The sequence below is a fragment of the Pantoea sp. GM_Pan_4 genome (assembly GCF_026541005.1).
In the GTDB taxonomy this organism is placed as follows: Bacteria; Pseudomonadota; Gammaproteobacteria; order Enterobacterales; family Enterobacteriaceae; genus Pantoea; species Pantoea dispersa.
The window spans coordinates 1-56,739 of the sequence record NZ_JALNUZ010000002.1 but is presented as its reverse complement, the minus strand read 5'-3'; the positions used below and the strand labels follow the sequence as shown (position 1 = coordinate 56,739).

Here is a 56,739-nt window from a genome sequence, read left to right as displayed (position 1 = left end):
GATTGGTGGCTTCTACATCGACCATCAGGTTGCCGTACACTTTGCCGCTGCGGATCATGGCGCCGGTGGTCAGCATATTGAGCACCAGCTTCTGCGCGGTGCCGGCTTTCATGCGTGACGAGCCGGTGACCACTTCCGGGCCTACCACCGACGTCAGGGCGACGTCCGCCGCCTGCGACATGGCGCTGTTGGGATTACAGGTCAGCGCGGCGGTGAAGGCGCCCTGCTGCTTCGCCCAGGCCAGCGCGCCGAGCACATAAGGCGTGCGGCCGCTGGCAGCAATGCCGACCAGCACATCGCGCGCCGAAAAGTCGATATCTTTTAAATCCTGCGCGCCCTGCTCGCGGTTGTCCTCGGCGTTTTCCACCGCCTGTAAAATGGCGGTATGGCCGCCGGCGATCAGCCCGACCACCTGACTGCGCGGCGTGCCGAACGTGGGTGGGCATTCGCTGGCATCGAGAATACCGAGACGGCCGGAGGTCCCGGCACCGCAGTAAATCAGACGTCCGCCCTGGCTGAATGCCGCCGTGATGGCATCCACCACCTCAGCAATCTGCGGCACGATAGCTTCCACCGCCAGCGCCACTTTTTTGTCTTCATCGTTAATGACGCGCAGCATCGCTTCCGTGTTCAGCTCGTCAATGTTCTGGCTCGCCGGGTTGCGGCCCTCGGTGATCATCTGGCTCAGATCAATGTTCATGTTCGCTCCCTTCAGGAATAATTTATTCTTGAAACTATATATCATATAGAATTGTTAATTCCTCCTGCTCAGGTCAATTTTTTTGCCTTTTGCGGCAGCGGACATAAAAAAACCCGCCAGAAGGCGGGTTCAGTCAGAGAGCGTGTCGCTTAGCTGGCATTTTGCGTGCGCAGCTGCAGCTCGTAGGCAGCGGCCTGTTTGGTATCAAACTGGTTTTCCCAGCGGGCAATAACCAGCACCGCCAGCGCGTTACCGATGACGTTGAGCGCGGTGCGCGCCATGTCCATGATACGGTCGACGCCGGCGATAAACGCCAGACCTTCCAGCGGAATACCAACGCTGCCCAGCGTGGCCAGCAGCACCACAAACGAGACGCCCGGCACACCTGCGATGCCTTTCGACGTCACCATCAGGGTCAGCACCAGAATGATTTCATCGGTCAGCGACAGGTCAATGCCGTACAGCTGGGCGATAAAGATCGCCGCAATGCTCTGATACAGCGTTGAACCATCCAGATTGAACGAATAGCCGGTTGGCACCACGAAGCTGGTGATCGCCTTCGGCGCACCGTAGGCTTCCATCTTCTGCATGATGCGCGGCAGTACGGTCTCTGAGCTGGAGGTGGAATACGCCAGAATCAGCTCATCTTTCAGAATGCGCATCAGGGTGGTAATACGCAACTTGCAGAAGCGCGCCACCGCACCCAGCACCACGAACGCAAAGAACAGAATCGCCACGTACACCAGCAGCACCAGCTTGGCCAGCGGATAGAGCGAAGCAAAGCCGAAGTTGGCAATGGTGACGGCAATCAGTGCAAACACCCCGACCGGCGCATAGCGCATGATCATGTGCGTCACTTTAAACATGGTTTCGGAAATGGAACGGAATACGGTCACCAGCGGATCGCGATGCTCCGACGGCAGCGCCGACAGTCCCATGCCAAACAGTACCGAGAAGAAGATAATCGGCAGCATGTCGCCTTTGACCAGTGAGGCGAAAATATTCTGCGGGATCAGCGACAGAATGGTGGTCACCAGGCCATGTGGCGCACCCTGCACCGCTTCCGTTGTGGCTTCGTATTTAGAGATGTCCACCGTTGCCAGCGTTGACATATCAATGCCGCTGCCGGGTTGGAATACGTTGGCCAGCGTGATGCCGACCACAATGGCAATGGTGGTAATCACTTCAAAATAGATGATGGTTTTCACACCAATCCGCCCGAGCTTTTTCGCATCACCCACGCCGGCGATGCCGACAATCAGTGAGGAAATAACAATCGGCACCACAATCATCTTGATCAGATGAATAAAGATGTCGCCGGCAGGAGTAAGAATGTTAGTGATTAACCATTCACGATCGTCTGGCTGATTATGCAGCACGGTTCCGACGATAACGCCGAGAATCAGGGCAATCAGAATCTGCCACGCGAGGGTGAGTTTAAAACCTTTCATAACGCGTTATTTCCTCAGTTAAAACCCCTTTGCTCTGCTGCGAAGGTGCAGAAGACATTACACACAGGGAAGTGAGCAAAAGCCCGATAAAATAGAGGGTTATAATGGACTGCATCGGTTACCGCTGCGCCGGCATTATGCGCCCGCGCGATGATGCAGCCTGAGTTGATACCTGCTGAACAGGGCCGAGATAAGTACCATTTTCACTACGGTAAATGCAACCCCTGGGGCGATAGCTTAAATCCTGCACAGCCAGGCAGCATAAAATGCTGCTGACATGCGCCTGTCATAACTCGCTGTTATGAAAAGTGTTAATTCGATAATTTTCCGCATAGCTATTCAGGATTGCTGAAAAAACGTGCCGGTCTGTTTGCTGCTTATTTAACCGGCTGGTTCATAATTTTATTGATCCAGCCAGTGGTTTTGCCTCATTTCCTGCGCCGGTAAACAGATTGAATTGGGTGACTTTTCAGCCTTACACAAGGTCGTGATCCAGACTGCAAAACAGAAACAAAGCCCGGCCTCACTCTTCAATTAACCTTTGATTGACATATGATTAACATCTTCAAGGAGGTCAGCCATGAGCCAAATACACAAGCATCCCGTACCCGCTGCCATTGCAGCGAATGCCCTGATAAATGCCGATCAGTACGCGGCGCTGTATCAACAGTCGGTTGACGATCCTGAGGCCTTTTGGGGCGAACAGGGCAAAATCCTCGACTGGATGACGCCCTACAGCAAAGTGAAAAATACCTCGTTTGCCCCCGGCAATATTTCGATTCGCTGGTATGAAGATGGCGCGCTGAACCTTGCCGCCAACTGTCTCGATCGCCACCTGGCTACGCGCGGCGATCACCCGGCGATTATCTGGGAAGGCGATGACGCCAGCGAGAGCAAAACCCTGACTTACCGTGAACTGCACGCCGACGTCTGCCGCTTCGCCAACGTGCTGACCGGCCTTGGCGTGAAGAAAGGCGATGTGGTGGCGATCTACATGCCGATGGTACCGGAAGCCGCGGTCGCCATGCTGGCCTGCGCGCGCATCGGCGCCGTGCACTCGGTCATTTTTGGCGGCTTCTCACCTGAAGCGGTGGCCGGACGCGTAGTGGATTCCAGTGCAAAACTGGTGATTACCGCTGACGAAGGCGTGCGTGCCGGACGCAGCATTCCGCTGAAGAAAAACGTGGATGATGCGCTGATCAATCCAAACGTCACCAGCGTGAAAAACGTGGTGGTGTTCCAGCGCACCGGCAAAGAGACCGGCTGGCGCGAAGGCCGCGATCTGTGGTGGCATGAACTGATGGCGAAAGCCAGCGATCAGCATCAGCCGGTGGCGGTCGAGGCCGAACATCCGCTGTTTATCCTTTATACCTCCGGCTCCACCGGCAAGCCGAAAGGCGTGCTGCACACCACCGGCGGTTATCTGGTGTATGCTGCCACCACCTTCAAATATGTTTTTGATTATCATGAAGATGATGTGTACTGGTGCACCGCCGACGTGGGCTGGATTACCGGGCACAGCTATCTGATCTACGGCCCGCTGGCCTGCGGAGCCACCACGCTGATGTTCGAAGGCGTACCCAACTGGCCACAGCCCAGCCGCATGGCCGAAGTGGTGGATAAACATAAGGTCACGCTGCTGTACACCGCGCCAACCGCTATCCGCGCGCTGATGGCCGAGGGTGATAAAGCGATTGCCGGCACCCAGCGCAGCAGCCTGCGCATCATGGGATCGGTCGGCGAGCCCATCAACCCGGAAGCCTGGGAGTGGTATTACAAAAAGATTGGCGACAGTCGTTGCCCGATCGTCGATACCTGGTGGCAGACCGAAACCGGCGGCTTCATGATTACGCCGCTGCCCGGTGCCACCGAGCTGAAGGCCGGTTCGGCCACCAAACCGTTCTTTGGCGTCCAGCCGGCGCTGGTGGATAACGAAGGTAATACGCTGGACGGTGCCACCGAGGGTAACCTGGTGATCGTCGACTCCTGGCCCGGCCAGGCACGCACGCTGTTTGGCGATCACGATCGCTTCGAGCAAACCTACTTCTCGACGTTTAAAAATCGCTACTTCAGCGGCGACGGCGCGCGCCGTGACGACGATGGCTATTACTGGATCACCGGCCGCGTCGATGACGTGCTGAACGTCTCCGGCCACCGGCTTGGCACGGCGGAGATCGAGTCCGCGCTGGTCTCGCATCCGAAAATTGCCGAAGCCGCGGTGGTGGGGATTCCGCACAGCATTAAAGGCCAGGCGATCTATGCTTATATCACGCTGAATCACGGCGAAGAGCCGTCGCCAGAGCTGTACAGTGAGGTGCGCAACTGGGTGCGTAAAGAGATCGGCCCGATTGCCACGCCAGACGTGTTGCACTGGACCGATTCGCTGCCAAAAACCCGCTCCGGCAAAATCATGCGCCGCATTCTGCGCAAGATCGCCGCCGGCGATACCAGCAACTTTGGCGATACTTCAACGCTGGCCGATCCGGGCGTGGTGGAGAAATTGCTCGAGGAGAAACAGTCGATCACCATGCCATAACCGGCATTGACCCGGCGGAGAGTATCAGCCTGTCCCCGGCAGGCAGCTCTCCGCTCTTCCATCCTTACGCCGTATGCTTTTCACCATCGCACAACCTTAATAACTAGAATATTCAGCCAGTTAAATCACGTTGCCGTGAGTTTTCTGTCTGCCTTGCCTCTGGAGAAAATGTGATGAACGAAGCCCTGAACCAACAGGAAGCCGTCTGGCAACAAATCGAAAGCAATCCGCGTTTTCAGGAGCTGGTGCACAAACGTCAGTCGTTTGCGCTGCTGCTCAGCCTCATCATGCTAGTACTGTACGTCGGCTTTATTCTGCTGATTGCTTTCGCGCCCGGCTGGCTCGGCACGCCCTTGCACGCCGGCACCAATGTGACGCGCGGCATCCCCATCGGCGTCGGCCTGATTGTGGTGTCGTTTCTGCTGACCGGCGTTTATGTCTGGCGCGCCAACGGCGAGTTTGATCGTCTGACCAAACAGATTGTCAGCGAGGTGAAATCATGAAGCGCCTGCTCTCCGCCTCGCTGGCTATCGTACCAGCCAGCGTATTTGCCGCCGATGCCATTACCGGCGCGGTGCAAAAACAGGCCACCAACTACGAAGCGATCATCATGTTCGTGGTCTTTGTGGCGGCCACGCTCGGCATTACTTACTGGGCGTCCAAACGCACCCGCTCGCGCAGCGATTACTACACTGCCGGCGGCAACATCACCGGTTTCCAGAATGGCCTGGCGATGGCCGGTGACTTTATGTCGGCCGCCTCGTTTCTCGGTATCTCCGCGCTGGTCTACACCTCCGGCTACGACGGGCTGATCTACTCGCTCGGCTTCCTCGTCGGCTGGCCCATGATTCTGTTCCTGATTGCCGAACGCCTGCGCAACCTGGGTCGTTATACCTTTGCCGATGTGGCGTCCTACCGCCTGCAGCAAAAGCCTATCCGCACCCTTTCCGCCTGCGGTTCGCTGGTGGTGGTGGCGCTGTATCTGATTGCGCAGATGGTGGGTGCCGGTAAGCTGATCCAGCTGCTGTTCGGTCTCGACTACCACATCGCGGTGGTGCTGGTCGGTATTCTGATGGTGCTGTACGTGCTGTTTGGCGGCATGCTCGCCACCACCTGGGTGCAAATTATCAAAGCGGTGCTGCTGCTGTTTGGTGCCAGCTTTATGGCCATCATGGTGATGAAAGCCACCGGTTTCAGCTTTAATACGCTGTTTACCGAGGCGATGGCGGTGCATCCGAAAGGAAGCGCGATCATGCAGCCGGGCGGTCTGGTGAAAGACCCGATCTCCGCGCTGTCGCTCGGTCTGGGCCTGATGTTTGGCACCGCCGGCCTGCCGCATATTCTGATGCGTTTCTTCACCGTCGCCGATGCAAGAGAAGCACGCAAAAGCGTGTTCTGGGCCACCGGCTTTATGGGCTACTTCTACTTCCTGACCTTTATTATCGGCTTCGGCGCCATTCTGCTGGTCGGCGCTAATCCGGCCTTCAAAGACGCCAGCGGCGCGCTGATTGGCGGCACTAACATGGCGGCAGTGCATCTCTCCAATGCGGTCGGCGGCAGCCTGTTCCTCGGCTTTATCTCGGCGGTAGCCTTCGCCACCATTCTGGCGGTGGTGGCCGGCCTGACGCTGGCCGGTGCTTCGGCGGTGTCGCATGACCTGTATGCCAGCGTGATCCGCAAAGGTCAGGCCACCGAGCGTGAAGAGTTGCGGGTGTCGAAAATTACCGTGCTGGTGCTGGGCGTGGTGGCGATTGCGCTGGGCATTCTGTTCGAGAAACAGAACATTGCCTTCATGGTCGGCCTGGCGTTCTCGATTGCCGCCAGCTGTAACTTCCCGATTATTTTGCTGTCGATGTACTGGTCAAAACTGACCACGCGCGGCGCCATGGTGGGAGGCTGGCTGGGCCTGCTGACGGCGGTGGTGCTGATGATTCTCGGCCCGACCATTTGGGTGCAGGTACTGGGACACGCAACGCCAGTCTATCCGTACGAATATCCGGCGCTGTTCTCGATGCTGGTCGCGTTTGTCGGCACCTGGCTGTTTTCCATTACCGATCATTCCCAGCAGGGGGCGCTGGAGCGGGCGAAATTCCGCGGACAGTTTATCCGTTCACAGACGGGCGTCGGGATTTCGCAAGGGAAAGCACATTAAGATTGAGAGGGTGCGGTGATTGACCAGGTCGCCATGAACGTAGTGCGGTAATTGGCCAGGTCGCCATTAACACGGTGCGGTGATTGACCAGGTCGCCATGAATGGCGACCCTACGGGGAATTTCGTAGGGTGCGCATTCATGCGCACCTGGTACAGTCATCAGAAACGCAGCGACGCACCGACGTACGGGCCGTCGACCAGCACGTTATCTTTGCGGTCGCCTTTGTTGTTCAGCTCAATGTACTGATAGCCAACGCGCAGGTTCAGCAGCGAAATCGGCGTAAAGCTCAGGCCGCCTGAGGCTTCTTTATAGCTGTCCAGACGATCGGAGAACGCTTCCGGCGCATAGTAATATTCGCCGTACAGGCCCCACATGCTGTTGAAGTTATACTGCGCACCGGCACCCAGCGCCACGGTGAAGCCATCACGGCCATCTTCCGGATGGGTGAACAGCGCTTTTGCCGTCGGTGCCACGCGGAAATCACCCACATCCAGGTTATAACCCATACCAAGGCCGTAAGTGCTGCCGTCGTGATCGCTGCGCAGCCAGTTGCCTTTCAGAAACAGACCCGGTGAAGCGGTGCCGAGGCCAAGGTTCAGGTTGGTGCTGTGCTCACCCACGTCAACACTGCCCTCAATCGCCTGCGCGCCGCCGCTCAGCAGTGCCAGACCTAAAACGCTTCCCGTAACAAGTTGCTTAAACATAACAATCCACTCCATGAAGGACACATAATTCGGCGCAAAGGGTAAACAGCGCGGCGACATGACACAACTTTATTTGGAAAGCTTTACGTAAAAATGGGTTACAGCGGGCAGAAAACGGCCGCGAACGGCCGTGGAGGGATCAGAAGCGCACGGCAGCGCCGATAAACAGGCCATCCATCAGGCTTTGATCGGCATGGCCATAATCACCGTTGACGGAGAGGTAGCGATAGCCGCTGCTGAGTGATAACCACTTCGCCGGCTGGTAATAGACGCCCGCTTCCAGCTGATGCAGCGCATGCAGATTATGGTTGGCAAAATCAGGCGACAGGCTGTAATCCAGATAGAGCCAGGTAGCCCCTGCCTGCGGCAGAGGTGCCATCAGACGAATCCCGCCATTCATGCCGCGACTCGATGTTGAGGTGGTTTTCACATCGGCCCAGAATGCACCGATACGCGGTGCTACCTGCAGCGCGCCGAGGGAAAAGCCGTAGCCGAGGCTGGCGTCGAGCAGATGGGTTTGCTGATGACCATGCACATACTCCAGTGCTGCCTGCACGCCTGGTGCGGTGCGGTCGCTGTTAATCCGGGCTGTCCAGAAATGGCTGCCGCCCTGCCCGCCGATCTCAGCGGCACTGGTCCCGGTGGCGGCCAGCAGCAGGCCTAATGCTAATGTGGTATTTTTCATTCTCGCTTCCTTGTTGTTTACGCGCGCAAACGGTAAGCAAAGCGAGGAAACTCTGATATGAGCCCAGGCTCAAATTTGCCCGTCAGGCATGCCACAACAGCTGACCCAGCAGCGGGGCCAGCAGCACCGTGAGCACGCCGGAGAGCATCATTACCAGGCTGGAGACCACGCCCTCCTGCTGGCCGAGCTGATAAGCGCGTGCCGTGCCGGCACCGTGCGAGGCGGCGCCAAAGCCGGCGCCTTTTGCCACGCCCTGCTTAATCGCGATACGTAAAAACAGCACGTCGCCCACCGCCATGCCAAACACGCCGGTAATCACCACGAACAGCGCGACCAAATCGGGCTGGCCGCCAATCGGCTGGGCCGCTGCCAGCGCAAAAGGCGTGGTGATGGAGCGCACCGCCAGACTACGCTGGATGCTCTCCGGTAACGTCAGCAGCCGCGCCAGCCACACCGAACTGCACACGGCCACCAGCGTGGCAGTGATCACGCCCACGCTCAGCGACAGCCAGTGGCGGCGGATAATGTGCAGGTTTTCGTAAACCGGCACGGCAAAAGCCAGCGTCGCCGGCCCCAGCAGCCACAGCAGCCAGTGGCTTTCAGCGATGTAATCCTGCCAGCTGACGTGCGTCAGCAGCAGCAGCGCCACCAGCACCAGCGGCGTTAACACCAGCGGCATCAGCAGTAGTGTAGGCCTGCGCCGGTACAGGCGTTTATTGAGGTAGTAAACCAGCAGCGTCAGCGCCAGACACAACAGGCTAATGATAAAGTCAGTCACGATCGCCCTGCTTACGCGCGGCGCGCGCCAGTTCGAAGCGGTATAAGCGATCGACCACCAGCGAGGTGGCCGCCAGCACCATCAGCGTACTGACGGCGATCACCACACAGATGCGCCAGCCTTCACTGCGCAGCAGGTCGCTGTAATTCACCACCGCCACCACCGCCGGAATAAAAAACAGCAGCATTTCGGCCAGCAGCCAGTTGGCCCCGGCTTTAACCCAGCGCAGCGGCACGATACCGCTGACGATCAACAGTAACAGCAACACCATACCCACGACGTTGGCCGGTAACGGCAGATGCAGCCAGCTCACCAGCTGACCGCTGGCAACGAACAGGGCGATATACAGCACCAGCTGCAGCGGCACCGTGACGCGTTGCAGGATATCCGTGGTGCGCGGACGAAGCGCGGACGCCATTTCTCTCTCCCCCCCTCAAAATTCAGGGTTTCAGTATAAATCCGCGCCAGAGTGTGAAAGAAATGAATTAAAATTATTCAAACTATGCAAAAAAGGAATGTTTATGGACGTGCGTGCGCTGCGATATTTTACCGAAGTGGTGCGTCAGCAGAGCTTTACCCGCGCGGCGGAGAAGCTGTTCGTCACGCAACCCACCATCAGCAAAATGCTGCGCCAGCTGGAAGAAGAGCTGGGCTGTACGCTGCTGCTGCGCGAGGGACGCAAGCTGCATCTCACCGACAGCGGCCAGGCGGTTTATCAGCGCGGCCTGGCGATTTTGCAGGAGTTTCATCAGTTGGAGGCGCAAATCAGTGACATCAACCAGCTGAAAACCGGTGAGCTGCGGCTGGGCATTCCGCCGATGGTCGGCATGCAGATTGCCGGATCGATCTCCGCGTTCCGCCGCCGCTATCCCGGCGTACAGCTGAAAATCTCCGAATTTGGTGGCCTGACGGTGCAGCAGGCGGTGCTGAGCGGCGGGCTGGATATTGCGCTGACCGCCCTGCCGATTGATGCGGAGCTGCCGCTGAACACGCTGGAACTGATGCGCCATCCGCTGTGCGTGCTGCTGCCGCGCAGCGCGCGCTGGCTCAACCGCACCAGCCTGACGCTGGCAGAGCTGGCTCAGCATCCCCTGCTGATCCTCAACGAAGAGTTTTCGCTTAACCGCCAGCTGATGAAAGCGTTTCAGCGCCAGGGAGTGATGCCGGATATCGCGCTGCGTAGCGCGCAGTGGGATTTTCTTGCCGCGATGGTGCAGGCGGATATGGGGCTGGCGATCCTGCCGGAGCCGATCTGCCAGCGGCTGGATAAACAGGCCTTGCTGTGGCTGCCGCTGGAGTCGGAGCTGCAGTGGCGTCTGGGGCTAATCTGGCGCGAAGGCAGTTATCTGTCGCGCAGCGCGCAGGCGTGGATTGCCTGCTGCCGCGAACACTGGCCGGATAACGCGCCACGGCTATCGCTGTAACAAAGCGGCCGCCCTGTCTGTCAGGCGGCCGCGGGATCGGAGAGCAGCAAAACGCGGCGGCTATTCCTCTTTCTCTATCAGCAACGCTTCCAGCAGGTCGAGATCGCGCAGCAGGCGCTGCATGGTCTCGTTGGAGATCTGCTGGGTGGCGCGCAGATGATAAACCTCGGCACGTTCGGCGCGCAGCGCGGTCAGACGGAAACGGCGCTCCAGATTTTCCGCAAACAGCGCCTGCTCCATATCATCTTTGCCATCGACGCGACGACGCAGATTACCAATCACCCGCAGGCTGACCTCTTTCAGCAGCTCAGGATCGATGTTCTCTTCAGCGTCGTTTTCCAGTCGCTGCTCCATTTTGTGCAGGCTTTCGATCGCCACGCCGGCCATCGCGGCACGCGCGCTCTGGATTTCGCGACGGTGCCCCACTTTGTCGTGGCTCTCCATGCCGCGCAGCAGAATCGGCAGCAGAATCACGCCGACAAACAGCGAGAACAGAATCACGCCGGTGGCGATAAACACCAGTTCGTAGCGCGCCGGAAAAGGTTCGCCGTTGCTGAGGAACAGCGGAATCGACAGCACACCGGCCAGCGTGATAGCACCGCGCACGCCGGCAAAAGAGGCGATCAGCAGTTCACGCAGCGAGTAGCTGGAGAACTCCAGCGGCTTCTTCTTCAGCAGGCGCAGGCTGGTGCGCTTCATGATCCACAGCCAGCCGAAGCGCACGATCATCAGTGCCGCATAGACCAGCCCGACGTCGGCGAACAGCATCCACAGCTCGACGTTAGGATCGGCGTTCGCCTGAGCAATCGAGGTGGAGAGAATGTCCGGCAGCTGCAGGCCCAGCATCAGGAACACCATGCCGTTGAACACAAACTCCAGCATCTGCCATACGCTGTTGGCGCGCAGGCGCATTGCCAGCGGTGCCTGACGGATGATGCCGGAACGGGTGATGGTCATACCGGCCGCTACCGCCGCCAGAATGCCGGAGACGCCGAGGTGTTCAGCAATCAGGTAAGAGGCGAACGGCAGCAGCAGCAGCAGTACGGTTTGCGTTGCCGGATCGTCACCGCTCCAGCGGCTGAGCAGGCGCAGCGAACGGCCATACAGCCAGCAAACTGCGACACCGGCCACCAGGCCGCCAATCGCCACTTTAAGGAATTCGACGCTGGCGCCGCCCCAGGTGAACACCATGGTTCCCATCGCCACCGCGACGGCAAACTTGAGTGACACCAGGCCCGACGCGTCATTCATCAGCGCCTCGCCCTGGACAATCGACATGATCTTTTTCGGGATGCGCCCTTCGCCGACGATGCCGGAGAGCGCCACCGCATCGGTCGGTGACAGCACCGCCGCCAGCGCGAACGCCGGAATCAGCGGAATACCCGGCACCAGCCAGTAAATCAGGTAGCCGATACCGACCACGGTAATCAGCACCAGCACCAGCGCCAGGCCGATAATTTCACGGCCGTGATGCAGAAACTCGTTGATCGGTGTTTTCCAGCCATCGGCAAACAGCAGCGGCGGAATAAACAGCACGAGGAACAGTTCGGGGTCAAAATCGACGTGCAGACCAAAGGTTGGCCAGGCCAGCAGCGCGCCGGCCGCGATCTGTACCAGCGGGAGCGGGATCTGAAACGGCAGGATACGTGCCGCAACGCCGGACAGCGAAACCACCAGCGTCATGATGAGAATAGTAAAGAAGATTTCCATGCTTTCCTTAGGCGAATCATATTAATCGAAGCGATGTTGCGTCGGAAAGTGTAAAACAAAACGCCGCCCGGCGGGGCTACCCGATGTGCGGCGTGTGCGATAAAGAGAATAATCCGGACTGACGCCCGGATTGCGGTCAGATAGCCCAGCCGCCCGCGTAGAACGCCACCAGCGCCACAGCAATCACCACCGTGCCAGCGTTGAGCTTGCGCCACTCGCCGGCAAACAGGCGGCCAATCACCAGCGCGGCAAAGCCGAGCATGATGCCGGTGACGATGTTGCAGGTCAGTACGATGAATACCGCCGTCAGCAGGCCAGACATCGCATCGACGAAATCATTGAAGTCGATTTTGGCCACGTTGCTCAGCATCAGCAGGCCGACATACATCAGCGCGGGTGCGGTGGCATAGGCCGGAACCAGATAAGCCAGCGGCGACATAAACAGAATCAGCAGGAACAACAGACCCACGACAATCGCCGTCAGGCCGGTTTTACCGCCGGCGGCAGTACCCGCAGCGGACTCGATATACACTGCGGCGGGCGAGGCACCCACCAGTCCGGCAAACAGGCTGCTGATTGAGTCGGTGGTCAGCGCGCGACCGCCATTGATAATCTGGCCCTCTTTATCCAGCAGGTTCGCCTGCCCGGCCACCGCACGAATGGTGCCGGTGGCATCAAACACCGCGGTCATCACCAGCGCCAGCACGCTCGGTAACACCACCGGCTGCAGCGCACCCATGATATCCAGGCTAAACATTGCCGACTGGCCGCTGGCATCACTCAGGCTTGGCATGGCAAACAGCCCCTGCCACTTTACCGCCGGGTCGAAAATCAGCCCAAGCAGCGAAATCGCAATGATGGTCAGCAGAATGCCGCCCGGTACCCGTCGTTTTTCCAGACCAAAAATCGCCGCCAGCCCGATCAGCGCCATGATCACCGGGAAAGAGGTGAAGTGGCCAAGCGCCACCGGCAGGCCTGCCGCCGGGTTTTTTACCACCAGGCCAATGCCATCGGCGGCAATCAGCAGCAGAAACAGGCCGATACCGACGCCCGTGCCGTGCGCCACGCCCATCGGCAGGTTACGCAGAATCCACGCGCGAATGCCGGTTACGGAAATCAGCGTGAACAGCAGGCCCATCAGGAAGACCGCGCCCAGCGCCACCGGCACGCTAATGTGCTGGCCCAGTACCAGGCTGAACGCGGTGAAGGCGGTCAGGGAGATGGCGCAGCCAATCGCCATCGGCAGGTTGGCCCACAGTCCCATGATGAGGGAGCCAAAGCTGGCCACCAGACAGGTAGCGACAAACACCGCCGTCGGTGAGAAGCCCGCTTTACCGAGCATGCCAGGCACCACGATGACTGAATAAACCATCGCTAAAAAGGTGGTGAGGCCAGCCAGCACTTCCTGCCGCACACTGCTGCCGCGTGCTGAAATGTGGAACCAGGCGTCCAGTTTTCCCCTGGCCGGGCGTGATTCGCCAGACATAGTTATTCCTCTGTGTTTTTTAAGATATAGGTCACCGCGCGGCTCGCGTTTGCGCATCATCCTGGTGAAGATGTCTCAGAGAGAAAAGCAGGCAAACGATTACGTGGCCGCGTATTCCAGGTCAAAAAGGGGTGACGCGGAAAAAAGGCAAACGATTATCTGGCGTTTGGGGTGGCGTTTTCAACTGCTAATCACCTGGCAGGCAGGATAATGCGCAGCTCTGGCGCCATTATGGCTGGCGTTACGCTAGCGGGAGCAGGAAATCATGGAGGAAAAAGGCTGGCATTTCAGGTGGTTTGCTGCGGTGCCGCGACAGCGCGTCGCGGCATCCTGTATCGTCGCGTTACCGCTGCGCCTCAGCCGTTATTGAACTGAATCGGGCCGCCCTGCTCCAGCGCGCGCTGCCACGCGGCGCGCTGCTGCATATTCTCAAGCCAGCGCGCCGTGGCGGGCATCTCACCCAGCGCGCCGCGCATCTGCAACGCCAGCAGCGGAAAACTCATCTGCACATCGGCAATGCTGAAGCGTGAACCGGCAAAAAAGCGCTGCTGGCTCAGATGCTGCTCAATCACGCGCCCGTGGAGCGCCAGCTGCTTGTTCAGCCACGCTTTCTGAATGCCTTTACTCAGCGCCACGCCGGCCGGGCGCAGCAGCCACGGCACCGGCTTTTTACCAAGCTGAGCAAACACCAGCTTCATCACCAGCAGCGGCATCAGCGAACCTTCAGCATAGTGCAGCCAGTAACGCGCCTGAATTTGCTCCTCTTCCTCATGCAGCGCCAGCAGATGCTCGCTGTCATACTTTAGCTGCAGATATTCGAGGATGGCGCCCGATTCGGCGATCACCCGATTGCCATCGGTAATCACCGGCGATTTACCCAGCGGGTGCACTTTCTTTAATTCGTCCGGCGCCAGCAGGGTATTTTCCCGCTGATAGCGTTTGATTTGATACGGCACCGCCAGCTCTTCCAGCAGCCACAGCACCCGATGAGAACGGGAGTTTTCCAGATGGTGAACGGTAATCATGCGCGATTCCTTGCTGCTAAGGGTTGGCATCTAGTATAGCGGATTAACGCTGCGGCTCGTCCTGTTGCGGATCGAGCAGGACCGCTCCGGAGCCCTGCTGCCCCAGACGGTCACCCGGATTGCGCAGTGGACAGTCGCGCATCGACAGGCAGCCGCAACCAATGCAGCCGTCAAGATCGTTGCGCAGACGCGTCAGGGTTTCGATGCGTTTATCCAGCTCTTCGCGCCAGTGCTGCGTCAGCGCGTCCCACTCCTGCGTCGACATACGCTTATTCGCCGGCACGTGCATCAGGCTGTCGCTGACCGTCGCCAGCGGAATCCCGATGCGCTGGGCAATTTTGATAATCGCCACGCGGCGCAGCACATCACGGCTATAGCGGCGCTGATTACCGCCATTGCGCGTGCTGCTGATCAAGCCTTTGCTTTCATAAAAGTGCAGCGCCGATACCGCCACGCCGCTGCGTTTCGCCACTTCGCCCGGCGTCAGCACCGGTTTCGGGTAATTGCGTTCTTTTTTCATTTAGGGCCTTTACCTCAAGTTAACTTGAGGAATTATACTCGCACCCCAGCAAAACAGCGAATTTCAAACCAGTCGATAACCTTGCAGAAGGAACAGGCTATGATGCAACAGGAAATCATCCATTCACTGACTAACTGGATCGATCAGAATCTGGATAAAACATTGTCGATTGATGAAGTGGCGGCAAAATCGGGTTACTCGAAATGGCACCTGCAGCGTATGTTCCGTACAGTTACGAAACAAACGCTGGGTGGTTATATTCGTGAGCGCCGTCTCACGCTGGCCGCCGAAGCCTTGCATCAGACGCAGCGTCCGGTATTCGACATTGCGATGCAGTACGGCTACGACTCGCAGCAGACGTTTTCGCGCGTGTTCCGCCGTCAGTTCTCGCAAACCCCTACCGCTTATCGTCACAGCATGCGTCGCCAGGCGATGGTGCAGCGTCCGCGTCTGGTCAACTTTGACTGCAGCGAAGGCATGAACAGCTTTGCCCAGCGCACCACCGGCGAGTGCTGCCCGGTACGCTGAAGTCAGTGCGCCCCACGCGGGCGCGCCTTTCCCCTCATCTCCACCTTCCTCCAGCCCTTTCTTTGCCTGCCATACCAGGTCTAAATTTTGTTCAAATTTTCAAATCCAGTGATATAATGTGACCCAAGTCACAGATTCGAGCTGTATTAAGACGACAGAAGGGCTTCCCTGACCTCCCTTTTCTGCCGCCAGTGATGTCCGATGAATGTCAGGGATATTACTGATCTCAAGAGGTTTTTCGCCGATGGCTACGTTAACTACCAGTCTGATCGTCATGCGTTGGGAACTGCTCAGCGCGGTAATGATGTTCTTCGCCAGCACCATGAAAATTAAATTGCGTCAGAACAGCCACCACGTGATGGCGCTGATGTGCGGCGGCGTGGGCGTAGCGATGTCATGCTGGTTCGTTACCGGTCTGCTCGGCATTACGCTGAGCATGGAAAACGTGCATAACTTTATGTCCATCACCAAAGAAGCGTTTATTCAGGTGATGAGCCAGACACCAGCCGACTGGCCAATGCCGTAAACGCGGCGCATAAAAAACCCCGCTAAGCGGGGTTTTTTATTTTGCTGTGTGATTTCAAATTTTCTTCAATACGGCTGGAAGTGGTACTTCCGGCACCGTGACGTCCGATCTCTGCGTATCGCGACGATCCTGAATCCACATATCACCCATCATCTGATTAAGCCCCCGATCCAACCCGGTGACCAGCCCGGCGCCTGGCGTGAACGTCAGCTCACCGAAGTAGATCTGTTCGCCATCGATATACCAGTCCACGCGCACATAATCGAAGTCGCTGGCCAGCGTTTTACTCAGCGCCAGCGCGTGCTGCAGCTGTGGCAGCAACGGTGACACATCCAGCCCGGTATCACGGATTTTGTGATACGCCTCGTTAAGATTGTTGACGTAAAAGTTCATCGACAGCAGCGGATTACAGCGGTTGTAGATCACCTGCAGCACATATTCAAAATTGCCGTCGCGCTTGTTGAACATGTGAAACTTGTAATCGATCGGCGCGGTTTTGCCATCGCCGATGTACTTCTCCACCAGAATGCGCGGCTTGATATAGCGATAGTGAATCTCGCGCGCCTCGTTGGCGAAGTCGGTCTTCAGCCAGCGCTGGCAGTCGCTGATAATCTGCTGTTTTTTCAGCGCATCCGGTTCTTCCAGCAGGATCTCAACCATGTTGGAGCCGTGATTCGGCTTGATAACCGTGTTCTTCCAGCTCGGCAGCGTATGCAGTGAGTGCGGATCGCTGGTCTCATAAACCAGCGGAATCAGATACTCACTGCCCACCTTTTCGGCAATGTACTCACGCACCGAAAATTTGTCCGACAGGCGGCCATAGCACTGGTAGTCGCCGTAGACGAATTTGCGATACAGCACTTTCTCGTTGAACACCTTCGGCTGACGCAGGTTCGGCAGCTTACGGAATTTGTGAAAGTAGTAGATGCGATCCTGGTAAGCCCAGGGCATCTTTTTGATGAAATACTGTACGCTTCTTCTGAGTTCGTCTTTCAACCTGATCATATCTGACCTCATTTGTAGGTTTTGTAGTTGAGTGAGGAAACCTGAATTTTTTGGATGACGCCGTTTTTGAAGAAGTAATTCATTACGGTCAGGGACAGTAACTCCGTGATGAAGACGCTCCAGGCGGCACCCATGATGCCGTAGCCCTGGATCAGCCACCACGACAGCGGCAGGCTGATGACCATCAGACAAATGATCTTCTTCAACAGATAGTTAAACCCGCCCTCTTTCACCATGTAGCGATAAGCGACGGTCCCCATTGCCGAAAAGCAGGTTGCTAACGACAGTAACGTAATGAGACTTCCGGACTGTGTGTACTCGTGACCATATAAAGCGATGATGATTTTTTCGCCGTATAAGGCGATCACCGCTAATAACAGCAATGAAACTCCCATGACATAGCCGTTCAGCCGCGCGGTGAGCTTGATCGCGGCTGCTCCACGCTCGCGGAAAATCTCCGAGAAGCAGGAAGTGATGATGGCAACCGGGATAAAAATCCAGGAAGCCGAAATGGTATTCGCGGCGGCGAACAGGCCAAGGTCGCGCGCTGAGGCGATGCCCGCGAGGAACATCTGTGCGGCTTTCACCTGCACCGAGATAAAGATGCTGGAGATGGCCAGCGGCAGGCCGGCATACATCAGGTAGCGCAGGTAGGTGGTGCGCTTGTCCTGCGGCGGTGCCAGATCCTGATGTTCGCGATAGAAATTGACGCGCTTGATGGCGTACGGCACCAGTGTGACGGCCACAATCGAGGCGGTGAGCCACAGTGGATTGAGATGCAGCCAGGCGATGGTGAAGCTCATGGCAAAGCCCAGCAGCAAGCCGGCCGAGTTAGCAATGGTATTGAGCCGCGACGCCAGTCGCGCATTGTTATAAACGCTGAACGTGTCCTGGGTGACAAACACCGACGAGATAAACGAGGCCAGTGCAAACGCAAGGAAGTTTTCCTGCATGTTGTACCAGACCCAAATCAACACCGGGATTGATGTCAGCAACAGTAGCACCAGGCGCATGGTCCGCGCCACGGTCATCAGCCGCAGGCCTTTCGGCGCACTTTTGCTGATGCGCTTGAACAGGATGGTTTCGGTACCAAAAATCGCCACGGTTTGCACCATGGAGAACAGCGAGGTCGAAAACGCCATTTGACCAAACACCGTTGGGCCAAAGGATTTTGCCACGTAGGAGGTCACAAATATGACGCCGAATACCGAGACGATCTTCTCAGACATCATCCAGGCGGCATTAGACATTACGCTCAATTTCATTGACTGGTCCTTAGTATTACGTACAGCAACTGCTTTTCGGTACAACGTCCTTGAAATGAATTAACAAGCGCTCAGTGGGCCTGACACAATTTAATAACTTCAAACCAGGCTGGTCCGAAAAATGAGACTCGCGTCAGAGTTTAGCGATTAAATTCAGGAAAATTCCGATTAAACCTGGTGCGAAGCCCGATGGATGTAAACGATTTCAACCCGAATTCAGGACAAAAGTTCACAGGCATATCCTGAGTTTTTTGCAAGCAGGCTATGCCGAATTTCCAATGATTGTCGTATTTTTCTGCATTTGGGATGGAATGAATCTATATCAAAAACCCAGCACCAGGAAGGCGTTCAATGGCATTCAGAATAAAATAAGATTTATCCCATGATGATATTTATTCTAAATAACTTAATTTAACCCTCGCAATTCTAATCGCGCACTTTAATACTGCATTAATACCGTTTTTGCAGTACCAGATATTAATACAGTAATTCTCATCCACTAATTGATAAGAAAGGTAAGAGCATTTATGAGAAAGTCACGATATAGCGAAGAGCAAATCACAAATGCCATTAAAGCTTCTGAAACGGGAGTGAAAGTCAGGGAGATTTGTGAGGAGCTGGGCATTTCCGAGGCCACCTTCTATAGCTGGAAGAAGAAGTTCTCCGGGCTTTCTTCAGAGGAGGGTCGAAAAATCAAGGAGTTGGAGGATAAACTGCAGAACCTTACGCGCGAGCTGCAGACCCTGAGCTCCGACAAGGAGATGCTGCAAAGCGTGCTGAAAAACTTCTTCACTACGAATGAAAAGCGTCAGGCGGTCAACTTCCTGCAAACCACTTTCGACATCGGTACCCGTCGCAGCTGTCGTTTACTGGATATTAGCCGTAGCGTTTATCATTACCCTTCCGGTTCCGATAATCGCTAATACCATTGAGGCCGATGTTATATGACTTAATGCTGAGATTTGTTCTTACCAGAAGAGATGAAGATCATTAAATTCGGCATTCGCTACATAACAATTCGAACCACTTTTTCCTGATGAATGCCATCACGGAATCACTTCCTTTTTTGCGGTAAAATTGATTCACACCAGCAAAAGCCTCGCGTTTCAAGCCATTTAGACTTAGCCCAATCTCATTTCGGTGAGATTGGTGCTTAGTCTATTACTTCACGATTACTAATAATCAGACCTGATCACAGACAATTCTGTTAAGCGTTAATGAACAACACGGTGTAACCGCTCACACATTGGCTCAGTTTTAAACTGGATCTGGCCGCTGCGTTTATGATCGCTTTGGCGATCAGCGCTAGTCGGCTAACTCTTAAACCACACCAGGAATACTCCGGTTCAAAAACGTTATGATGTTTAAACTATAAAGCCGAAAAACGGTTATCCACGGTAAATACTGCGCTTAAATCCATCGTCATCTTTAATCTTTTTTTCTGGCAGCTGTTGGGAATCATTCTTAACAATGCCGGTAACGCTTAAGGCTAAGGTGGCTTCTCACGCTGGATTTTCAGTGCCACAGCCGGGTAAAAATCCGACTGGCGGAGAGTTTTTTACGCGCTAAACCGGCGAATTGTTGCCCGATATGCGCTTTTTTTATCCCACCGGAATGCTAAAAGGCAGCTAAAGTCGACCTTTTACCGTGCTGACGGCAGAGAGTTTTATAGCGGAAGAGAATGAAAACCGGGCAGCCGTAGCGCTGCTCGGTTATATAGCGTGCGCGTGGCGGCCAGTATCAGGTCACTGAGGCGGGATTATCGGCTGGTCAAATTCCTAAAATATCAGAGGAAAGCGCTGCTGAGTGGATGACTCAGCAGCAGGGCAGGGTTAAGGAAGTGCGGTCAAGCGCTGCGGTTTAATGCGCATGGCATAGATCACGCCAACGATCAGACAGCCGATACCGATGCTGGTGAGCAGCGGTGGCCAGCTCTGGCGGTAAATAAAGGTCCACAGCAGGCCAGAGAGCGTCTCGAATACGATGAGCGGCCCCATCACTACCGTTGGCAAACGCTGACTGGCGGCATTCCAGCACAGCGCCGCCAGCCATGAGCAGAACAAACCAATCGCCAGCATCAGCCAGATAAAGCGCGCCGGCTGCGGGCCGAACGGCAAAGCGAAATCGGGCTGCTGCCAGTGAATCTGCAGGCTCACCAGCCCATAAAACACCAGCGCCAGCGGCAATGTCACCAGCCCCTGCGCGGTGGCCCAGCTCGACGGTTTGTGCTGAGGATGTTCGCGCAGCCAGCGCGCATTGCGCAGCGGATACCAGGTCCAGCACACCACTGCCAGCACCGCCAGCAGCAGACCACTCAGGTAGCCCCAGAGATCAAATGCCGACCCCTGCCCGTGCAGTTCCGCCGCGTTGACGCAGCCCAGCCCGACAGCAATGATGACCAGCGCGGGCATCAGGCGGCGCCACGGCAGTCGCCCTTCGAGGTGGCCATAACAGAGGTTAGCGGTAACGGTGATCACCACCGGCAGCGTGCCGATGATCATGGTGGAGACCGGTGCGCCGGTGCGCTGAATCGCGCTGGCGAGGCAGGCGTAATAGAGCAGATTGCCCACCAGCGACAGCTTCACCGCCTCCGTCCAGTCCGGGCGCGTCAGCTGTTTTAGCCGGCGCCGGCTGAGCCACGCCAGCGGCAGCACCACCAGACCAAAGGCAACATAGCGACCCGCCGATTGCAACGTGCCCGGATAATCGGGTATCAGCAGCGGCCCGACAAAAATCATGCCCCACATCAGCCCCGCCGCGAGGGCAAACACTATTCCTGCAAACATACACCTTTCCTTTATCTTCAATCCGCCACAGTGTGGCGCAGGAAAAGGTGAAAGGCTTGTAGCAGATTGCGGTTAACGTGCGCTGAACACCTGCTTTTGATAGCGTCCCGGCGTAATGCCGTAGCGATGGGCAAACGCCCGCGTCAGATGCGCCTGGTCGGTGAGGCCAACCGCCGCCGCCACACTGGCGGCGCTCTCGCCCTGCGCCAGCCGCTGCTTGGCCTCGAACAGGCGGAAGGCCATCAGCATTTGATGGGGAGTGACGTGAAAGTGTTGTTTGAAACTGCGCAGAAAATGCCACGGCGACAGCGATACCAGCGCCGCCAGCTCCTCCAGCCGCACCGGTTCTGCCAGGTTATCGCGCAGCCAGGCTTTTACCACATCAAAGCGGTGGGCGCCTTCGCGCGGCCGCGCGACGCCCTGCTGCGCCAGCGGACGCAGCCACTCCAGCAGATCCAGCAGCGCGCCCTGCCGCTCGAGCGCACTTTGCGCCTGCCACATCTGTGCCAGCGCATGGGAGAAAGGTTGTGCCAGACGCGCATCGGTGCGCAGCGCATCGCTGAACCACCAGTTGCGATCGCCGGTCAGCCGATCCATCTCCGCCGGATCGATATAGATCATGCGATAACGCCAGCCTTCGGCGCAGGCCGATTCACCGGTGTGCAGTTCATCGGGATTCATCATCACCAGCGAATGCACCGGCGCGACATAATTGGTGCCGCGGTAGCGAAAGCGCTGCGCGCCGGATTCGATGGTGCCAATCCCGAAGGCTTCGTGGGTATGGGGCTCAAAAGCGTAGCGGGAGATGTGCGCCTGATAAAGCTCAATGCCCGGCAGCTCAGCAAAGTGCTGAAACTGCGCACGATCCTGCTCACAGGGAAAGACTTCAGGAACCACCGTCACCACACACCTCCATACGCTATCAGGCAGTAAGCATGCGCGGCGCGCACCAAAAAAGCAAAGCCCAATCGCTTTACGCGCCTACCCGTTCAGCGCGACACTGGGGCCTGACCTATAAAGGAGGCGACAATGGCACAACGGGTGGTAATGGTAGTGGATATGCAAAATGGCGTGCTGGCAACGCCGCGTTACGACCGCGCCGGACGCTGCGCGCGCATTAATCAGCTGATGGCCGCCGCCGATCAGGTCATTTTTATTCAGCATAGCGGGCCGGATTTAGCCGCTGACTCCGCAGACTGGCAAATAGTCGCCGAACTGGAACAACCCGCCGACGCGCTTTACATCACCAAAACCGCCTGCGACAGCTTCTGGCAAACCGGGCTCGCGGCGCAGCTTGAACAGCATCAGATTGAAAGCTTTGTCATTTGCGGCTGCGCCACCGATTATTGTGTCGATACCACCATCAAAGTCGGGGCCAGCCTTGGCTATCACATCACCGTGGCGGCCGACGCCCACACCACCGCCGATCGCACTTATGTGTCGGCGCAGCAACTTATTAATCAGCACAACGAAGTGTGGGCGGATTTGATCATGCCGGGCAATCCGGTGCGGGTTAAAACCACGGAAGAATTACTGCGGGAGTGGCGCGCGCATTAAGGGTTGCGCTATTGAAATAATCTGACAAGTGTCAATAATAGAGCAGGACACTTGTCTGTATGGAGTTTTCAGATGCGAGCTTATATTCCTCAGCATGGAGCCAATGACAACGCGCTGTGGCGGGTTGCTGGCCTGCCTCCACGTGGTATTGAGTTAACGCGTATGCTGGAAGCCGGTTTGCCGGTGGCCGTCATTGATGATATCCGTCACTGGTCGGCCATGACGCGCGCCGAAATCATGAAGGTCACAGGGATTAATGAACGCAACATTGCCCGTCGTAAAAGCACGGGTAAAAGTCTGTCACCCGACGAGAGTGAACGTGTCGCCCGCTTCGTCCGCGTGATGGATGCCGCCGTTCAGCTTTTTGCTGGTAATAAAGAAGAGGCCACCCAGTGGCTGAGCCGACCGGTGAAAGGGTTAGGCAATGTTGCGCCCATCACCTTACTGACGACGGAGAGCGGTGCGCTGGATGTTCTCGATCTGATCGGTCGTCTGGAGCACGGTGTTTTCTCGTGATTTTTTATCGGCTGACGAAGAGCCAGTATGCGGCTGAAGCCTGGTCCGGTTATGGGGCAAAACAGTATGGTGGACGCTGGAATCATAAAGGCTATCCCACCATTTATGTTGCCACGTCGGTGTCACTCGCAGCACTGGAAGTGCTGGTCCATATCGGAAGAGAGTCGGTGCTGGATGAGTACACCTTATTCAGTATCGACATCCCGGATGCTGAAGTTGCCTATCTTGCTGAAGCATTTTTACCGCCGGACTGGCGTCATGATCCAGCGCCACTGTCGACAATGGATCTCGGCACCGGCTGGCTGCAATCCGCTGAAGGCGCCGCGCTGATGCTACCTTCAACGATTATCCCGATGGAAAACAAAGCAATATTAAATCCGCTTCATCATTCTTTTAAAAGCGCTCTTACCAGAGTGAAAGAATTACCTTTTGTCTTTGATCAACGCCTTATAAAGGGATGATTTTTCCTCGCGTAAAAGGACATTAAATGAAAACAGCAAAATTAACCGCTAAAAGAATAATTTACTTTTACTACGCAGTCATTTATTACTTTTGTATTTCAATAACTTTGTTAGCCAAAATAGAAACAGTTAAAAGAAGTATAACAGCGTTAGTATTGTTTTTATTTTCTCTGATCATTTTTTTTACATTTATGGCTAAAGGATTTTTCAGAAGCCCATCCCACAAAGGCATTATTAAGAGCCCTAAGCACAGAAAGATAATAACGCAATACAACTCCAGCATTGTATTAGCACTTTATTCTTCAATTATTTTTTTCTGTGCTATCTTATCTTATCTTTTTCAGACCGAAAAAACAGTTTCACTTTTATTGTTAATAAGCTCGACAGTATTACTTTTCCTTTCTTCCAGCGTCTTCCTTTCTGAAAGTAACATCTACAACCAGCATTACAAAAGTGCCACGTCATGGATAGTTAAAATCGGCTGGATAGTAGGCTCCTTCTACGCCTATGCGCAAGCCAGACACGATTTTATGAACATCGCCGATTTAACTTATGACCAGACTGCATCACGCTTTTGTGTCATTCTCTATGCGGGCTTGATTCTCATGACATATGTTTCACTGGCAGTTACCTCTGCAGGGGTAGCTTTATTTTTCTTCGAAAAAACCAGCACCAACGTCAATAAAAAAGATATTATTATTATTAGAGACTCATTCCCTCTATTTATCCCACTAACCATGACAGCCATTGTCACTCTATTAATAATAACATCTAATTTAAAGCTAGTATTTAATACTGCTCTAAACATCAGTATTCCTGTGGATGCTACCGAAACATTCAAATGTAATGATGCATCAATGATGCTTGCAGGAAAAGGAGAAAAATATTACCTACTACTTAATGAAGGTGAATATCGTGTTTTTACACATAGAAATGAAAATTGGTACAGTTCAAGATTAACCTGTCTTAAAGAAAAACCTTATTTCGAAACATCTGAAATAAAAAACAAGGAAGACATCATTAAAAGTAACTTTGAAAACCTAAAGAAAAATGCACTGGATAATTTCAATGCAATAATTAAATAGAAAATAATAAAAAAACCCTCGCAGAAGCGAGGGCTGGATAACGCGTTGATCGGTACGCCAATCAGAACGGGATATCGTCGTCGAAATCCATTGGTGGTTCGTTGTTCGCCGGTGCGCTCTGCTGCTGTGGACGCTGCTGCGCGCCGCCGCTGAACTGGTTGCCCCCACCCTGCGGCTGCTGCGGCTGGCCCCAGCCGTTATTGTTGCCGCCGCCCTGGCCGCCCATGGGTGCGCCACCGCCATTGCCGCCCTGCTGACGACCACCCAGCATCTGCATGGTGCCGCCCACGTTCACCACCACTTCGGTGGTGTATTTGTCCTGGCCGCTCTGGTCCTGCCATTTACGGGTGCGCAGCTGGCCTTCAATGTAGACCTGCGAACCTTTACGCAGATATTCGCCGGCGACTTCGGCCAGCTTGCCGAACAGCACGACGCGGTGCCATTCGGTGATCTCTTTGTTTTCACCGGTTTGCTTGTCGCGCCAGCTCTCTGACGTGGCCAGCGTAATGTTGGCTACCGCGCCACCATTCGGCATGTAGCGCACTTCCGGATCCTGACCCAGATTCCCGACAAGAATCACTTTGTTTACGCCACGACTGGCCATGTTGCTGTCTCCCGATGAGTTGATGCTAAAAGTCTAAGCGAAAAATTGTATCACGTCACAATGACGCTTCCCACTTTCGAGCGGGATTCCAGTTTTTCGACCGTGACAGGATAGCAAAAACACTGGATATTTATTCAGTTTATTTTTTGTGCCATAATGATGCGTTTCTGCTGGTCGTGCTGGCAAGGCATGGCGAGCGTTGCCTAATCCGGGAAAGGTGAATGGATAAGATTGAAGTCCGCGGTGCTCGCACCCATAATTTGAAGAATATCAACCTGATCATCCCACGCGACAAGCTCATTGTAGTGACCGGTCTGTCGGGTTCCGGTAAGTCTTCGCTGGCGTTTGATACGCTGTATGCCGAAGGCCAGCGCCGCTATGTTGAATCGCTTTCTGCCTATGCGCGCCAGTTTCTTTCCTTAATGGAGAAACCGGACGTAGACCACATTGAGGGGCTGTCGCCTGCCATTTCCATTGAGCAGAAATCGACGTCGCACAACCCGCGCTCGACCGTCGGCACCATCACTGAAATTCATGACTATCTGCGTCTGCTGTTTGCCCGCGTGGGTGAGCCGCGCTGTCCGGATCATAACGTCACGCTGGCGGCACAAACCGTCAGCCAGATGGTCGATCAGGTCCTGGCGCAGGAAGAGGGTCGGCGCCTGATGCTGCTGGCGCCGGTGGTAAAAGATCGCAAAGGCGAGCACACCAAAACGCTGGAAAATCTGGCGGCGCAGGGCTACATCCGCGCACGTATCGATGGCGAAGTGTGCGATCTGTCGGATCCACCTAAGCTGGAGCTGCAGAAGAAACACACCATTGAGGTGGTGATCGATCGTTTCCGCGTGCGTGACGATCTGGCGACGCGTCTGGCCGAATCCTTTGAAACGACGCTGGAACTGAGTGGCGGCACGGCGATCGTCGCGGATATGGACGATCCCGATACCGAAGAGATGCTGTTCTCGGCCAACTTTGCCTGCCCGGTGTGCGGTTACAGCATGCGTGAGCTGGAGCCGCGCCTGTTCTCGTTCAACAACCCGGCCGGTGCCTGCCCGACCTGTGACGGCCTCGGCGTTCAGCAATATTTCGATCCCGATCGCGTGGTACAAAATCCGGAGCTGTCGCTGGCCGGTGGCGCCATTCGCGGCTGGGATCGCCGTAACTTCTACTATTTCCAGATGCTGCGCTCGCTGGCGGAACATCTGGATTTCGATGTTGAAGCGCCGTTCAATAGCCTGAGCGACAAAGCGCGCGAAGTGATTCTGTACGGCTCCGGCAAAGAGAACATTGAGTTCAAATATATCAACGATCGCGGCGATACCTCGGTGCGTCGTCATCCGTTCGAAGGCGTGCTGCATAACATGGAGCGCCGCTACAAAGAGACGGAATCCAACGCGGTGCGCGAAGAGCTGGCGAAGTTTATCAGCAACCGCGCCTGCGCCAGCTGCGAAGGGACGCGCCTGCGTCGTGAAGCGCGCCATGTGTTCGTGGAAGATACCAACCTGCCGACCATCTCGGATATGAGCATCGGCCACGCCATGGACTTCTTCCGCAATCTCAAGCTGAGCGGCCAGCGCGCCAAGATCGCCGAGAAAGTGCTGAAGGAAATTGGCGACCGTCTGAGCTTCCTGGTCAACGTCGGCCTGAATTATCTGTCGATGTCGCGTTCAGCGGAAACGCTGTCCGGCGGTGAAGCACAGCGTATTCGTCTGGCGAGCCAGATTGGTGCCGGTCTGGTTGGCGTCATGTACGTACTGGATGAACCGTCCATCGGTCTGCATCAGCGCGACAACGAGCGCCTGCTGTCGACGCTGATTCACCTGCGCGATCTCGGTAATACCGTGATCGTGGTTGAGCATGATGAAGACGCGATTCGCGCCGCTGACCATATTATCGATATCGGTCCGGGCGCTGGCGTGCACGGCGGCCAGGTGGTAGCCGAGGGTGATGTGCATGCCATTATGGCGCACGAAGATTCTCTCACCGGTCAGTTCCTCAGCGGCAAGCGTGAAATCGCGGTGCCGGCAGAGCGGGTGAAAGGCGATCCGTCCAAAGTACTGAAACTGAGCGGCGCGCGCGGTAATAACCTGAAGGATGTCACGCTGACGGTTCCGGTTGGGCTGTTTACCTGTATCACCGGCGTGTCCGGCTCCGGCAAATCAACGCTGATTAACGATACGCTGTTCCCGATTGCGCAGCGCCAGCTGAATGGTGCTACCAGCGGTGAAGCTGCGCCGTATCGCGAGATCGCCGGGCTGGAGCACTTCGATAAAGTGATCGACATCGATCAGAGCCCGATCGGCCGGACGCCGCGCTCAAACCCGGCCACCTACACCGGGATTTTTACCCCGGTGCGTGAACTGTTTGCCGGCGTGCCGGAAGCGCGTTCGCGCGGCTACAATCCGGGCCGCTTCAGCTTTAACGTGCGCGGCGGGCGCTGTGAAGCCTGTCAGGGCGACGGCGTGATTAAGGTCGAAATGCACTTCCTGCCTGACATTTATGTACCGTGCGATCAGTGCAAAGGCAAACGCTATAACCGCGAAACGCTGGAGATTAAATACAAAGGCAAGAGCATTCACGAAGTGCTGGAGATGACCATCGAAGAGGCGCGTGAGTTCTTTGATGCGGTACCTGCACTGGCGCGTAAGCTGCAGACGCTGATTGATGTCGGTCTGTCGTACATTCGTCTTGGCCAGTCGGCAACCACGCTGTCCGGCGGTGAAGCGCAGCGCGTTAAGCTGGCGCGTGAGCTGTCGAAGCGCGGCACCGGTCAGACGCTGTACATTCTAGATGAACCGACCACCGGCCTGCATTTTGCCGACATCCAGCAGCTGCTGGAAGTGCTGCATCAACTGCGCGATCAGGGCAATACCATCGTGGTCATTGAGCACAACCTCGACGTGATCAAAACCGCTGACTGGATTGTCGATCTCGGTCCGGAAGGCGGCAGCGGCGGTGGTGAAATCCTGGTGGCTGGTACGCCGGAAACCGTTGCACAGTGCGAAAAATCGCATACTGCACGCTTCCTCAAGCCGATGCTGAAAAAATAGGTTTAACGCGCCGCACCCGCTGTTGCGGCGCGTTTTTTCTGATCTCGCCACGGCTCACCGCTCCGGTTACTCGCCAGCCGGTGCCATTGTCTGAATGCCTTAGCAAATGCAGAAACAGGCAAGAAACAGACAACTTCAGGCATATACGCATCGCGTCCCGCTGACTATTCTTACTGCGTTCCTTTTGGCGCCGCTGACGCGCCTCTGTCCTTCAGTGTCATCACTGAACGGACCCCTCGCAAAAAATACTCACGACACATCTGACTGGAGACACCATGAATATTACGCATGCCTATGCCGCACAGGACGCGAAAGCCAAACTCGCCCCGTTCGATTATAAGCCGCGCGAACTGCGCGCTCATGATGTGCAGATTGAAGTGTTGTACTGTGGCGTCTGCCACTCGGACCTGCACCAGGCGCGCAACGAATGGCGCAACACCGTATTCCCGGTGGTGCCAGGCCATGAAATCGTGGGTCGCGTCACCGCCGTTGGCGCGCACACGCACAAATATAAAGTGGGCGATTTAGTCGGCGTCGGCTGTATGGTCGACTCCTGCCGCAGCTGCCCAAGCTGTCAGGAAGGACTCGAACAGTACTGTGAAAACGGCTTTGTTGGCACTTACAACGGCCAGGATCGTGAAACCGGCGCCATCACCTACGGCGGCTACTCCACCAGCATGGTAGTTGATGAAAGTTTTGTACTGCGCGTACCGGAAAACCTCGATCTGGCGGGCGTTGCGCCGCTGCTGTGCGCCGGTATCACCACCTATTCCCCGCTGCGTCACTGGAATGTCGGTCCCGGCAAAAAAGTCGGTATCGTTGGTCTGGGCGGCCTCGGCCATATGGGCGTGAAGATCGCGCATGCGATGGGCGCGCACGTGGTGCTGTTCACTACCTCACCGTCAAAAATTGAAGATGGCAAACGCCTCGGCGCTGACGAAGTGGTGATTTCGAAAGATGCTGACCAGATGGCACAACATACCAACAGCTTCGACTTCATCTTAAATACCGTCGCCGCGCAGCACGATCTCAACCCGTTTATCGCCCTACTGAAGCGCGACGGCAACATGACGCTGGTCGGCGCGCCGGAGCACGATCATCCGGCGCCACAGGTGTTTAACCTGATCCTCAAGCGTCGCAGCATTGCCGGTTCACTGATTGGCGGTATCGCCGAAACCCAGGAGATGCTGGATTTCTGCGGCAAGCACGGCATCACCTCAGATATTGAGCTGATCGCCATGAACCAAATCAACGATGCCTACGAGCGCATGCTGAAAAGCGACGTGAAGTATCGCTTCGTGATTGATATCAACACCCTGCGTGAAGAGTCTGCGGCTTAATCAGCGCGTCTCATCATCATGGCTGACGCCCGCCGCGCGCGTGGCGTCAGCCTGTTGCCACGATGCATCAACCAGATAGTAAATCTGCGAATCTTTCAGCGATCCATCCAGCCACAGCGTGCTCCAGTGCGACTTATTGAGATGTTCACTGGGAAACACATCGTGGTGTTCATCGCGCAACAACTCCGCCAGCGCGGGCGAGGTCTTCAGCGACAACGCCGGTCGTCCTTCAACGTCATGTACCATGGCAAACAGCACGCCATCGCTTTTCACCTGGGTTGCGTCCCACTCATCTTTATAACTTTGTGAAGCGCCCGGTTTGCTCATGCAGTAGGTCAGTAAATCCGACGTGTTCATGTTTTATTCCCCTTGTAAGGTGGCGACGATGCGCCGCGCGCCGCCGTGTACCCGATGTTCACCCAGCCAGATCCCCTGCCAGGTGCCGAGCAGCAGTTTGCCGCGGCTGACCGGGATCAGCAGCGATACGCCAAGCAGTGACGATTTGATGTGCGCCGGCATATCGTCAGCGCCTTCATAGTCGTGCTGATAGGGCGCATCCTCTGGAACGTGCCGCAGAAAGTGCTGCTCCATGTCGCTGCGCACCGTAGGATCGCAATTTTCATTGAGCGTCAGCGACGCTGAGGTGTGCTGCAACAGCAGATGCAGCTGGCCGATGCGCAGGTCCGTTAAGCCATTAAGCTGGCCGACAATCTCGTCGGTGATCAGATGAAAGCCGCGCGCCTTCGCGCTCAGCGTGAGAGTTTGTTGCTGCCACATGCCACATTCCTGGGTTAAACCGTTTACTTAAGTGTGCAGCATGTCGGCGAAAGGTAAACCCTTCAGCGGGAAAAAGCGGCAGAGCGCTTGCTCTGCCGCCGGCGCATCAGTCGCTCAGCTTGTCAGCCAGCGCTTTTACCGTGGTGATATCGTCCTGCGTTACCGCCGCCAGACGCGTGCCGTACTCGCTATCGGCCTTATAAAAGAACGAGAGCATCGCCAGCCGGCTTTGCGCGTCGGCGCTTTTCAGCGCGCTACCGAGCGAGGTGATCAGATCGCCCCGCTCTTTCGCGTTAAAGGAACGATACAGTTCCCCTGCCTGGCGGAAATTCTGCGGTTTGGCGATCATCGCCTGCTGCGTACTGCCACTAAGCGGCGTATGGCTGTAACGCGCGCTTTGCAGCTCTTCACGCGGATAGATGCGGCTTGGCTGGTAATTAACGCCCTTGTCATCGGCGTTACCGCTGTCCATCAGGCCATCCTGATTGCCGTTGCTGACCGGTACGCGCGGCGCGTTGACCGGCAGGCTAAGGCCATTCGCGCCCACGCGGTACAGCTGGGTATCAGCATAAGAGAACAGGCGGCCCTGCAGCAGGCGATCTTCAGACGGCTCAATGCCCGGGACCAGATTGGACGGCGCCATTGCCACCTGCTCAGTTTGCTGGAAGAAGTTGTCGACGTTGCGATTCAGCACCATCTGCCCGACTTTAACCTCGGGCACGTTCGGCCAGATTTTGGTGGAGTCGAGCGGATTGAAATCGAACTTATCCAGTTCGCTGGCTTTAATGGTCTGAATGTAGAGATCCCACTTCGGAAACGCTTTGCGGTTAATCGCCGCCACCAGATCTTCAGTCATGTGGCTGTAACTGCGGCCCTGGATCGCTGCCGATTCAGCCGGATCGAGGTTGCGTTCGCCCTGCAGCGTTTTCCAGTGAAACTTCACGTAGTGCACTTCGCCTTTGCTGTTCACAAACTTGTAGGCGTGCACGCTGTTACCGTCCATTTCGCGATAGGTCGCCGGCGTGCCCATGTTGGAGAACAGCATGGTGAGCGCGTGCGTGGCTTCCGGCACGTGGGAGAAGAAATCGAAGGTGCGCGCATCGTTATCGAGGTTAGTGCGCGGATCCGGTTTAAACGCGTGCACCATATCAGGGAACTTGATCGCATCGCGGATGAAGAACACCGGCAGGTTGTTGCCCACCAGATCCCAGTTGCCCTGGCTGGTATAGAATTTGGTGGCAAAACCACGCGGATCGCGCAGCGTTTCCGGCGAATGCTTGCTGTGCACCACGCTGGAGAAGCGCACGAAGACCGGCGTCACCGTTCCCGGTTTAAACACCTCAGCGATAGTCAGATCGCTGATATCTTTGCTGGCGCGAAATTCACCGTGCGCGCCGGTGCCACGCGCGTGCACCACACGTTCCGGAATACGTTCACGATCAAAGCGCTGCAGCTTTTGAATCAGCTGCACGTCCTGTAACAGCACCGGGCCATTGGCGCCGGCAGTTTGTGAATTCTGGTTATCGCCGACCGGCGCGCCGTTATCACGCGTCAGCTCAACGGCCGCAGCAGGCAGTGCGAGCGCCAGCGTCATGGCAATGCAGAGGGGTTTCAGTGCGGAGGGGAAATAGCTCATGGGCGGTTCCTTATTGTGATTGGCGAGCGCTCTGGCAGTGCGCCAAAGCGCGCCGGCAAAAAATAGCGCCCTCACTAACAGGAACACACAAGACCCGTCCCGATTACCCGGAGTTAAGGTGTTATACCCATGCGGAATGCGGCCGTCAGCCAGCATGGTTGGCAAAGAGAAGCGTGGAAAAGCGGGGTGCGGGAGAAAGTACAGCGGGAACAGACAATGCGTGGATGACTGAAACGGGTGCCTGCCAGCCGCGGGCTGACAGGCACCGCGTCAATTACATTACGGCAGCAAACGCCTCAGCCACCTGATTGACGTTGCGGCTGTTGAGACCGGCGACACACATGCGGCCGCTGGCGATCAGGTACACGCCGAACTCTTCGCGCAGGCGGTCCACCTGCTGCGCGCTCAGGCCGGTATAGCTGAACATGCCGCGCTGCTTCAGCAGATAATCAAAGTTTTTGCCGGGCAGTTTACTGTTCAGCACATTGACCAGCACCTGGCGCATTTCGATGATGCGCAGGCGCATCGCTTCCACTTCCGCCAGCCAGTTGTTGAGCAGCGCTTCGTCGTTCAGCACGCAGGAAACCACCTGAGCACCGAAGTTCGGCGGGCTGGAGTAGTTGCGACGCACGGTCGCTTTCAGCTGACCCAGCACGCGTGCCGACTCTTCTGCGCTGTCGCAGACAATCGACAGCCCGCCAACGCGCTCACCGTACAGCGAGAAGATTTTCGAGAAGGAGTTGCTCACCAGCGCCGGCAGGCCCGCCGCGGCAATCACGCGAATCGCATAAGCGTCCTCTTCCATGCCGGCACCAAAGCCCTGGTAGGCGATGTCGAGGAACGGAATCAGCTCCTGCGCTTTCAGGACCTCAACAGTTTGATCCCACTGCGCGTTGGTCAGATCCGCACCGGTCGGGTTGTGGCAGCACGGATGCAGCAACACGATGGATTGCTTCGGCAGCGTTTTCAGTTTGGCGATGAAGGCATCGAACTTCACGCCGTTGGTGGCGTCGTCGTACCACGGGTAGGTGTTAACGTTAAACCCGGCACCGTTAAAGATCGCCACATGGTTTTCCCATGTCGGATCGCTGACCCATACGCTGGCGTCCGGGAAGTAACGCTTCAGGAAATCTGCGCCCACTTTCAGCGCGCCGGATCCGCCCAGCGTCTGGATGGAAGCAATGCGCCCCGCCTGCAGCATCGGGTGCTCTTTACCAAACAGCAGCGGCGCAATGGCGTTACGATATGGACCCAGCCCTTCCATTGGCAGATAGAGCGAAGCCTGATGTGGCTGCGCCTGCAAACGCTCTTCCGCGGCGGCCACCGCCTGCAGCTGAGGAATGATGCCGGCTTCGTTGTAATAGAGGCCGATGCTCAGATTCACCTTGTGGTCACGCGGGTCCTGTTTGAAGGTTTCCATCAGCGACAGAATCGGATCGCCAGCATAGGCATCAACGTTTTGAAACACGGTGCAGATCTCCATGATTATTCATAAATGTGTGGGTCGACGTCATCAAACAAAATAGCGGCCGGGACGGTGATTCATGGCGATGATGAGATTGAGCATCACCGCGCCGGCGATGGAGGCCAGCAGCATCGGCAGCGATACCACAAAAAGCGAGGCCAGTACCACACAGGTATCCAGCGCCATTTGCAGTTTGCCGGCGCGCAGACCAGAGCGATCCTGCAGCCAGAGCGCCAGAATATTGATACCACCGAGGCTGGCTTTGTGACGAAACAACACTATAAACCCAATCCCCATCACCACGTTACCGAACAATGTCGCATAAAACGGATTTAGCGCAGAAAAATGGATAAACAGCGGGTGCAAATGGGTGAACAGCGATACCAGCCCCACCGCACAGAAGGTTTTCAGGGTAAATTCCCAGCCCATGCGACGAATGGCCAGCCAGTAAAACGGCAGGTTAATCAGAAAGAAGGCGCTGCCGAACGAGAGCGGCGACAGGTAGCTGATGAGAAAAGCCACGCCCGCCGTACCGCCGGTCAGCGCGCCCGCCTGTTTCAGCAAAATGACGCCAAACGACACCATCAGCGTGCCAAGCACGATAGCCAGCGCATCTTCTGTACGGGTGTGGGGAATGCGGGAAGGTTGTACAGCGTTATCCATGGCGCGATCTCTTTGCAAATGATGGCGTTCATTTGCAAAAAACGCACCACATCGGCGGCTTCCTGTCGCCGCCGATGGGTGCCAGCGATTATCCAATTGATAACTAAGGCGCTTTATTGCAGGTTTATGTGCATCAATCTGCTGTAAAATAATCGATGCATGCACAAATTCGGTTTTTGGTGCGCGCTTTGCGCGAAAAACGGCACAAATATGCACCACACTGGCACATCATGCACTCTTTTGGCGCACTTTGTGCTCGGGGATCATCATCAAGCCGTTCTCTTTTAAACGGTTGAGTACCACCGAGGTTTTCACGTGCGCCACGCTTTGATGGCCAGCGACGAGCTGACTGATCAGCGCGCTCAGCGCCGCTAAATCGGCCACCGCGACTTTTAACAGATAGTCGGCGTCACCAGTGGTTTTGAACGCGTCGACAATCGCCGTTTCCTGCTCCACCATGCGGTGAAAACTCTCTTCGTAATCGGGCGTGTGATTTTTTAGTCGCACCTCGATCAAGCCGACCATGCCCAGCCCTACCGCGTCTGGCGAGAGCCGCGCGTGATAGCCAAGAATAAGATTTGCCTGTTCGAGATTAATGCGCCGGCGTGAACATTGCGACGCCGAAAGTCCGACTAAATCACTGAGTTCCTGGTTGGTAAGGCGGCCGTTAGATTGTAGTAGTGTCAGTATCTTAAGGTCGTAATCGTCTACCTGAGTCATTCTGTATCCACAGCGTTATAGGATTCGCTTTGCTACAGATAACCTGATAATTGACGAGGTTGTCCAACACTATTTTCTGATGACGTGAAATGCATGCACAAATCGTGCATGCAACTGCGGAAGCGCGATTATTCGTCGTCGTATTGCGGTCCGGCGTAGTTATCAAAGCGTGACCACTGGCCGTTGAACGTCAGACGTACTGTGCCGATCGGGCCGTTACGCTGTTTACCGATGATGATCTCGGCGATGCCTTTCAGATCGCTGTTTTCGTGATACACCTCGTCACGATAGATGAACATGATCAGGTCCGCATCCTGCTCGATCGAGCCCGATTCACGCAGATCCGAGTTAACCGGACGCTTATCGGCGCGCTGCTCCAGCGAGCGGTTAAGCTGCGACAGCGCCACCACCGGTACATTGAGCTCTTTCGCCAGCGCTTTAAGCGAGCGTGAGATCTCGGCGATCTCCAGCGTACGGTTGTCAGAGAGCGCCGGTACGCGCATCAGCTGCAGGTAGTCGATCATGATCATGCTCAGGCCGCCGTTTTCACGGAACACGCGGCGCGCGCGTGAACGCACTTCGGTTGGCGTCAGACCGGACGAGTCATCGATGAACATGTTCTTCTTTTCTAACAGGATGCCCATGGTGGCCGAGATGCGCGCCCAGTCTTCATCCTCCAGCTGACCGGTACGGATACGCGTCTGATCAACGCGCGACAGCGAGGCCAGCATACGCATCATCAGCTGTTCGCTGGGCATCTCGAGACTGAAAATCAGCACCGGTTTGTCTGTCAGCATGGCGGCGTTTTCGCACAGGTTCATGGCGAAAGTGGTTTTACCCATCGACGGACGCGCCGCGACAATGATCAGATCTGAACCCTGCAGACCGGCGGTTTTCTTGTTGAGATCCTGATAGCCGGTATCGACGCCGGTGACGCCATCATGCGGCGTTGATACCAGCGCTTCAATGCGCGATACCGTCGCTTCGAGAATCTGCTCGATATTTTGCGGGCCTTCATCCTTATTGGCGCGCTGTTCGGCAATTTTAAAGACGTTGGATTCAGCAAAATCCAGCAGCTCTTCGCTGCTACGGCCCTGCGGATCGTAACCAGCATCAGCGATCTGATTGGCCACCGAAATCATCTCACGCACTACCGCACGTTCACGCACGATGTCGGCGTAAGCGCCGAGGTTTGCCGCACTTGGGGTATTTTTTGCCAGCTCGGCCAGATAGGCAAAGCCGCCCGCCATCTCCAGCTCGCCGCGGGTTTCCAGCGACTCTGACAGGGTGATCAGATCGATAGGCTGACCGGCTTCCAGCAGGCGCTGCATTTCAGAGAAAATCATGCGGTGCGAGCGGTTGAAGAAGTCTTCAGCTACCACGCGCTCGGAGACGTTATCCCAGCGTTCGTTATCCAGCATCAACCCACCGAGCACCGACTGCTCCGCTTCGAGAGAGTGCGGCGGCATTTTCACGCCTTCGAGCTGCCGATCGCGGGGTTCGTTCGATTTGTTGGTGGGTTTATTTCCTGCCATAGTGAATGCATTACCGATCGTGAAAGGGACGCGCAAGTATACCGTCCCAGGATGAACAATCACAGGAGTCAGAATGGCAAAGCGAATTCAGTTCAACCAGCACGGCGGCCCGGAAGTATTGCAATGGGTCGATTTCACACTAGCCGATCCCGCCGAGCATGAAGTTCAGGTGGAGAACAAGGCGATTGGTATTAACTACATCGATACCTACGTGCGTAGCGGATTGTATCCGGTCTCCTCGCTGCCGTCCGGCCTCGGCACTGAAGCGGCAGGCATCGTGAAAAAAGTGGGCAGCGCGGTTTCGCGTTTCAAGCCGGGCGATCGCGTGGTGTACTGTCAGGCCGCGCTGGGCGCCTACAGCGAGCTGCACAATGTGGCGGAAGATCGGCTGGTGATTCTGCCGGACAGCATCAGCTTTGAGCAGGCTGCGGCCTCCTTCCTCAAGGGCCTGACGGTGCAGTATCTGCTGCGTCAGACGTACAAAGTAAAAGCCGATGAAATTTTCCTGTTTCATGCCGCCGCGGGCGGCGTGGGCCTGATTGCCTGCCAGTGGGCGAAAGCGCTGGGCGCGCATTTGATTGGCACCGTCGGTTCTGCGGAGAAAGCGCAGATCGCCAAAGATGCCGGTGCCTGGGCCACCATCAATTATCGCGAAGAGGATATCGCCCAGCGCGTCAGCGAACTGACCAACGGTGAAAAAGTGGCGGTAGTGTACGACTCAGTGGGCAAAGATACCTGGGAACCATCCCTCGACAGCCTGCGCCGCCACGGCCTGATGGTGAGCTTTGGTAATGCCTCCGGCCCGGTGACCGGCGTTGACCTCGGCATTCTCAACAAGAAAGGCTCGCTGTTTGTCACCCGCCCTTCCCTGTTTGGCTATATCACCAACCGTGAAGAACTCGATCGCGCCAGCGGCGAACTGTTTTCGCTCATCGCCAGCCGCGCTATTCAGCTTAACGTGCCGGAGCAGCAGAAATTTGCCCTGAGCGATGCGGTACGTGCGCATCAGGTGCTGGAGAGTCGTGCCACTCAGGGTTCCAGCCTGTTAATTCCCTGATAGCAGAAATGATGAAGGGCTTCCCGAAGGAAGCCCTTTTCTTTCTTTTTTATAGTTCGCGCTGGTGTAGGGACAGCGGCGATGAATTCGTCTGAATTTCTTTACCTATCCTGACAGAAAACATAAGTAAAAAATATGTTTAATTGCGAATTCGTACTAAGCAATCACCAACTCTGTGATCGTAACCGCATTTAACGCCAGCTTCTCTTCTCTAAGTGGCTGATTTTCCTTTTCAGCCGGTTAAGTTTCACCTCTCCCTGCGGCGTGCTAAATGCGCGATACAGCCACACGGCAACCACCGCCAGTACCAGCCACGGCAACAATTTTATAACAAGCGCAAACAGCCCGCCGAGAAACATCACCACGGTGGCCACCACCAGCGCGGCAATCACGCCCAGCAGCGATACACCAGTCAGCAGCAGCATCATAAAAAAGCCGATAACGAATAATATTTCCACGAGCGCTCTCCTGTATCAGTAATGCAGAAGGTATTACAAGATACGTGCCAGGTCGTGCCGATCGCTAAGCCTTTGAATTATCGCTTTGATGCAGGACAGAGAGGAAATTGGTTTGGTGAAATTGACTAACTGGTGGTGAATTAAAAACCGCACTACGAAACCGTGCGGTTTGAACCGTCCTGCCAGCCTGACCAGGCCGGCTCGCGGGATCAGGCTTCCTGCACAATGCGGTCGGCCACCAGCGCCAGCGCCGCTTCCAGCACGCGGACGTCGGCGCCCGGTTTGTGGGCATTTTCGCTCAGGTGACGGCGCCACTGGCGCGCGCCGGGAATGCCCTGGAACAGGCCCAGCATGTGGCGCGTAATGTGTCCCAGATAGGTGCCCTGTGCCAGTTCGGCTTCGATGTAAGGGTACATGGAACGCACCACGGCGACCGGATCGGCCACCGGTGTCTCGCGGCCAAACAGCTGGCGATCAACCTGCGCCAGAATGCCGGGATTTTGATAGGCCTCGCGCCCCATCATCACGCCGTCCAGGTGCTGCAGATGCGCTTTAGCCTCATCGAGCGTTTTGATGCCACCGTTGATCGCGACAGTCAGCGCCGGGAAATCCCGCTTCAGCTGATACACGCGCGGATAGTCGAGCGGTGGAATTTCACGGTTCTCTTTCGGGCTGAGACCCGACAGCCACGCTTTACGCGCATGAATAATGAACGTATCACAACCGCCCTGCTGCGCCACGGTGCCGACAAAGTCGCACAGGAAGGCGTAGCTATCCTGATCGTCAATACCGATGCGGGTTTTCACCGTGACCGGAATGCTGACCACATCGCGCATCGCTTTGATACAGTCCGCGACCAGCGCCGCCTCACCCATCAGGCACGCGCCAAAACGGCCGTTCTGTACCCGATCGGACGGACAACCGACGTTCAGGTTGATCTCATCGTATCCGCGCGCTTCTGCCAGCTTTGCACAGGTTGCCAGCGCGGCCGGATCGCTACCGCCCAGCTGCAGCGCCAGCGGATGCTCCGCCTCGCTATAGGCCAGATAGTCGCCTTTGCCGTGGATGATGGCCCCGGTGGTCACCATTTCGGTGTACAGCAGCGTGTCGCCGCTCAGCTGACGGTGAAAATAGCGACAGTGACGGTCGGTCCAGTCCAGCATTGGGGCGATGGAGAAACGTTGCGAAGAGAATGTATCGGTCATGAAACGCAGTAAATCCGCAGTTAAGTGATGAGAAACTGCGCAATGATATCACAGCTGTGACGGGCGACACAGCCGCCCGTCATCGTGTGGTCAGAAGTTAAACCCGAGCTGCACCATGGCCCCCCAGGTATTGTCTTTGCCGACCGAACCGGCCAGGTCCAGATGCACCGCGTTGTTGAACGGCGACACGCCGAGACCGGCCGTAAACACATCGGTATCGTTCGACTTCATATCCGCGCGATAGCCGGCACGCAGCGCCAGCCAGTCCAGCACGCGATATTCACCACCCACGCCAGCGTACTGACTGCTCTCCTGCGATTTAAAACGTTTGGTTTCGGTCAGATCGACATCGCCGGTCAGAGTAAAGGGTCCGCGATTCCACGCCAGTCCGGTAGTTACCAGCGGGCGAATCTGATACGTATCGCGATAGCCGTTAACCTCTTTGGTGTCGATATCGCGCGAGACCAGGTTCTGCCCGGTCACGCCGAAGGTCCAGTTCTCCGCGAAGTCGGTAGCGATACCGGCATCGACGTTGAAACCGGTATCAGTGCTGCGATAGCGGCTGTCGTTAATATCATTCTTGTCGTAGTTATAAACGCTGGCGGTGTAGTTATACAGCCAGGTTTTCTGCAGCTTCGGCGTGACGCCAACGGAGACCGGGTGACCGGCGATGGTGAACTCATGTGCCATTGCGACGCCGTAATCGGTGATCAGCGCAGCCAGGCCGTTGGCGCTGGAGCGCAGATTATTCTGGTCGCCCGGCAAGGGAATGCGTCCATTTGCGACCTGGTCCAGATAAGTGATATCGCTCTGTACCACGTTAGCGCGGATGTGTGCCGTGCCGTAGGCTTTGGTGATGAAGGCGAAAGGAAGGGTCTCGTTGGGAATGCTGACGGCTAACGCCACGCCTGCGGTGCCATTCGCTTTATCACCGCGCAGATCGCGCAGCTGATTGGCCATATCACCTGCCGCCGCTCTGACCTGAGGCGCGCCATTGATGATCTCCGGCAGCGTGATGTTGTTGATCACGTCACGATAGCGGTCCACCGTATCAGTAATTTCGTCTACGCGATCCACTAATTTGTCTTTGTCAGTAATCTGCACACCGGCTGAAGGAAAAATGATGCTGACGTTATCTTCAGGCTGCGCTTTGGTCATCAATGCCGGGTTAGCCAGCACTGCCGAGCTCCAGGTTGAGGAAGCGACACCGGTTCCCCCCATGGCATCGTTACGCGCATCGTACCAGGTGCCAGCAGCAAATGCTGATGTGGTAACAAATACCGCATTAAAACCAACAACATAAGCAATTTTCTTGCGTCTGAATAATGTCTTCACCATGAGTCTGCCATCACCTTTTAATTGTCGTGGACTGTCTCTACGACGGAATAGTTTATTAGCCCTATTCTGAACGCTGGCTAACGCTTTATTGCTGTGAATTGAAAGGAATTAGCATTGCTATTCGCAGAATTGGTCACGCCCGCACCATTCTGCTGTTGTTTTATGCAGAAATATGAACGTCAGCTAAATTGATGCCAGAAATTACTTAAAACCTTTTGAACCATAGCCACTAAGTCAGTGAGTTGCAAAGCAAAAAGATGGGTTAACCTGTGAGAAAAAACTCAGGAAGGAAAAGCATGGCTTAACAGAAGGAGGTACCAGGACGTAACGCGGCAGATAAGTGGCTGAAAGCCGGACATTTCCTGGATAATATCAGGTAAAAAAGCAATGGCAGCAGCGTAAAAGTTTGTGTGATAAAATAACATCACCCCTCACCTGGAGAATGCTTATGCCAAACCTCACGCCCGAACAACTGCTCACGCAGGCTGAATCTCTGTGCCTTGACCGTGGCGTGCGCCTCACTACGCAGCGCGCAGAAGTGCTGCGCCTGATGGCGGAGCAGAACGGTTCCATTAGCGCTTACGATTTGCTGGACCAGCTGCGCATCAGTGAACCCCAGGCGAAACCACCGACTATTTATCGCGCGCTGGATTTCCTGCTGGAGCAGGGATTTATTCATCGGGTGGAGTCAAATAACAGTTATGTGGTGTGCCACCATTTTGACGAGCCGGCGCACACATCGGTGATGCTGGTGTGCGACAACTGTGCCGCCGTCAGTGAGAAGCACGCGCACGGCGTGGAAAAGATCATCGCCGGGTTGGCCGCTCAGGCAGGTTTTACCTTACGTCATAGCGTTATTGAGGCGCACGGCCTGTGTGAAAACTGCGCCGAAGTGGCGGCCTGCACGCAGCCGGGTAGCTGTCATCACGATCATGAAGTGGAAAGTAAGAAGAAGGTGCGTAAAGGGTAACTGGCACGTCCGTGTGCCAGGCCGATCGTAACGATCAGCGGGTAGGAGCATCATCCTTAAAGCGGGAGACTTACCAGCGGTAATCTTTGTTTTGACTTTCCCAGTCTTTCAATTCACGTTCAGCTTCATCTTTGGCGTAACCGTAACGTTCCTGGATTTTACCCACCAGCTGATCGCGTTTCCCTTCGATCACGGTCAGATCGTCGTCGGTCAACTTGCCCCATTTCTCTTTAAACTTCCCTTTAAACTGCTTCCAGTTTCCGCTCGCTTCGTCTTTGTTCATAACAATCCTCCACGTCTTCCTGAGTGAGATGGTGTATTTCTCATGTAATGCCGGAAATAACCATATAACGCGCTACTTATCTGCGCCGTTTGAGATAATTATAGTAGCCGCTTCGGATTGTGCACGGAATTACAGATTATTCTGGTGCCTGCGCTGCGCTTATGGCTGGCTGAACCAGCTGTCACGCTGCCAGTGGCGGCGCCACATCCATCCCAGCGTCAGGCCGCGCAGCGCCAGAAACACCGTGATCGCCAGCCATAAACCGTGATTCCCTAACCACGGCAGCGTCAGCAAAGTGATACCGAAACCGGCTGCTGCCATGATCATGCTGTTACGCATTTCGCGGCCGCGTGTCGCGCCGATGAACATGCCGTCCAGCAGATAACACCAGACGCCGATCAGCGGTAAAATTACCTGCCACAGCAGAAAGCGATCGGCCATCTCACGCAGCGGCTGCAGCGAGGTAAGCAGCGCAACAATGTGCGGCCCGCTGAGCGCATAAATAAGCGCAAACAGCAGCGCAACGATACCCGCCTGGCGACAGGCGGCATGCCAGATCAGCAGCAGCCGGCTGCGAACTTTTGCCCCTACCGCTTCACCCGAGCAGGCTTCCACCGCGTAAGCAAAGCCGTCCAGCGCATAGGCAGTAAACGTCAGGAACATCAACAGCACCGCATTGACCGCAACCACATCCGGTCCGATGCGTGCACCCAGCAGGGTCAGCGAGGCGAAGCAGATCTGCAGCATGAGCGAGCGCAGCATGATGTCGCGATTAAGGCGAAATAACCGCGCCGCGTCACCACGCCAGCTGTTTTTCAGCAGTTTGAAATCGATGCCGCGCAGTTTCAGCACGCGCGCCACCATCCATAATCCCACTGCCAGCGTCACGTATTCGGCCAGCGCCGTGGCGGCGGCAGCACCGGCAACGCCCCAGTGCAGTTTCAGCACCAGCAGCAGATCGAGCAGGATGTTAACCAGGTTTCCGACAATCAGCAGAACCATCGGCGCACGCGCATACTGCACGCCCAGCAGCCAGCCGAGAATCACCAGGTTAGCCAGTGTAGCCGGTGCGCTAAGCCAGCGGATTTCAATGAAGATCTGCGCCTGCTGCTGGACTGCCGCGCTGCCGCCCATCAGCGTTGCCGCCAGGCTACTGGCAGGAGAACGCAGCAGCGCCAGCAGCAACCCGGCGGCCAGAGCGATCAGCAGCGGCTGCATCAGTGCGCGCGCCAGTGCCTGTTTATCGCCGGCCCCGAACGCCTGCGCGGTTAAACCGGTGGTGCTCATACGCAGAAACAGCAGCAGCATAAAGATGAAGCTGGTTGCCGTGGTGCCTACGGCCACGCCGCCGAGGTAGATCGGGCTATCAAGATGGCCAATCACGGCGGTATCGACCACGCCGAGCAGCGGCACGGTGATATTGGAGAGGATCATTGGCAACGCCAGTCGCCACAGCGCTTTATCAGAAGAGGAAAATAGCTGCATCAGCCCCATCCCGAGGGTTACGGTAGTCGGCCTGAGCGAGCGCCTTACGGGCCGGGAACAAAAGTATGATTAAAGCAGACTGCGGCCAGCGCGCGAGCGCCGCCGCAGCGGGGGAGATCAACCGGGTTTCAGAGCCACTCGCCGTTGCGCACGATGCCTACGGCCAGCCCTTCCACGGTCAGCGACTGTTCACGGGTATCCACGACAATCGGCTGGAAATCATTGTTTTCCGGCAGCAGCTGGACAATCGCGCCCTGCTTCTTCCAGCGTTTCACCGTGACTTCATCATCGATACGCGCAACCACCACCTGGCCATTGCGCACTTCCTGCGTTTTATGCACCGCGAGCAGGTCGCCGTCCATAATGCCGATATCTTTCATCGACATACCGCTAACGCGCAGCAGGAAATCGGCAGAGGGTTTGAACAGGTTGGCGTCGACCTGATAGTGGGCTTCGATATGTTCCTGCGCCAGCAGCGGTTCACCGGCGGCGACGCGACCGATCAGTGGCAGCCCTTCACTCGCCTCTTCTTCCATCAGCAGGCGGATACCGCGCGATGCACCGGAGACGATTTCAATGACACCTTTACGCGCCAGCGCTTTCAGGTGCTCTTCAGCAGCGTTAGGCGAGCGGAAGCCCAGTTGCGAAGCAATTTCAGCACGCGTTGGCGGCATGCCGGTCTGATTAATATGGTCGCGAATCAGGTCATAGACCTGTTGCTGCCTGCTGGTTAACGCTTTCATCCCGCCCCCTGGTTGTTTATACAGTCGCTGTGAGTATATACAGGTATTGGCGAAATGAAAACCGAAACAGAGGGAAAAATCAGCGGCTTGATGAATGTGGAATGTTTATCGCAAATGCGACCAAAGCAGCGCGATCCAGACAAACAGAGCCAGTAAGATAGCCAGCAGTACCGCCGCCGAGCCCATGTCTTTGGCGCGTCCTGCCAGCGGATGGCGCTCCTGACCGATGCGGTCCACCACGGCTTCGATGGCACTATTAAGGATCTCAACAATGACCACCAGCACCACTGAGCCAATCAGCAACACACGCGTGATGGCATCGACATCCAGCCAGCAGGCAATGGCAACCGCGACCAGTGCGGCAATCGCCTCCTGGCGAAAAGCGGCTTCATGCTGCCAGGCAGCGCGCAGCCCCTGCCAGGAATAACCGGCGGCTTTAATGATTCTCAGGAAACCGGTGACGTTATTTGCCATGTTGTGGAACCCTTAACTGTTTTTGACGTCAATGTCTGGGCGCGCGAGGTGGCACAGCCACAGATCTTCGCCGCACTTTCTGGTATGCTTGCCGCGCTTTGCTAACAAGAGGCTTCAAGTTGTCTATGTCAGGTTGGCGTAAACTCTATTACAAATTGTTGAATTTACCACTCTCTATTTTGGTAAAAAGTAAGGTCATTCCGACCGATCCGATCTCGGAACACGGTATCGATCCGACCCGTCCGGTGATGTATGTTTTGCCTTATGATTCAAAGGCGGACCTGCTCACGCTACGCGCACAGTGCCTGAAGCACGACCTACCGGATCCGCTGGCGCCGCTGGAGATTGACGGCACCCTGCTGCCGCGCCACGTATTTATTCACGATGGGCCGCGCGTCTTCCCCTATTTCGTGGCGAACCCGGAGTCGGTCAAGCTTTTCCATGACTACCTCGATCTGCACCGCAACAATGCGGCGCTGGACGTACAGATGCTGCCGGTTTCCGTGATGTTTGGCCGTGCGCCAGGCCGTGAAATTCAGGGCGAACCGACGCCACATCTGCGTATTCTTAACGGTATACAGAAGTTCTTTGCCATCCTGTGGCACGGTCGCGACAGCTTTGTCCGCTTCTCGCCCACGGTTTCACTGCGTCAGATGGCCACCGAACACGGTACCGATCAGTCGATCGCGCAGAAACTGGCACGTGTCGCGCGCATTCATTTTGCCCGCCAGCGGCTGGCAGCCGTCGGCCCGCGTCTGCCGGCACGCCAGGATCTGTTCAACAAGCTGCTGCAATCCAAAGCGATTGAGAAAGCGGTTGAAGACGAAGCGCGCAGCAAGAAGATTTCGCATGAAAAAGCGCAGCAGAACGCCATCGAGATGATGGAAGAAGTGGCGGCGGATTTCTCGTACGAAGCGATCCGCGTGACTGACCGTGTGATGGGCTGGCTGTGGAGTCGACTCTATCAGGGCATTAACGTGCACGGCGGCGAACGCGTGCGCCAGCTGGCGCAGGATGGTCACGAAATTGTTTACGTGCCATGCCACCGCAGCCACATGGATTATCTGCTGCTGTCCTACGTGCTCTATCATCAGGGCCTGGTGCCGCCGCACATTGCTGCCGGTATCAATCTCAACTTCTGGCCAGCAGGACCGATTTTCCGTCGCCTCGGTGCCTTCTTTATTCGTCGTACCTTTAAAGGCAACAAGCTCTACTCCACGGTGTTCCGCGAGTATCTGGGCGAGCTGTTCAGCCGCGGCTATTCGGTTGAGTATTTTGTTGAGGGCGGGCGCTCACGTACTGGCCGTCTGCTCGACCCGAAAACCGGCACGCTGTCGATGACGTTACAGGCGCTGCTGCGCGGCGGCAGCCGTCCTATCACCTTTGTGCCGATCTACATCGGTTATGAGCACGTGATGGAAGTCGGCACTTATGCCAAAGAGCTGCGCGGTGCCGCGAAAGAGAAAGAGGGTTTCATGCAGATGGTGCGCGGCCTGCGCAAGCTGCGTAACCTCGGTCAGGGCTATGTGAACTTCGGTGAGCCGCTGTCGCTGGTTAACTATCTTAACAAACAGGTTCCGGAGTGGCGCGACGCGATTGACCCTATCGATCCTCAGCGTCCGGCGTGGATGACGCCGGTAGTGAACGATATCGCGGCACGTCTGATGGTACGCATCAACGAAGCCGGCGCGGCCAACGCCATGAACCTGTGCGTGACCGCGCTGCTGGCATCGCGCCAGCGTTCGCTGACGCGTGAACAGCTGACGGAACAGCTGGAGTGCTACACCCAGCTGCTGCGCAATGTGCCGTACTCACCCGAGTCAACCGTGCCGGATCTCAGCGCTGAAGCGCTGCTCGATCACGCCATGGGCATGAACAAGTTCGAGACCGAGCAGGACAGTATTGGCGAGATCATCATTCTGCCGCGCGAGCAGGCGGTGCTGATGACCTACTATCGCAACAACATCCACCATATGCTGGTGATGCCGTCGCTGATTGCCGCTATCGTGCAGCAGCATCGGGAGATCAGCGAGGCGGAACTGCTGCGCCAGGTCAGCCTGGTCTATCCGATGCTGAAGAGCGAACTGTTCCTGCGCTGGGACAGTGCCGAACTGCCAGCCCTGCTGAATGCGCTCTGCGCCGAAATGGCGCGGCAGGGGCTGATCACCGTACAGGAAGGCCAGCTGAAAATGAGTGCGGCGCGTTACCGTACGCTGCAGCTGCTGGCGGCCGGGATTCGTGAAACGCTGCAGCGTTTCGCCATTACCTTCGCCATTCTCAGCGCCAAGCCGACCATTAACCGTGGCACGCTGGAGAAAGAGAGCCGCACGCTGGCTCAGCGTCTGTCAGTGCTGCACGGTATCAATGCACCGGAGTTCTTCGACAAGGCGGTCTTTACCGCGCTGGTGCTGTCGCTGCGTGATGAAGGCTATATCAGTGATTCCGGTGATGCGGATGCTGAACGTACCAATATGATGTGGCAGATGCTGGCCGAACTGGTCACCAGCGATGTCCGTCTGACCATTGAGAGTGCCGTAGCGCACGACTAATGGGCGACTGAAAACCGCGGCTCATCTGTCACACGCCAGATTGCGCCGCGGTTTTTGTTGTCAGAATTCAGGCGTGAAAAGAACGCGCTTCCCACTACGGCGACCGGCGCGCCGCCGGGGTTAATCACCCCATCATCAGAACAGCGCAACAAACGGCTGGGTATTAAGCAGCACGCCAATAAACAGCACCAGGCCAACGTAGTTGTTGTTGAGGAATGCCTGGAAGCACAGCTCACGTTCACGCCCGGCAATCAGTTTCTGCTGATGCACAAACAGCCCGCCCGCCAGCAGCAGCGACCAGTAAAACGCACCGTTCAGATGCAGTAAAATGCCCACCAGCGCCATCAGGCCCAGCGCGGCCAGCTGTAACAGCCCGATAATCAGCTTGTCGTAACGCCCAAACAGAATCGCCGTCGATTTCACGCCAATCTTCAGATCGTCGTCGCGGTCAACCATGGCGTACTGGGTGTCATAAGCCACCGTCCAGCAAATATTGGCAAGAAACACCAGCCAGCAGACAAAGGGTAAGGACTCACTAACCGCCGCCCAGCCCATCGGAATCGCCCAGCCAAACGCCGCGCCCAGCACTACCTGCGGCAGATGGGTATAGCGCTTCATAAAGGGATAAACCCACGCCAGCGCCAGCCCGCCAAACGACAGCAGAATGGTCATGCGGTTCATGGTCAGCACCAGCAGGAAAGCCAGCAGACCGAGGCCGGCAAACAGCAGCTTCGCCTCTTTCTCCGTTACCGCGCCGCTGGCTAACGGTCGCGCGGCGGTGCGTTTCACGTGGCCGTCGACGTTACGGTCGGCGTAATCATTAATCACGCAGCCCGCCGCGCGCATCACAAACACCCCCAGTACGAACACCAGCAGCACCGACAGCGGCGGAATCGCCATGCCGGAAAGCCACAACGCCCACAGCGTCGGCCATAGCAGCAGCAGCGTGCCAATCGGTTTATCAATACGCATCAGGCGACTATAGGCCTGCCATTTGCTCATGGTTAAAGTCTTTTGCACGGGGCGTTATCCTTGCTTCAGCGCGCGGTACAGCGGCGACGCCGGTAAAAACAGTTCAGTTAACAGCAGCGGTTTGCCGGACAGGCGCAGCCGCGAGCGGCGTCCCCACAGGTCATCAATCTGGCCCGGATCGATAAAATCACGGCTCAGCGTCGAGGAGGAAAACAGGTAGCGTCCCAGTGGCCGCGTGCCGAGATTTTGCAGCATCTGTTCCGGGCCGTTCAGCGTGCTCTCCGGCACCACGGTTCGGCCAATCAGCCAGGGTTCATTGTCACCGCACAGCACGATTTCACGCAGCCAGAAACGCGTGTCGGCAGGCAAAAACGCCGCTTCCTGCGGCATCTCATCGGCGGTAATGAACGCTTCCCGCAGCAGTTGTACAGTAACCTGCTGGCAGTGCTGCTCAAAGCGGCGCGTCATTGAGTCTTCTTCCAGCAGCCAGTCAAGCAGCGGCGGTGAAAGTAACGGGGAAGAGGCTGGCAGCCAGTGCAGTGCGCGTAACTGGCGCAGCGCGTCATGCGACATCAGGACATCTCCGGTAAAAAAGTTGCCCTAGTGTAGCGCACCGCGCTCAGCGTGACACATCTGCTTGTGCCACGCTGGCGTCGCGGGAGGAATTACTCGCGTTTCAGGCGGTTACTGTTGGCCAGCCACAGCGTCACCACCAGAATCAAAATGGCCGCCGAGTAGCACAATGTATCGAAAGGATTTTTATGGTCGACAATGATCAGACGAATAATCGCCGTGATCCCGATATAGACGAAGTAGCGCAGCGGAAAGTGATAACCGGACTGAAAGTACTTCACAATCAGCGCGATAAACTCGAAATAGAGAAAGTAGATCACAATGCCTTCGATCAGCAAATACGAGGACGCCTGCTCACCGGTGCTGAACAGCACATTCGCCAGGTGAATGGTCTCTTTACCGAGAAACACCACCAGAATAACGGCCAGAATCACCAGGCCAATGTTCAGTACCCACTGTAATACCGAAGCAATAAGCTGCCCCGCCGCTGGTTTTGTTGTCATTATTTTGCGCCTCAGATGACGAGATTCTTCTGGCGCTATCATGCTGTAATGTGATCTAAATCACAATACATCACACCTCAACATCAACACACAGCGCGTCGTAACGCCAGTACTCGCAGTCGCAGTCAATCACCCGCTTATGCTGGTCACGGTTGATACGCGTAATCAGCAGACCGGGCGTACCGCTCGCCACGTTCAGTGCGGGCGCCGCCCGCGCCGGAAGCGGACCGGGCACAATGGTAAACCGTGCGCCGCCGTAGTGAATGCCGTAGCGCTGGTCATACAGATCGGTCAGCGAGCGGGTGAGATCTTCACGCAGCAGACCGGGAAAGAAGGCCGGATTGAGGTAATGCTCGACGTACAACACCGCGCGGCCATCAATGCGGCGGAGGCGGCGAATGCGGTACACCTGATCGCCTTCCAGCAGTTGCAGATGACGCGCAATTGCCAGCTGCGCCGGCACCTCGCGCGCCTCCATCACCTCAGTGCTGGCAATGCGCCCCTGCTGCAGCGCCATGGCGTGAAAGTGGCTGTGATGTGCCGGGTTATAGATGAGACGCGGCGGCGCAATAAACCAGCCGCGCCGTAATTCGCGGTAGATGACGCCCTGCGCTTCCAGCAGGCCAAGCGCTTCACGAAGCGTGATGCGCGTGGTGGAATATTGTTCGCTCAACGCGCGCTCGGCCGGCAATCGTCTGGTGACAAACTCTCCGTTTTCAATCCGTTCGCATAGTGCGGCGGCGATCACATCTGCGGTTTTCGACGACATTTTTTTCAGCCTCATTTTGGGGCAAATCTGCACTATGACAGTTCGATGACTACAATGTGACAAGGCACATCCCACGCTTTAGCGCGCTGTAACCGCATGTGGAACGACGCGCCACATCCCATTTCAACACCCCGGTCATAAAACCTTCATCTATCCGGGCTACATTGGCTCGGTTCTTGCTGGACTAGACCACGACGACCCACAACTTACACCCGGAGCAACCGAGATGAAAGCGTTTATCTCTTCTGTAGTAGCCAGTGCCGTTCTGCTTGCGCTGCCCGCCGCGCAGGCCGCCGATAACGATGTTGCCGCGCTGGAAAAAGCCGCGCGCGCCGAAGGCCAGGTTAACAGCGTCGGTATGCCTGACACCTGGGCCAACTGGAAAGATACCTGGAACGATCTCAGCACCAAATACGGTCTCAAGCACAGCGATACCGATATGTCTTCGGCGCAGGAGCTGGCGAAGTTTGCCGCCGAGCAGGATAACGCCAGCGCCGATATCGGCGACGTGGGCGCCGCCTTCGGTCCGATTGCCGTCGCCAAAGGCGTGGCGCAACCTTACAAACCGACCCACTGGGATCAGATTCCGGCATGGGCGAAAGACGCCGATGGCAACTGGATGCTGGCCTACACCGGCACCATCGCTTTCCTGATCGACAAGCAGCAGGTGAAAGACGCACCGCACACCTGGGCCGATCTGAAAAAAGGTAAGTATGTGGTCACTATCGGCGACGTCGGCACGGCTGCTCAGGCGGCAAACGGCGTCCTCGCCGCCAGCTATGCGCTGGGCGGTGACGAGAAGAACATCAAGCCGGCGCTGGCGTTCTTTGGCGAGCTGGCGAAACAGGGCCGCCTTGGCGTGACCGATCCGGTGATCGCCAACATCGAAAAAGGTGAGATTCAGGTCGCCGTGGTGTGGGACTTCAACGGTCTGAACTACCGCGACCAGATTGATAAAAATCGCTACGAAGTGGTGATTCCGTCGGACGGGTCCGTGACTTCTGGCTACACCACCATTATCAACAAATACGCCCGCCACCCGAACGCGGCGAAGCTGGCGCGTGAATACATTCTGTCGGATGAGGGCCAGATCAACCTGGCGAAAGGTTATGCGCGCCCGATTCGCGCCGAGCATTTAACGCTGCCGGCAGACGTGCAGGCCAAACTGCTGCCACAGTCCGAATATAAAAATGCCCGTCCGATCAAAGATCAGGCTGCCTGGGATAAGACCTCAAAACTGCTGCCGCGCCTGTGGCAGGAGAATGTGGTTATTAACATGAAGCAGTAACGCAGACGTTTTGCCAGTCGCACATACCGTAGCGGCGCGATGTATCGCGCATCCGTTTTCCGGCAATGCGCAATACATTGCGCCGGTACCTATCACCAATTTTTACAGGGTGCGCATTCATGCGCACCTGAGGGAGCGGGGATGAAAACAATCCTGGTGGTACTCGATGGGCTGAGTAATCAGGTGGCGCAGCACGCCATGGGCTATCTGTTTGCCGAATGCAAACAGGGCAACGGCCACTATTACACGCTGACCTGCGAACTGCCGTCGCTGTCGCGTCCGCTGTACGAATGCATTCTGACCGGCATTCCGCCGGTGCGCAGCGGCATCATTCACAACGGCGTCAATCGCCTGAGCAATCAGCGCAGCATCTTCCACTACGCGCGCGACGCCGGACTCACTACCGCCGCTGCCGCTTATCACTGGGTGAGCGAACTGTATAACCGCTCGCCGTTCAACGCTGCGCGCGATCGCCACACTAACGCGCCCGACCTGCCGATCCAGTACGGCCATTTCTACTGGGACGACGGTTACCCCGACTCGCATCTGTTCGAGGATGCCGAAAGCCTGCGCCTGCAGCACGATCCCGATTTCCTGCTGATTCACCCAATGAACATCGACGATGCCGGGCACAAGCACAGCCTGTCTTCTCCGCAGTACCGTAACCGGGCACGAATGGCGGATGGCTATCTGTCGCAGTGGATGCCCGGCTGGCTGGCCGCCGGTTATCAGGTGATGGTCACCGCCGACCACGGCATGAACGACGATCGCTCGCACGGCGGTATTCTGCCGGAAGAGACGCAGGTGCCGCTGTTTGTTTTTGGCCGCGGCTTCTCGCTGCAGCCCGACCTTGAGCCGCAGCAAACCGACCTGTGCGGCACCGTCTGCACCCTGCTCGGCGTCCCGCACGACAAACCGCTGTGTCGCGGTCTGCTGGCGGAGCCGCGCTGATGAAGGGCAAAACCCTGGCCTCGCTGCTGCTGCTGCCGTTCGTGCTGTTCTGGATCGCCTTCCAGCTCGCGCCGCTGCTGTGGATTGCCATCAACAGCTTCTGGAGTGATATCAACGAGCGCTGGGGCATCGATAACTACAGCGATATCCTCACTTCACCGTTCTACCTGCAGGCCTTTCGCCTGTCGCTGGATATTTCGCTGTGGTCGAGCGTTTACGGCCTGCTGATCGCGCTGCTTGCCGGTTATTCGCTGCACAAGCTCGGCACCGGGCGTTTTCAGCGCTTTTTGCTGTCGTTCACCAATATGACCAGCAACTTCGCCGGCGTGCCGCTGGCCTTCGCCTTTGTCATCCTGCTCGGACTGAACGGCTGCCTGACGCTGCTGCTGCGTCACTACGGCTGGCTGGACAGCTTTAAGCTGTTTTCGCGCGACGGCATGGTGCTGGTTTACACCTGGTTCCAGATTCCGCTCGGTATTCTGCTGCTCTACCCGGCGTTTGACGGGCTGCGGAAAGACTGGGAAGAGTCGGCGGCACTGCTCGGTGCCAGCCGCTGGCGCTACTGGTGGCACATCGGCCTGCCGATTCTGTTTCCGGCGCTGCTCGGCACCTTTGTGATTTTGCTGGCCAACGCGCTGGGCGCCTACGCCACCATTTACGCGCTGACTACCGGCAACTTCAACGTGGTGCCAGTGCGCATCGCCGCGCTGGTGTCAGGCGATATCTCGCTCGATCCCAATACCGGCGGCGCGCTGGCGATGCTGCTGGTGCTGATTATGGCGCTGATTACCGTGGTGCAGCAGTATCTGGTGCGTCGCAGCTATCTGCATGCCCGCGTACAGGAGTCCTGACATGTCTCGCGTCGAAAAACTCTACCATCGCCTGATTGTCTGGCTGCTGCTGATCGTGCTCGCCGCACCGCTGCTGGCGACGCTGCTGTACGGCATCTCCAGCGAGTGGAGCGATACCATTCTGCCGCAGGGCTTTACCCTGAAGTGGCTGACGCAGTTGTGGAGCGATCCGCGCTTCCTCACCGCGCTCGGTCATTCGCTGCTGATCTGCGTGGGTGCGCTGCTGTTCTCCCTGCTGCTGGTGCTGCCTGCGATGTTTGTAATCGCTTACTACTATCCAAAACTGGACGCGGTGATGAACGTGCTGATTCTGATGCCGTTTGCCGTGCCGCCGGTAGTCTCGTCGGTCGGGCTGCTGCAGCTCTACTCCTCGGGCCCGCTGATACTGACCGGCACGCCATGGATTCTCATCGGCTGTTACTTCACCATTGCGTTGCCGTTTATCTACCGCGCCATTGCCAACAATATGCAGGCCATCAACCTGAAAGAGCTGATTGACGCGGCTCATCTGCTGGGCGCCAGCACCTGGCAGGCAGCCCTGTTTGTGGTGCTGCCAAATCTGCGCAAAGGGGTGTTCATTGCCGTGCTGCTCTCCTTCTCCTTTCTGATTGGTGAGTTTGTCTTTGCTAACCTGCTGGTCGGCACCCGCTATGAAACGCTGCAGGTTTATCTCTACAACATGCGCAACGGCAGCGGGCATTTCACCAGCGCGCTGGTGATCTCTTATTTTGCGGTTGTCCTGCTGGTCACCTGGCTGGCCAATGCCCTCAATCCTGAACGAGGCTGACCATGAGTTACCTGAACGTTACCCAACTGAATAAAAGCTACGGCCCGACCACCATTTTTGAAAACATCGATTTCAGCGCCGACGAAGGTGAGTTTGTCACCCTGCTCGGCCCGAGCGGCTGCGGCAAGTCAACACTGCTGCGCTGCATCGCCGGCCTGACCGATGTCGACAGCGGCACCATTCTGCTGCAGGGCCAGGATCTGGTGCCGCTGCCGCCGCAGAAACGTACCATTGGCATGGTGTTCCAGAGCTATGCGTTGTTTCCGAATATGACGGTAGAGAAGAACGTCGCGTTTGGCCTGAAGATGCAGAAACTGCCCGCCGGCGAGATTCAGCAACGCGTGATGGAAGCGCTGGCGCTGGTGGAGCTGACCGACTTCGCGCGCCGCTATCCGCACCAGCTGTCGGGCGGCCAGTGTCAGCGCGTGGCGCTGGCGCGTTCGCTGGTGACGCGGCCGCGTCTGCTGCTGCTGGATGAACCGCTGTCGGCGCTGGACGCCCGCATTCGCCGCCATCTGCGCGAGCAGATTCGCCACATTCAGCAGGAGCTGAAGCTAACCACCATTTTTGTCACCCACGATCAGGAAGAGGCGCTGACGCTGTCGGACCGTATTGTGCTGATGAACCGCGGTCGCATTGTGCAAAACGGCAACGCGGAAACGCTCTATACCCAGCCGGTGGATCTGTTCGCCGCGGGCTTTATTGGCAACTACAACCTGCTGAGTGCCGAACAGGCAACGCAGCTGACCGGTCAGCCGTTCAGCAGCCAGGTGGCGATTCGTCCGGAATCCATCCAGCTGTGCGCACCGCAGGCAGGCATCGCGGCCACCATTCTCAGCCATAGCCTGCTCGGGAACGTGATCCGCTATCGCGTGCTGGCGAATCAGGTCGAGTTGTCGGTGGATGTGCTCAACCGCAGCGTGGCAGATTTACACCCCGCCGGCATGCAGATTGGACTACAGTTAGAGATGTCGACGTTGCGCCAGGTCGCTTAAATTAAACGAAAAATTGGCAACGCAGCGCGACGCAGGTATTTATCGGCTGTGCTTATCGCCAGGCAGGCAGCCGCCTGTTTTCTGCCTGGCGCATAGGAGCCTTTATTCGTGCTAACCCTGCTTAACCTTCTCTCCGCCGTCGCCCTGCTGGTATGGGGCACCCACATTGTCCGCACCGGCGTGATGCGCGTGTACGGTGCCGATCTGCGTCGCGTGTTAAGCCGCAGCGTGGAAAAAAAACCGATGGCGTTTCTTGCCGGGATTGGCGTTACCGCGCTGGTGCAGAGCAGTAACGCCACCACGTTATTAGTCACCTCGTTTGTGGCGCAGAATCTGGTCAGCCTGACGCCCGCGCTGGTGGTGGTGCTGGGAGCCGACGTCGGTACCGCCATCATGGCGCGCATCCTGACCTTCGATCTCTCCTGGCTGTCGCCGCTGTTTATCTTTTTTGGCGTGGTATTTTTCCTCAGCCGCAAACAGACGCGCGCCGGCCAGATCGGACGCGCGGCCATCGGCCTCGGGCTGATTCTGCTGGCGCTGCAGCTGATTGTCGCCGCCGCCAAACCCATTACGCAGGCCGCTGGCGTACAGGTGCTGTTCTCGACGCTGACCGGCGATATCATGCTGGATGCGCTGATTGGCGCGGTTTTCGCCATCATCAGCTACTCCAGCCTGGCTGCGGTGCTGATTACCGCCACGCTGACCGCCACCGGCGTTATCTCGTTCAAAGTGGCGCTGTGTCTGGTGATTGGCGCTAACCTCGGCAGCGGCTTGCTGGCAATGATCAACGCCAGCGGATCCAATGCTGCCGGCAAGCGGGTGGCGCTCGGCAGCCTGTTGTTCAAGCTGATTGGCAGCATCGTTATTTTGCCGTTTGTCGATTACATCGCCGATCTGCTGGATAAGCTGCCGGTTAACGATGAAGAGATGGTGATCTTCTTCCACGTGTTCTACAACCTGGTGCGCTGTCTGGTGATGGTGCCGTTTGCCGAACCAATGGCGCGCCTGTGCCGCCGCATGATCGCCGACGATGCGGAAAACCAGACCCATCTCAAACCTAAGCACCTCGACAGCAGCGCGCTGGATACCCCGGCGCTGGCGCTGGCCAACGCGGCGCGGGAGACGCTGCGCATTGGCGATGTGGTGGAGCAGATGCTGGAGAGCTTCAACAAGGTGGTGATGGGCGAACTGCGCGAGGAGCGCGCAGTGCGGCGGCTGGATGATGATGTGGATGTGCTGTACACCGCCATTAAGCTCTATCTGGCGCGCATGCCGAAGGAGGATCTGGCGGAAGAGGATTCACGCCGCTGGGCCGAGGTGATTGAGATGGCGCTGAATCTGGAGCAGGCAGGCGACATTATCGAACGCATGAGCGCCGACGTAGCGGACAAGTCGCTGCAGGCGCGCCGGGCGTTTTCGCCGGAAGGGCTGGAAGAGCTGAATTCGCTGCAGGAGCAGGTGTTAAGCAACCTGCGCCTGAGCCTGTCGGTGTTTCTGTCGCACGACGTCACCAGCGCGAAGCGCCTGCGCCGTGCCAAGCACCGTTTCCGCATCCTGATTCGCCGTTATTCCCACGCCCACGTCGAGCGCCTGCACCGGCAGAATGTGCAAAGCATCGAAACCAGTTCGCTGCATTTAGGTTTGCTGGGAGATATGAAGCGCCTGAATTCGCTGTTCTGCGCGGTGGCGTACACCGTGCTGGACCAGCCGGACGATGAGCGCGAGGTGGATTAATTTTAAGGTCGCCATGAATGGCGACCCTGTAAAACCGACCGCCCGTTGTAGGGTGCGCATTCA

55 protein-coding genes (1 of these 55 only partly in view) are annotated in these 56,739 nt (G+C 56.7%); 22 read left to right on the top strand and 33 right to left on the bottom strand.

Annotation, left to right across the window (positions count from 1 at the left end; all coding sequences use genetic code 11):
• Together murQ and gltP are read right to left on the bottom strand one after the other, a co-directional pair.
• Positions 1-700: the 5' portion of an N-acetylmuramic acid 6-phosphate etherase gene (gene murQ, locus OXR61_RS06245; protein ID WP_021507819.1), read on the bottom strand. It extends 212 nt beyond the left edge of the window; only the first 700 of its 912 coding nucleotides appear in the window; it begins with the start codon at positions 698-700; the stop codon falls past the left edge of the window.
• 149 nt (positions 701-849) lie between these two features.
• Positions 850-2,151, bottom strand: a complete 1,302-nt coding sequence (gene gltP / locus OXR61_RS06240; protein WP_021507820.1) for a glutamate/aspartate:proton symporter GltP — start codon at positions 2,149-2,151, stop codon at positions 850-852.
• Positions 2,152-2,731: 580 nt separating this feature from the next.
• Between gltP and acs the strand changes: the two genes are divergently transcribed.
• The 3 genes from acs (at position 2,732) to OXR61_RS06225 (ending at position 6,839) form a co-directional block, all read left to right on the top strand.
• On the top strand, positions 2,732-4,687 hold the full coding sequence (gene acs, locus OXR61_RS06235; RefSeq protein WP_267411349.1) for an acetate--CoA ligase: 1,956 nt from the start codon (positions 2,732-2,734) through the stop codon (positions 4,685-4,687).
• Positions 4,688-4,860: 173 nt separating this feature from the next.
• Positions 4,861-5,190 (top strand): DUF485 domain-containing protein, encoded by a 330-nt coding sequence (locus OXR61_RS06230; protein ID WP_021313201.1) that lies wholly within the window; start codon positions 4,861-4,863, stop codon positions 5,188-5,190.
• On the top strand, positions 5,187-6,839 hold the full coding sequence (locus OXR61_RS06225) for a cation acetate symporter (RefSeq protein WP_021507822.1): 1,653 nt from the start codon (positions 5,187-5,189) through the stop codon (positions 6,837-6,839). The genes OXR61_RS06230 and OXR61_RS06225 overlap by 4 nt, the downstream gene beginning before the upstream one ends.
• A gap of 159 nt (positions 6,840-6,998) precedes the next feature.
• Here the strand turns inward: OXR61_RS06225 and OXR61_RS06220 are convergent, their stop codons facing one another.
• From OXR61_RS06220 to OXR61_RS06205, 4 genes are all read right to left on the bottom strand, one after another.
• Positions 6,999-7,544 carry a YfaZ family outer membrane protein gene (locus OXR61_RS06220; protein ID WP_031279754.1) on the bottom strand — a complete coding sequence of 182 codons (546 nt, stop codon included), beginning with the start codon at positions 7,542-7,544 and terminating at the stop codon, positions 6,999-7,001.
• Positions 7,545-7,683: 139 nt separating this feature from the next.
• Entirely contained in the window at positions 7,684-8,229 is a 546-nt protein-coding gene (locus tag OXR61_RS06215; protein ID WP_021507824.1) for a YfaZ family outer membrane protein, read from the bottom strand.
• A gap of 82 nt (positions 8,230-8,311) precedes the next feature.
• Positions 8,312-9,007, bottom strand: a complete 696-nt coding sequence (locus tag OXR61_RS06210) for an LrgB family protein (protein WP_021507825.1) — start codon at positions 9,005-9,007, stop codon at positions 8,312-8,314.
• Positions 9,000-9,425: a CidA/LrgA family protein gene (locus OXR61_RS06205; protein WP_021507826.1), complete on the bottom strand. Its 426-nt coding sequence runs from the start codon at positions 9,423-9,425 to the stop codon at positions 9,000-9,002. Before OXR61_RS06205 ends, OXR61_RS06210 begins: the two co-directional genes overlap by 8 nt.
• Before the next feature lie 103 nt (positions 9,426-9,528).
• On the opposite strand from OXR61_RS06205, the gene OXR61_RS06200 reads away from it, so the two are divergent.
• Complete coding sequence (locus tag OXR61_RS06200) at positions 9,529-10,431, top strand: LysR family transcriptional regulator (protein WP_021507827.1); 903 nt, start codon at positions 9,529-9,531, stop codon at positions 10,429-10,431.
• Between the two features lie 60 nt (positions 10,432-10,491).
• Here the strand turns inward: OXR61_RS06200 and OXR61_RS06195 are convergent, their stop codons facing one another.
• The 4 genes from OXR61_RS06195 to soxR all read right to left on the bottom strand — a co-directional run bounded on the left by OXR61_RS06195 (position 10,492) and on the right by soxR (position 15,172).
• Complete coding sequence (locus OXR61_RS06195; RefSeq protein WP_021507828.1) at positions 10,492-12,141, bottom strand: Na+/H+ antiporter; 1,650 nt, start codon at positions 12,139-12,141, stop codon at positions 10,492-10,494.
• A gap of 136 nt (positions 12,142-12,277) precedes the next feature.
• The gene (locus OXR61_RS06190) at positions 12,278-13,627 is read right to left on the bottom strand and encodes an NCS2 family permease (RefSeq protein WP_021507829.1); all 1,350 of its coding nucleotides are present in this window, start codon (positions 13,625-13,627) and stop codon (positions 12,278-12,280) included.
• 356 nt (positions 13,628-13,983) lie between these two features.
• Positions 13,984-14,652, bottom strand: coding sequence for a glutathione S-transferase (locus OXR61_RS06185; protein WP_021507831.1), 669 nt, complete (start codon positions 14,650-14,652; stop codon positions 13,984-13,986).
• Between the two features lie 43 nt (positions 14,653-14,695).
• Positions 14,696-15,172: a redox-sensitive transcriptional activator SoxR gene (gene soxR / locus OXR61_RS06180; RefSeq protein ID WP_021507832.1), complete on the bottom strand. Its 477-nt coding sequence runs from the start codon at positions 15,170-15,172 to the stop codon at positions 14,696-14,698.
• A 99-nt stretch (positions 15,173-15,271) separates the two neighbouring features.
• Here soxR and soxS point away from each other — a divergent pair, with 99 nt between their 5' ends.
• Positions 15,272-15,700, top strand: a complete 429-nt coding sequence (gene soxS, locus OXR61_RS06175; protein ID WP_021507833.1) for a superoxide response transcriptional regulator SoxS — start codon at positions 15,272-15,274, stop codon at positions 15,698-15,700.
• Between the two features lie 244 nt (positions 15,701-15,944).
• Positions 15,945-16,226 (top strand): YjcB family protein, encoded by a 282-nt coding sequence (locus OXR61_RS06170; RefSeq protein ID WP_010618515.1) that lies wholly within the window; start codon positions 15,945-15,947, stop codon positions 16,224-16,226.
• A gap of 54 nt (positions 16,227-16,280) precedes the next feature.
• Here the strand turns inward: OXR61_RS06170 and OXR61_RS06165 are convergent, their stop codons facing one another.
• Positions 16,281-17,231 carry an ATP-grasp fold amidoligase family protein gene (locus OXR61_RS06165; protein WP_031279756.1) on the bottom strand — a complete coding sequence of 317 codons (951 nt, stop codon included), beginning with the start codon at positions 17,229-17,231 and terminating at the stop codon, positions 16,281-16,283.
• 8 nt (positions 17,232-17,239) lie between these two features.
• Positions 17,240-18,496 carry a polysaccharide biosynthesis C-terminal domain-containing protein gene (locus tag OXR61_RS06160; protein ID WP_021507835.1) on the bottom strand — a complete coding sequence of 419 codons (1,257 nt, stop codon included), beginning with the start codon at positions 18,494-18,496 and terminating at the stop codon, positions 17,240-17,242.
• 527 nt (positions 18,497-19,023) lie between these two features.
• Between OXR61_RS06160 and OXR61_RS06155 the strand changes: the two genes are divergently transcribed.
• Positions 19,024-19,419 carry a transposase gene (locus tag OXR61_RS06155; RefSeq protein ID WP_031279757.1) on the top strand — a complete coding sequence of 132 codons (396 nt, stop codon included), beginning with the start codon at positions 19,024-19,026 and terminating at the stop codon, positions 19,417-19,419.
• A gap of 909 nt (positions 19,420-20,328) precedes the next feature.
• Here OXR61_RS06155 and OXR61_RS06150 read toward each other — a convergent pair.
• The gene (locus OXR61_RS06150) at positions 20,329-21,282 is read right to left on the bottom strand and encodes a DMT family transporter (protein WP_021507837.1); all 954 of its coding nucleotides are present in this window, start codon (positions 21,280-21,282) and stop codon (positions 20,329-20,331) included.
• 72 nt (positions 21,283-21,354) lie between these two features.
• A complete protein-coding gene (locus OXR61_RS06145; RefSeq protein ID WP_021507838.1) occupies positions 21,355-22,185 on the bottom strand; it encodes an AraC family transcriptional regulator in 831 nt (276 codons plus the stop codon).
• A gap of 126 nt (positions 22,186-22,311) precedes the next feature.
• Here OXR61_RS06145 and OXR61_RS06140 point away from each other — a divergent pair, with 126 nt between their 5' ends.
• The 4 genes from OXR61_RS06140 to OXR61_RS06125 all read left to right on the top strand — a co-directional run bounded on the left by OXR61_RS06140 (position 22,312) and on the right by OXR61_RS06125 (position 24,901).
• A complete protein-coding gene (locus OXR61_RS06140; RefSeq protein WP_021507839.1) occupies positions 22,312-22,839 on the top strand; it encodes an isochorismatase family protein in 528 nt (175 codons plus the stop codon).
• A gap of 72 nt (positions 22,840-22,911) precedes the next feature.
• Positions 22,912-23,355: an antitoxin Xre-like helix-turn-helix domain-containing protein gene (locus tag OXR61_RS06135; protein WP_021314045.1), complete on the top strand. Its 444-nt coding sequence runs from the start codon at positions 22,912-22,914 to the stop codon at positions 23,353-23,355.
• A complete protein-coding gene (locus OXR61_RS06130) occupies positions 23,352-23,816 on the top strand; it encodes an RES domain-containing protein (protein WP_021507840.1) in 465 nt (154 codons plus the stop codon). The genes OXR61_RS06135 and OXR61_RS06130 overlap by 4 nt, the downstream gene beginning before the upstream one ends.
• Positions 23,817-23,842: 26 nt before the next feature.
• On the top strand, positions 23,843-24,901 hold the full coding sequence (locus OXR61_RS06125; RefSeq protein ID WP_021507841.1) for a hypothetical protein: 1,059 nt from the start codon (positions 23,843-23,845) through the stop codon (positions 24,899-24,901).
• 61 nt (positions 24,902-24,962) lie between these two features.
• On the opposite strand, the gene ssb1 is transcribed toward OXR61_RS06125, so the two are convergent.
• Complete coding sequence (ssb1, locus tag OXR61_RS06120; protein ID WP_021507842.1) at positions 24,963-25,505, bottom strand: single-stranded DNA-binding protein SSB1; 543 nt, start codon at positions 25,503-25,505, stop codon at positions 24,963-24,965.
• A gap of 221 nt (positions 25,506-25,726) precedes the next feature.
• On the opposite strand from ssb1, the gene uvrA reads away from it, so the two are divergent.
• Both uvrA and OXR61_RS06110 read left to right on the top strand, forming a co-directional pair.
• Complete coding sequence (gene uvrA / locus OXR61_RS06115) at positions 25,727-28,555, top strand: excinuclease ABC subunit UvrA (protein WP_021507843.1); 2,829 nt, start codon at positions 25,727-25,729, stop codon at positions 28,553-28,555.
• A gap of 275 nt (positions 28,556-28,830) precedes the next feature.
• Positions 28,831-29,895, top strand: coding sequence for an NAD(P)-dependent alcohol dehydrogenase (locus tag OXR61_RS06110; protein WP_021507844.1), 1,065 nt, complete (start codon positions 28,831-28,833; stop codon positions 29,893-29,895).
• Here OXR61_RS06110 and OXR61_RS06105 read toward each other — a convergent pair whose 3' ends face one another.
• The 7 genes from OXR61_RS06105 to dnaB all read right to left on the bottom strand — a co-directional run bounded on the left by OXR61_RS06105 (position 29,896) and on the right by dnaB (position 36,691).
• Positions 29,896-30,252 carry an MmcQ/YjbR family DNA-binding protein gene (locus OXR61_RS06105; protein ID WP_021507845.1) on the bottom strand — a complete coding sequence of 119 codons (357 nt, stop codon included), beginning with the start codon at positions 30,250-30,252 and terminating at the stop codon, positions 29,896-29,898.
• A 3-nt stretch (positions 30,253-30,255) separates the two neighbouring features.
• Positions 30,256-30,672 (bottom strand): secondary thiamine-phosphate synthase enzyme YjbQ, encoded by a 417-nt coding sequence (locus OXR61_RS06100; RefSeq protein WP_021507846.1) that lies wholly within the window; start codon positions 30,670-30,672, stop codon positions 30,256-30,258.
• Between the two features lie 106 nt (positions 30,673-30,778).
• Positions 30,779-32,308 (bottom strand): catalase, encoded by a 1,530-nt coding sequence (locus tag OXR61_RS06095; protein WP_021507847.1) that lies wholly within the window; start codon positions 32,306-32,308, stop codon positions 30,779-30,781.
• Positions 32,309-32,582: 274 nt separating this feature from the next.
• Entirely contained in the window at positions 32,583-33,776 is a 1,194-nt protein-coding gene (locus OXR61_RS06090) for an amino acid aminotransferase (protein WP_031279758.1), read from the bottom strand.
• Between the two features lie 45 nt (positions 33,777-33,821).
• Positions 33,822-34,436 carry a YitT family protein gene (locus tag OXR61_RS06085; protein ID WP_021507849.1) on the bottom strand — a complete coding sequence of 205 codons (615 nt, stop codon included), beginning with the start codon at positions 34,434-34,436 and terminating at the stop codon, positions 33,822-33,824.
• 228 nt (positions 34,437-34,664) lie between these two features.
• Positions 34,665-35,156: an Lrp/AsnC family transcriptional regulator gene (locus OXR61_RS06080; protein WP_031279759.1), complete on the bottom strand. Its 492-nt coding sequence runs from the start codon at positions 35,154-35,156 to the stop codon at positions 34,665-34,667.
• A gap of 128 nt (positions 35,157-35,284) precedes the next feature.
• On the bottom strand, positions 35,285-36,691 hold the full coding sequence (gene dnaB / locus OXR61_RS06075) for a replicative DNA helicase (protein WP_021507851.1): 1,407 nt from the start codon (positions 36,689-36,691) through the stop codon (positions 35,285-35,287).
• 73 nt (positions 36,692-36,764) lie between these two features.
• On the opposite strand from dnaB, the gene OXR61_RS06070 reads away from it, so the two are divergent.
• Positions 36,765-37,748, top strand: coding sequence for a quinone oxidoreductase (locus OXR61_RS06070; protein ID WP_021507852.1), 984 nt, complete (start codon positions 36,765-36,767; stop codon positions 37,746-37,748).
• Between the two features lie 191 nt (positions 37,749-37,939).
• Here the strand turns inward: OXR61_RS06070 and pspG are convergent, their stop codons facing one another.
• The 3 genes from pspG to traF all read right to left on the bottom strand — a co-directional run bounded on the left by pspG (position 37,940) and on the right by traF (position 40,749).
• Positions 37,940-38,206, bottom strand: coding sequence for an envelope stress response protein PspG (pspG, locus tag OXR61_RS06065; protein ID WP_021507853.1), 267 nt, complete (start codon positions 38,204-38,206; stop codon positions 37,940-37,942).
• 209 nt (positions 38,207-38,415) lie between these two features.
• Positions 38,416-39,411 carry a tRNA dihydrouridine(20/20a) synthase DusA gene (gene dusA, locus OXR61_RS06060; protein ID WP_021507854.1) on the bottom strand — a complete coding sequence of 332 codons (996 nt, stop codon included), beginning with the start codon at positions 39,409-39,411 and terminating at the stop codon, positions 38,416-38,418.
• A gap of 90 nt (positions 39,412-39,501) precedes the next feature.
• The gene (gene traF / locus OXR61_RS06055) at positions 39,502-40,749 is read right to left on the bottom strand and encodes a conjugal transfer protein TraF (protein ID WP_031279760.1); all 1,248 of its coding nucleotides are present in this window, start codon (positions 40,747-40,749) and stop codon (positions 39,502-39,504) included.
• Positions 40,750-41,197: 448 nt separating this feature from the next.
• On the opposite strand from traF, the gene zur reads away from it, so the two are divergent.
• The gene (gene zur, locus OXR61_RS06050) at positions 41,198-41,719 is read left to right on the top strand and encodes a zinc uptake transcriptional repressor Zur (protein ID WP_021507856.1); all 522 of its coding nucleotides are present in this window, start codon (positions 41,198-41,200) and stop codon (positions 41,717-41,719) included.
• A 70-nt stretch (positions 41,720-41,789) separates the two neighbouring features.
• On the opposite strand, the gene OXR61_RS06045 is transcribed toward zur, so the two are convergent.
• From OXR61_RS06045 to OXR61_RS06030, 4 genes are all read right to left on the bottom strand, one after another.
• Positions 41,790-42,002, bottom strand: coding sequence for a CsbD family protein (locus OXR61_RS06045; RefSeq protein WP_021507857.1), 213 nt, complete (start codon positions 42,000-42,002; stop codon positions 41,790-41,792).
• Between the two features lie 159 nt (positions 42,003-42,161).
• Positions 42,162-43,487 (bottom strand): MATE family efflux transporter DinF, encoded by a 1,326-nt coding sequence (gene dinF, locus OXR61_RS06040; protein WP_267411323.1) that lies wholly within the window; start codon positions 43,485-43,487, stop codon positions 42,162-42,164.
• 128 nt (positions 43,488-43,615) lie between these two features.
• Complete coding sequence (gene lexA / locus OXR61_RS06035) at positions 43,616-44,230, bottom strand: transcriptional repressor LexA (RefSeq protein ID WP_031279762.1); 615 nt, start codon at positions 44,228-44,230, stop codon at positions 43,616-43,618.
• Between the two features lie 105 nt (positions 44,231-44,335).
• On the bottom strand, positions 44,336-44,704 hold the full coding sequence (locus OXR61_RS06030; protein ID WP_021507859.1) for a diacylglycerol kinase: 369 nt from the start codon (positions 44,702-44,704) through the stop codon (positions 44,336-44,338).
• 125 nt (positions 44,705-44,829) lie between these two features.
• Here OXR61_RS06030 and plsB point away from each other — a divergent pair, with 125 nt between their 5' ends.
• Entirely contained in the window at positions 44,830-47,253 is a 2,424-nt protein-coding gene (plsB, locus tag OXR61_RS06025) for a glycerol-3-phosphate 1-O-acyltransferase PlsB (protein ID WP_031279763.1), read from the top strand.
• A gap of 135 nt (positions 47,254-47,388) precedes the next feature.
• Here plsB and ubiA read toward each other — a convergent pair whose 3' ends face one another.
• The 4 genes from ubiA to OXR61_RS06005 all read right to left on the bottom strand — a co-directional run bounded on the left by ubiA (position 47,389) and on the right by OXR61_RS06005 (position 50,070).
• Entirely contained in the window at positions 47,389-48,255 is an 867-nt protein-coding gene (ubiA, locus tag OXR61_RS06020; protein WP_021507861.1) for a 4-hydroxybenzoate octaprenyltransferase, read from the bottom strand.
• 24 nt (positions 48,256-48,279) lie between these two features.
• Entirely contained in the window at positions 48,280-48,798 is a 519-nt protein-coding gene (gene ubiC, locus OXR61_RS06015; RefSeq protein WP_010616617.1) for a chorismate lyase, read from the bottom strand.
• Positions 48,799-48,890: 92 nt separating this feature from the next.
• Positions 48,891-49,301: a phosphate-starvation-inducible protein PsiE gene (gene psiE, locus OXR61_RS06010; RefSeq protein ID WP_010616618.1), complete on the bottom strand. Its 411-nt coding sequence runs from the start codon at positions 49,299-49,301 to the stop codon at positions 48,891-48,893.
• A 70-nt stretch (positions 49,302-49,371) separates the two neighbouring features.
• Positions 49,372-50,070 (bottom strand): UTRA domain-containing protein, encoded by a 699-nt coding sequence (locus OXR61_RS06005; RefSeq protein ID WP_021507862.1) that lies wholly within the window; start codon positions 50,068-50,070, stop codon positions 49,372-49,374.
• A 226-nt stretch (positions 50,071-50,296) separates the two neighbouring features.
• Here OXR61_RS06005 and OXR61_RS06000 point away from each other — a divergent pair, with 226 nt between their 5' ends.
• The 6 genes from OXR61_RS06000 (at position 50,297) to OXR61_RS05975 (ending at position 56,676) form a co-directional block, all read left to right on the top strand.
• Positions 50,297-51,358, top strand: a complete 1,062-nt coding sequence (locus OXR61_RS06000; protein WP_021507863.1) for an ABC transporter substrate-binding protein — start codon at positions 50,297-50,299, stop codon at positions 51,356-51,358.
• A 141-nt stretch (positions 51,359-51,499) separates the two neighbouring features.
• Positions 51,500-52,309, top strand: a complete 810-nt coding sequence (locus tag OXR61_RS05995) for an alkaline phosphatase family protein (RefSeq protein WP_021507864.1) — start codon at positions 51,500-51,502, stop codon at positions 52,307-52,309.
• Positions 52,309-53,160, top strand: coding sequence for an ABC transporter permease subunit (locus OXR61_RS05990; RefSeq protein ID WP_021507865.1), 852 nt, complete (start codon positions 52,309-52,311; stop codon positions 53,158-53,160). The genes OXR61_RS05995 and OXR61_RS05990 overlap by 1 nt, the downstream gene beginning before the upstream one ends.
• A gap of 1 nt (position 53,161) precedes the next feature.
• Positions 53,162-53,947, top strand: a complete 786-nt coding sequence (locus tag OXR61_RS05985) for an ABC transporter permease (protein WP_021507866.1) — start codon at positions 53,162-53,164, stop codon at positions 53,945-53,947.
• Between the two features lie 2 nt (positions 53,948-53,949).
• Positions 53,950-54,942: an ABC transporter ATP-binding protein gene (locus OXR61_RS05980; protein WP_021507867.1), complete on the top strand. Its 993-nt coding sequence runs from the start codon at positions 53,950-53,952 to the stop codon at positions 54,940-54,942.
• A 108-nt stretch (positions 54,943-55,050) separates the two neighbouring features.
• Positions 55,051-56,676: a Na/Pi cotransporter family protein gene (locus OXR61_RS05975; protein WP_031279764.1), complete on the top strand. Its 1,626-nt coding sequence runs from the start codon at positions 55,051-55,053 to the stop codon at positions 56,674-56,676.
• Positions 56,677-56,739 lie beyond the last annotated feature (63 nt).

What these genes read in the sequence shown, in the direction of transcription:
- gltP (WP_021507820.1), bottom strand. Translation starts at nt 2,151, where the DNA reads ATGAAAGGTTTTAAACTCACCCTCGCGTGGCAGATTCTGATTGCCCTG.
- acs (WP_267411349.1), top strand. Translation starts at nt 2,732, where the DNA reads ATGAGCCAAATACACAAGCATCCCGTACCCGCTGCCATTGCAGCGAAT.
- OXR61_RS06230 (WP_021313201.1), top strand. Translation starts at nt 4,861, where the DNA reads ATGAACGAAGCCCTGAACCAACAGGAAGCCGTCTGGCAACAAATCGAA.
- OXR61_RS06225 (WP_021507822.1), top strand. Translation starts at nt 5,187, where the DNA reads ATGAAGCGCCTGCTCTCCGCCTCGCTGGCTATCGTACCAGCCAGCGTA.
- OXR61_RS06220 (WP_031279754.1), bottom strand. Translation starts at nt 7,544, where the DNA reads ATGTTTAAGCAACTTGTTACGGGAAGCGTTTTAGGTCTGGCACTGCTG.
- OXR61_RS06215 (WP_021507824.1), bottom strand. Translation starts at nt 8,229, where the DNA reads ATGAAAAATACCACATTAGCATTAGGCCTGCTGCTGGCCGCCACCGGG.
- OXR61_RS06205 (WP_021507826.1), bottom strand. Translation starts at nt 9,425, where the DNA reads ATGGCGTCCGCGCTTCGTCCGCGCACCACGGATATCCTGCAACGCGTC.
- OXR61_RS06200 (WP_021507827.1), top strand. Translation starts at nt 9,529, where the DNA reads ATGGACGTGCGTGCGCTGCGATATTTTACCGAAGTGGTGCGTCAGCAG.
- OXR61_RS06195 (WP_021507828.1), bottom strand. Translation starts at nt 12,141, where the DNA reads ATGGAAATCTTCTTTACTATTCTCATCATGACGCTGGTGGTTTCGCTG.
- OXR61_RS06190 (WP_021507829.1), bottom strand. Translation starts at nt 13,627, where the DNA reads ATGTCTGGCGAATCACGCCCGGCCAGGGGAAAACTGGACGCCTGGTTC.
- OXR61_RS06185 (WP_021507831.1), bottom strand. Translation starts at nt 14,652, where the DNA reads ATGATTACCGTTCACCATCTGGAAAACTCCCGTTCTCATCGGGTGCTG.
- soxR (WP_021507832.1), bottom strand. Translation starts at nt 15,172, where the DNA reads ATGAAAAAAGAACGCAATTACCCGAAACCGGTGCTGACGCCGGGCGAA.
- soxS (WP_021507833.1), top strand. Translation starts at nt 15,272, where the DNA reads ATGATGCAACAGGAAATCATCCATTCACTGACTAACTGGATCGATCAG.
- OXR61_RS06170 (WP_010618515.1), top strand. Translation starts at nt 15,945, where the DNA reads ATGGCTACGTTAACTACCAGTCTGATCGTCATGCGTTGGGAACTGCTC.
- OXR61_RS06165 (WP_031279756.1), bottom strand. Translation starts at nt 17,231, where the DNA reads ATGATCAGGTTGAAAGACGAACTCAGAAGAAGCGTACAGTATTTCATC.
- OXR61_RS06160 (WP_021507835.1), bottom strand. Translation starts at nt 18,496, where the DNA reads ATGAAATTGAGCGTAATGTCTAATGCCGCCTGGATGATGTCTGAGAAG.
- OXR61_RS06155 (WP_031279757.1), top strand. Translation starts at nt 19,024, where the DNA reads ATGAGAAAGTCACGATATAGCGAAGAGCAAATCACAAATGCCATTAAA.
- OXR61_RS06150 (WP_021507837.1), bottom strand. Translation starts at nt 21,282, where the DNA reads ATGTTTGCAGGAATAGTGTTTGCCCTCGCGGCGGGGCTGATGTGGGGC.
- OXR61_RS06140 (WP_021507839.1), top strand. Translation starts at nt 22,312, where the DNA reads ATGGCACAACGGGTGGTAATGGTAGTGGATATGCAAAATGGCGTGCTG.
- OXR61_RS06135 (WP_021314045.1), top strand. Translation starts at nt 22,912, where the DNA reads ATGCGAGCTTATATTCCTCAGCATGGAGCCAATGACAACGCGCTGTGG.
- OXR61_RS06125 (WP_021507841.1), top strand. Translation starts at nt 23,843, where the DNA reads ATGAAAACAGCAAAATTAACCGCTAAAAGAATAATTTACTTTTACTAC.
- ssb1 (WP_021507842.1), bottom strand. Translation starts at nt 25,505, where the DNA reads ATGGCCAGTCGTGGCGTAAACAAAGTGATTCTTGTCGGGAATCTGGGT.
- uvrA (WP_021507843.1), top strand. Translation starts at nt 25,727, where the DNA reads ATGGATAAGATTGAAGTCCGCGGTGCTCGCACCCATAATTTGAAGAAT.
- OXR61_RS06110 (WP_021507844.1), top strand. Translation starts at nt 28,831, where the DNA reads ATGAATATTACGCATGCCTATGCCGCACAGGACGCGAAAGCCAAACTC.
- OXR61_RS06105 (WP_021507845.1), bottom strand. Translation starts at nt 30,252, where the DNA reads ATGAACACGTCGGATTTACTGACCTACTGCATGAGCAAACCGGGCGCT.
- OXR61_RS06100 (WP_021507846.1), bottom strand. Translation starts at nt 30,672, where the DNA reads ATGTGGCAGCAACAAACTCTCACGCTGAGCGCGAAGGCGCGCGGCTTT.
- OXR61_RS06095 (WP_021507847.1), bottom strand. Translation starts at nt 32,308, where the DNA reads ATGAGCTATTTCCCCTCCGCACTGAAACCCCTCTGCATTGCCATGACG.
- OXR61_RS06085 (WP_021507849.1), bottom strand. Translation starts at nt 34,436, where the DNA reads ATGGATAACGCTGTACAACCTTCCCGCATTCCCCACACCCGTACAGAA.
- OXR61_RS06080 (WP_031279759.1), bottom strand. Translation starts at nt 35,156, where the DNA reads ATGACTCAGGTAGACGATTACGACCTTAAGATACTGACACTACTACAA.
- dnaB (WP_021507851.1), bottom strand. Translation starts at nt 36,691, where the DNA reads ATGGCAGGAAATAAACCCACCAACAAATCGAACGAACCCCGCGATCGG.
- OXR61_RS06070 (WP_021507852.1), top strand. Translation starts at nt 36,765, where the DNA reads ATGGCAAAGCGAATTCAGTTCAACCAGCACGGCGGCCCGGAAGTATTG.
- dusA (WP_021507854.1), bottom strand. Translation starts at nt 39,411, where the DNA reads ATGACCGATACATTCTCTTCGCAACGTTTCTCCATCGCCCCAATGCTG.
- traF (WP_031279760.1), bottom strand. Translation starts at nt 40,749, where the DNA reads ATGGTGAAGACATTATTCAGACGCAAGAAAATTGCTTATGTTGTTGGT.
- zur (WP_021507856.1), top strand. Translation starts at nt 41,198, where the DNA reads ATGCCAAACCTCACGCCCGAACAACTGCTCACGCAGGCTGAATCTCTG.
- OXR61_RS06045 (WP_021507857.1), bottom strand. Translation starts at nt 42,002, where the DNA reads ATGAACAAAGACGAAGCGAGCGGAAACTGGAAGCAGTTTAAAGGGAAG.
- dinF (WP_267411323.1), bottom strand. Translation starts at nt 43,487, where the DNA reads ATGCAGCTATTTTCCTCTTCTGATAAAGCGCTGTGGCGACTGGCGTTG.
- lexA (WP_031279762.1), bottom strand. Translation starts at nt 44,230, where the DNA reads ATGAAAGCGTTAACCAGCAGGCAGCAACAGGTCTATGACCTGATTCGC.
- OXR61_RS06030 (WP_021507859.1), bottom strand. Translation starts at nt 44,704, where the DNA reads ATGGCAAATAACGTCACCGGTTTCCTGAGAATCATTAAAGCCGCCGGT.
- plsB (WP_031279763.1), top strand. Translation starts at nt 44,830, where the DNA reads ATGTCAGGTTGGCGTAAACTCTATTACAAATTGTTGAATTTACCACTC.
- ubiA (WP_021507861.1), bottom strand. Translation starts at nt 48,255, where the DNA reads ATGAGCAAATGGCAGGCCTATAGTCGCCTGATGCGTATTGATAAACCG.
- ubiC (WP_010616617.1), bottom strand. Translation starts at nt 48,798, where the DNA reads ATGTCGCATGACGCGCTGCGCCAGTTACGCGCACTGCACTGGCTGCCA.
- psiE (WP_010616618.1), bottom strand. Translation starts at nt 49,301, where the DNA reads ATGACAACAAAACCAGCGGCGGGGCAGCTTATTGCTTCGGTATTACAG.
- OXR61_RS06005 (WP_021507862.1), bottom strand. Translation starts at nt 50,070, where the DNA reads ATGTCGTCGAAAACCGCAGATGTGATCGCCGCCGCACTATGCGAACGG.
- OXR61_RS06000 (WP_021507863.1), top strand. Translation starts at nt 50,297, where the DNA reads ATGAAAGCGTTTATCTCTTCTGTAGTAGCCAGTGCCGTTCTGCTTGCG.
- OXR61_RS05995 (WP_021507864.1), top strand. Translation starts at nt 51,500, where the DNA reads ATGAAAACAATCCTGGTGGTACTCGATGGGCTGAGTAATCAGGTGGCG.
- OXR61_RS05990 (WP_021507865.1), top strand. Translation starts at nt 52,309, where the DNA reads ATGAAGGGCAAAACCCTGGCCTCGCTGCTGCTGCTGCCGTTCGTGCTG.
- OXR61_RS05985 (WP_021507866.1), top strand. Translation starts at nt 53,162, where the DNA reads ATGTCTCGCGTCGAAAAACTCTACCATCGCCTGATTGTCTGGCTGCTG.
- OXR61_RS05980 (WP_021507867.1), top strand. Translation starts at nt 53,950, where the DNA reads ATGAGTTACCTGAACGTTACCCAACTGAATAAAAGCTACGGCCCGACC.